This is a genomic window from Cryobacterium sp. TMT1-3 (genome assembly GCF_004402315.1).
Classification (GTDB): Bacteria; Actinomycetota; Actinomycetes; order Actinomycetales; family Microbacteriaceae; genus Cryobacterium; species Cryobacterium luteum.
In genome coordinates, this window is the sequence record NZ_SOFW01000006.1 from 1 (window position 1) to 56700 (window position 56700).

Sequence of the window (56700 nt, forward strand, 5' to 3'; positions counted from 1 at the left end):
CTCGGCGACCGCGACCGGTCCGGCCGTGGCCAGTGACCGCCCGACCAGCGGATGCCGCTCCAGGTCGACTCCGATGGCCGGGTCATACGCGGTTCGCAGCACGACCGCGAGCTCGTCGGCGGTGAGCCAGCCGCCGACCGTGAGGTCCGCGGCGCGCAGCGCTCCGGTCAGGGCTGTCATTTCCTGCCGCAGCACCGTCGCCGCGCCGCGCATGCCGCCGCCCTGTGTGCGCACGTGTTGGGAGGCCGCAGTGAGGTCGAGGGAGAGTGCGATTGTCGTGGCGTGGCGTTCACCGGCGGGTCCTGCCCGCTCGATGAGGTCGCGGTAGGTGTTGGCGGCCCAACTTTCGTCGTTGATGCCGTGCCCCTTCCACCACTCGGCTAGTCTTGTTCCGGAGTCGGGCAGGGTGCGCTCGGACACTTGCAGCCGTGCGATCCGCCCCGATCGGCAGGCTCCGGCCAGCACGCGCCCCCACCCCACCACGCGCCAATGCTGCTCGTCCGGGTCGAGCAACGCGAACGCAGGGTGGGACACCGCGACGATCGCGGTGAGGGTTTGCGCGTGCGGGTCGTGGATCATCACCGCGCCCGACTCGGGATCGTTCCACTCGCGCAGGGCGGCCGCATCGCCCGGCCGCGACAGGGTTCCCACCGGGCGCGGGCGGATTACGCGGCGCCGGTAGGTCAGCTGCTCATGTCCCGATCTCCACGCCCACCGCGTGACCACCGGCATCCACTCGACGATCTTGCGCCCGCCGATCGGGATACCCGCGATCACCGCCGCGGTACCCCAGATCGGGCTCGTCCACGCGACACCCAAGGCGCCCGTCGTGTAGAGCGCGGTGACGATGGTGAGCGTGCCTATCGACAGCGCCACGAGCTGCGGCACCGACAAACCCAGCAGCACTCCTCGCTTGGTCAGTCGCGAGAACTGCACCGGGGCGAGGCGGTAGTCGGCGCGGTTCGTGTGAGTGTCCACGGCTACGCGTCCTTGATTTTTCGACCGGCTGGCAGTTCTTGCGGTGAGGCTGATGCCGGTGGTCGTGTCTGCTTGGATGCCGGCGCGCTCGGGGCGCTGGCGTTGCCGGCGGACTGGGTATGGGCATCCGCTTTCTGTGCGACCACGCTCACTCAAGGCGGACCGGTGGATCGAGGCTAAGACCGGCACATCGCACACGCTCATCGGTAGCCTCGCGTCGTCGCAGGGTCAGACGGACTGGCCGACTTTCCAGAAGAAGTTGACGAGGGTGACGGCGGCGCCGCAGATGATCGCTGCGCCGCAGGCCACCATCACGCCGGTCTTGCCGCGGGAGGCGAGGTGCGGGTTGGAGGAGTTGGCGCCGAACCATCAGACCATCGCCGCGACGATGAGGACGAGCACGCTGAGCACGAGGCCGATGGTCATGACCGCGCCGACGGTGACGCGCAGCTGCTCGACGCCGGGAAAGCCCGCGCCGTTCGGGTTGATGTCGATCATCGGTGGCGCCCTGTGTCGTTTGATGCGTCCGACAGGGAGGAGCGCACCGGGTCCCCGCGCATGGTCGCGTCGTGACGTGAGTTTGCTATGCGACTGGCTCGGGCTGTACAGAGACGCTCAAGGGCAAGACTTGTGGATATCGAACTCTTCTCTTCGCGTCATGACCCGTGACGGGTTTCGACGTCGGCCCCGACTCCTAGACTGCAATTATGAAACTTCGCCTTATCATCCCGTTCGCGGCCTCGCTCCTTCTACTCACCGGGTGCTCTGCCCCCGCTGCCGATATCAAAGCCGCGACCCCCTCTTCGCAGAGCGAGGAGAGCGTTGCGGAGGTCGTTGTCGAACCGCTAGATCTGACAGGCGAGTGGAAGCAGACAAATTCAAACAGCGCTGATACGTACCAGGCGGCAACCATTACGGGCGAGCAAATCACCGTCGACTGGGTGACCGCATCTGACTCGACAAAGGCGGTCTACTGGATCGGTTCGTTCGTTGCGCCGACCGAAGGCACCGAGTCGTACGCATGGGACTCACAGGGTGACGTCGCGCAGATGGAGACCGCCTTGATGGCCTCCGGCGACACGGCAAAAGCCTTTACCTTTGACAATGACGTGCTCTCCTACGACCTCACGGCAATGGGTGTCACCATGACTGTTGAGATGAGCCGCCAGTAACGTTCGAACATGTAGCGGGCGACACGTTTTCGTTGACTTGGCGCTCGCTATCCTGTCGAACTGTCGAACTGTCGAACTGTCGAACTGTCGAACTGTCGAACTGTCGAACTGTCGAACTGTCGAACTGTCGAACTGTCGAACTGTCGAACTGTCGAACTGTCGAACTGTCGAACTGTCGAACTGTCGAACTGTCGAACTGTCGAACTGCCGGATGGTCGATGCAGAAAGTTCTTTCAGACGGTCTGGCGAACTTGGCCTGGCGTGTTCTCCTGAGCAGGATTAGAGCGCTCCTTCTAATTGCGTTGACGTAGTTGGTGTGACTGTTGAGGAATATCACGATATGAGCCGAGGTAAGACGAGCCGCTAGGCTGGCGCTTATGAAGAATCCATTGCGTCTGGCGGTCGTCCTTGCTGCTGTGCTCCTGCTCACTTCCTGTAGCTCGTCTGATGTTGCGGCTGAGGGGGATTCGAATACAACTTCGATACCGGTAGAAAAGGCTGTCACGGTCGAATCGTTGCCGTTCAATGCAAGCGGTTTGCTCGGTGGGACGGCGCAACCCAACTTCCCCGACGGCGAGGCCAGCGAGGTATCGGTGGTTCAGGTTGGCCCGCTCGACAGGGACAGTGGGAGCCTGATCTTTGCGTTCAGGAACAACACAAGCGACGGTATTTCGCACGTCGACTGGAGCGCAACGGCACGCACCGGCGGTTCTATCGTCGCGACGGGTAGTAGCCAAGGGACAATCCCCGACCAAGTACAGCCGGGTGAGGTCGGGTTGGCTTACATCTATTTCGATAACAGTGCCGCAGTTGCTGACGGCGCTGAGTTCGAATTCACGGTGAACTCCAGCCCCGTGGATACCAGCTCGTACAACACCGCACCTTTTAAGGTCACTGAAGTGAATCTGGTGGGAGATTCCATCGTGGGCGCTGCGACAAACGAGACCGGTGCCGAGGCCACCGGCCCTTACAGCGTCGGCATTTACTGCTTCGACGGTGACAACCTAATTTCGCAGTTCACCGACTTTGCTGAACAAGATGGGGACATCTCGGACGGCGGCTCGGTTACGTTCTCCGCTCCACTCTACGGCGCTGACTGTCCCTCGTTTGCCCTTGGCGTCGGTGGCTACTTCTCTTAGCCTCTGCTCGGCGAAGCAGGCCATGCCCGCGCTCTAGGCGTCGTCGACGTCGAGAAAACAAGAACCCCGAAGCCATGAGGCTCCGGGGTTCTTGGCATGTTTCGCGTGGAGGTCACTTCGAACAACGCAATCTGGAGTTGGCGAAGCATTATCGGCAGTCACCACCACAGCTGACACTTCCTTTCTGAACCGGCGCCGGCTTCATACCGACGCTGATCGAGGCGCATTTCAGGTCACTAAGTAGAGGAACAGCAAGCCTCTAGACTCCCTATCTGGGACTGAAAAGAACGCTTGAGCAGCACATTGCAGTGTTTGGGGAGAGCGGCAGTGGCAAGACCGTCCTGCTCTCCTCGTTCTACGGTGCCACGCAGGAGCCTCAGTTCCTGCAGAAGAGCCTCTTTCATGTCGTACCTAGCGATATTGGCTGGCGAGTAGCGCTTGATGGTCGCTTCGCTCAGTCGTCCTTCAGAATCTTCAAAGACGGCATCGTCGAATCCCCGCGTGATGGCCTGACGAAGAAGCAGCGTTTTGGCCACTTCACCGACGTGCTTGACTTGGGGCAGGTCGCGCTGGTGGGCAACAACGTCCAAGGCCAACGGTTCCGGGGGAACCGTGGCAGCGTCGGTGATTCTGGTCAGCACATGCAGATGCACTTTCGAGCGAGGAGCTACGAACTCTCCCGGGGACGACGTGATGAAAAGCGCCAACGATGCGTCCTCGGGTGCTGCGCTGAGTGCCTCACGGAGATAGTCCACAATTTGGGCATCCGGAAGGTGCCTGCCAAACATCGCGTCGCTGGCATCACGGAGCCGCTTGAGTTGCAGGTCCAGACCGCGTACTGATCGATCGTGGACCTGCATCGCCGTGAAGTGAGCAAAGCCCGCAAATGCTAGTGGGGCTAATTCCTCAGCCGTGGCAGTTGTACCGTTGAGGAGTGTCAGTGAACCTGTCATGACTGAAGGGTATGAGGTGACATTAGTGTCAGAGGCAAAGCCTGCTCCGCACGAAATGCTTCGCATTGGCGAGTTGTCGGCGCTCACCGGAGTCGGGCCGCGGCTTCTCCGGTACTACCAAAGTAGAGGTCTCTTGGCCGCCGACCGGTCTGCTTCGGGCCAGCGGCTTTTCGACCCGGCTGCGGTGGAAAGAGTGCGCGCCATCCGTTCTCTCCTGGGCGTTGGGCTGCCGACCCGCACGATTCTGGAACTCATCGACTGCGTCTCCGAGCCAGGACGCCTCGAGCCATGTGCGACGCCGGTCCTAGTGGAGCACCTGAAGGCCTATGACGCGCGTATCGCAGACCTCGTGAGCACTCGAGAAGGCCTCGAAGCCCTCATCAACTCGGGTCCAGATGCCCGCCATCCTGCCCGAGCCGAAGGCAAAGCGCCTTGCGAAGCCCTTCCAGGTCTGTTCGGATGATGTCGTCACGTCGCTGGGCAGTCCCGGCGACGCAGTAGAGCCCAGCGAGGAATGGGGTGATTCTGCGTCGTCTCAAAATGGGGCATACCGCGGACATGTCCTCGGGGCGCGCGACTTTTCGCTAGCGAGCGCGCCGCAAAGCTCATCATCCGGACAGGGACACGCCGGCGGCGATGACTTCCTCGATGGCATCACGGGATTGCTTGAGGGTGTCGATGGAGGCTTCAATGCGAATTTGTTCGCGTTTGAGGTCCTCAATGAGGTCGGTGCAGATTGGAGCCAGGCGTCCTGCTCGGTCTGTCAGGCAGGGCAACACCGTTCGGATCGTCGCTGTGCTGAGCCCGGCATTAAGCAAGTGGCGGATCCGGCGAACGAGTTCGATATCTTGATCCGTATAGTCGCGGTATCCCGATGGATTGCGCAGCGGGTTGAGGAGGCCCTGTTCTTCGTAGTAACGAAGCAGCCTGGCAGGCACTCCAGAGCGTCCAGCAACTTCAGAAATTCGCACGTGACCAGCGACTCCTATCGGCGAGCTTGCCTTCTCATTGATGTGAGAGTTGATGCTATCAGAGTGAACAATGAAAAATTCGTCCTTCGAAGTCCCCCACTTGACCGTGCTGCACGCCCGGCAGTCGTGCTGACCGGATTCGTGCTGTTGGTGTTTTGCACTGGCACGGCAGAGTATCTCGTCGCAGGCATGCTGCCTCTTTTTGCCGTCGACTTGTCGGTCGATATCGCCACCGCAGGCCAGACGGTCACCGCCTACGCACTCGGGGTAGCTATCGGCGGACCAATCATCACCGTGCTCACTGCTCGCCTGCCGCGAAAAGGACTGGCACTGGGTCTAGCCGTCGTATTCATCGCCGGTACCACGCTGACTGTAATCGCCCCCGCGTTCGGTTGGGTCATGATCGGACGCGTCGTTTCCGCCTGCAGCCAGGCAACACTGTTTGCAATCGGTCTGATCACCGCGACCAAAGCGATGGGGCCAGCGAAGTCCGGGCAGGCCGTCGCAATCGTGACCTCCGGATTGACCCTGGCCACTGTGCTGGGGGTGCCGTTAGGAGTGCTGCTAGGCGGAGGCACGAATTGGCGGCTTCCGTTTGTTGTGATCGCTGGCGTCGCACTCATTGGCTTGTTGCTGCTGGCGTGGGCGATGCCCCGCACCCCAGCGCCCACAACAGGCATCGTCGATGAGATCCGAGCGCTACTGCGGAAGCCGGTATTATTGGCCGTGTCGACCACCGTAGTCGGATTCGCAGGAGTAGGCATCGTGTTTACTTACCTCGTACCGCTCCTGACTGACGTGACAGGCATCGTCGCAGGCGCCATACCGGTACTGCTGATGGCCTATGGCATCGGCGGGGTCGTCGGCAACCTCGTAGCAGGACGCCTAGCTGATCGGGCACTCGGTCGCACTCTAACTGGAGTCTTCATTGCCCTCATCATTACCCTTTTCGTGTTCCCGCTGGCCGCTGAAATACCGACCGCTATGGTGGCCCTGGTCGTGATGCTGGGGTTGCTGTCGACCGCTACGATCGCACCCTTGCAATCCCTCGTTATGCGTCATGCCGCCGCCGCACCGTCATTAGCGCTTGCGGTGAACGTCGGAGCGTTCAATCTGGCCAACGCCATAGGTGCCGCACTCGGAGGGGTCGCAGTTGCAACCGGGATGATGCGTTGGGGCGGATTTGCTGGCGCCGGGTTCACCGTGCTTGGCCTCATCCTAAGTGCCGTGGCCGTCCGGATTCCCACTCAAACGGCGCGTGCCAAGAGCAGCATCCCCCAGGGAAGGGCGGCAGTCCGCTCATAATGGCAATAGTGACACCTGCAAGCGGTCCGTTCATGGTTCCCCTAAGGGACAATCCGTAAGCGCCTTCCGGTATTGATTTTCTACATTTCGGCCTATGTCGCGTTCTCTAGTTGGCGATGTAGATGTGTAGTCCACTCAGGTCATCGCGTTCAATGATGTCTAGCATTGCGGTTGCCATGTCTGCTTCTGTGATCACCCACCCGCGCGGTAGCGGTTGGCCAGCGAGTCGGCATTTACCCTTGCCAGGTGCGGTCCTGATTCGTTGTGCACCAATTGCCGTCCACCGCGCGTGGCTTTCCCAGAGCACGACGTCCATGCGGCGCATATCGTCGTATGTTGCGCCGAGGAATTTCTGCAGCAACGGAAGCGCAACCCAAAGCTTGAGCGGCCCCTGATGGGCCCAGTGTTCGGCGACTCCTGGCGATATGATTACGATTCGTTGAACCCCGTGCTTGCTTATCCCGTCGAGCAGGTTTCGTGTGCCTTCCGAGTACAACGTCGTGGGAGTCTTTGATGACCCGATTCCAACAGTGCTCAACACGGCATCCACTCCAGCCACAACCGACAAAACATCGTTCCAGTCAGGGTTCCTCTTGCGGGCGGAATCTTGTTGTGGCGGGACTACGTGTGGCATCCTCGGATCGAAGCGGCGGTCATGTGATCTACGGCAATGCCTCGGGGACGGCGCGTTGGACATCTCGATCCGGCAGAAGCTGGTCGAGTGGGGGCATCGCGGTCCCCGCCCGCGGATTTTGTACCACAGGCGTACTCCGGGCGCGTCCAAGATGGACGCTCGGGGATTGGCGCCGATGATCGTGTTTTTCATCAAGTTCTCCTGTTTCGAAGGGGATGCTTTGTTTAGTGAACGTTCACGCGAGCCGGGCGTTCAGGTGCACGGTAACGTCGTCGCCCACGCTCTTCGCGAGAAGCTTCCGGAACGCCGCTCGTAGCGGCATCATGTGTATGCCACCACCGACGGGTAGCATCGTGGCTTCGTATGGGTGTCCGTCGACGGTGCCACTAATTTTGACCGCTTTGCCGGTGCCGAAGAATTCGGCGGAGTCGGCTATCTGGACGCAGGGCCAGCCGCTGTTGGAATGGGCGATGACCGTGGCCGTGAACGTGACATCGAGTGTCTGGTCGGGGTGTTCGGGGGTTGTCATTACGATTCCTCGCTTGCTTCTGTCACAAAGCTGTGGGCTCCAGGCCCGGTGAGTTCATCAGCTCCGACGGGTCTGCCCGACACAGCGAGCAGGAGAGCGATGGCGGGGCCGTAAACCTTAGGGCCGGCTCCGTGCTCGAAAGGTGCGTCGGTGGCGATCAGGTGCCACCCCTGAGCCGGCTCCTTACCGCCGCCTATCTTGACGCTTGTCTTCACCTGGTAGGCGAGTGCCTCGGCGACATGCACGGGCGGGTAATTGCGACCGATCTTGAGGGGGCGACGTATGTCTTCACCATGCACGAAAGCCTCTACCAATCGAGTGGCCAAGGCCGCCGGGGGTGTGGTGGTGTGGGCGCATACTGCCCTGAACGCGCTCAATGTGTCTTCGGCAGCTGTCGCCTTCTCCCGCGTGATCCCGACGGCGTTGTCACGATCAAAGTCAAGACCAGCCGCGACCATGCGACGCAGGAAGCTTAGGCGGGTGGTCTTGGCTGAATCGAGGAGGTGAGCCAGAACGTCGTGGACATCCCAACCAGGACACAGTGACGGCGTGCACCACTTGTTCGTTTCGAGCGATTTGAGGTCGTCGACCAGTGACTGGCGCTCGTCATGGACAACAGACCAGATTTCAGAGCTGGATGGATTCGCCATGTCGCTATTGTTTCAGTAGTGTACACTCCTTTGCAAGTAGTAATATGGGAGCATGGCTGCGAGAAGGTCCTATGGTTCCTATAACGACGGATGTGCATCGGCGCATGCCCTTGACTTGATCGGGGAGAGATGGGCCTTCATCGTGGTGCGGGAGCTGCTGCTGGGGCCCAAACGCTTTCTCGACCTCCAACGCGACATCCCGGGTATCGGTCCGGCCGTGCTCACGCATCGGCTGCAGGACCTCGAAGAAACCGGCATTGTCGTGCGGACCTCACTGCCGGCACCGGCGAGGGTGATGGTCTATGGCCTCTCAGAGTGGGGACGCGGTCTGGAAGCCGTCAATACCGCACTGTCAATATGGGCTGCCCAATCTCCTCGTCTGCCGTTGGAGGCTGACATGGGACCCGACACCCTCGTGCTGGCAATGCGGGCGCACGCACGCCGATTGCCCGAAGGTGGGCCAGAGAGCAGTGTTGCCCTGAAGCTGAGCGACTCGCGCGACTCCGAGCGGGAGCCCGTGGAGTACCTGGCCACGATGACAACCACAGGTTCTACGGTTACGAAGACTACCGTCGTCGGCGCCGTCGACGCGGTTGTGAACAGCACCACCAGGGCATGGAAAGCGGCCATCATTGGCGGAGCATCCCTTGAAAGTGAAGACGACATCGCGATCACGGGCCACCAACACGCGGTCCAAATGTTGGTGGATGCCACGAAGTTGTAGGACGGCAGCCAAGCTGCTACTGAAGTAGTACAAATCACTTTTCATAACAAGACGGGGGTCGCGGATGGACTGGATCAAGGACCGACAGTGGTCGGCGATCGGTCAAGAACGAGAACGACTGGCCGCTGACCTCGACACCCTTACCGAGCGCGACTGCCGCACACAAGCCCAATGCGGATCTTGGACCGTGGAGGAGACTCTCGCCCACCTCACCGCCGCCGCCTCCATCGGCAGGTGGCGCTGGCTGCGCAGCATAATCGGGTCCAGATTCAACGCCGACTTGCACAATCGCCGCCGACTCGACGAACACCTTGGCGGCTCCCCGGCTGAGACCCATCAACACTTCACAGCTGCAATCCCCAACCGCATTGAACCCTCCAACGCGACCTGGGCATGGCTCGGCGAGGTCATCGTGCACGGCGCTGACATTCGAAGACCACTCGGCATCACAACGACACCGCAGGTGGACACCGTGACATTCGTAGCCGAGAACTACGCAGCCAGAGACTTCGCCGTGGCGTCACACACGACCGCCAAGGGGATCGCCCTGAGTGCGACCAACTCCCCTTTTGCCACGGTGTTGGGCCAGAGGTGTCCGGTCCGGTCCGGTCCTCGACCTCGTCATGGTGATGGCGGGACGCGCCGCACACCTGCACAACCTCACCGGGTCAGGCGTGGCCATCCTCACGGAGCGCCTCCGCAACCACTGACCAACCCTGGAGGCCCCACCAGTCCGACCCCGAAGGCTGGAAATCGACGCGAAAGTGTCGAGGTCATCTGAATCGCCGCGGAAGAAAGCAGAAATCGCCCCACTGGGCGCCACCTTGTCGGGAAAGCCAGCGCGGTCGCGCAGGTGTCGCGTCGCGCAGTAGGTCCCACAGTGGTCACCAGCGTTCGTCCCGGTGAGGTCCCCCTGTGACACAACGTCGGCGCACTCGGCCGCCAGATGCTTTGGCCCCAGATCTGTCGCGTTCGACGTCCGGCTTGCGGGACGAGGGTGAGAGAGTGGGTTCTCCGTGACGAGTCCCAGCGGCCGCGGGATTCGATCAACCCGCGCGGGTTCCTCCGCGTCGCCCGGCGAGGTAGTCGGCCGGCATGCCGGGACCGATGCGGACGGCGACCTCCTCCGCCGGCACGATGCCGCACGTCTCACAAGTCGCGACCGCGTGCACCGCGCCGTCACCGCAGGCGGCGTGTCGGTACAGGATCGGTGGTTCGATGGGGGACGCCCAGGCGTTTCCCCACTCGGTGAGGGCGATGAGCGCGACCGCGAGTGCGCGCCCCTTTGTCGTGAGGATGTAGTCGGCAGAACCTTCGCGCTCCATGATGCCGCTCGCGACGAACGAATCCAGCCGCGAGGTGAGCACGTTGGTCGCGATCCCGAGGTTGTGCTGGAAGTCGCCGAAGCGCGTCACCCGAGCGAACAAGGCGTCGCGGATGATGAGCAGACTCCACCGCTCGCCGACGAGCTCGAGTGATCGCGCGATCGAGCACACCTGCGTGTCATAAGCCTTCCCCAACATGGCTCGACTCTACCACTTGCATGATGCAAGTTTCTGGGGTTACACTCACTTGCATCAAGCAAGTTCAGGAGACCTCTCCGCCGAGGGAGGCACGCAAAGGAGCAGAGAAATGAACGCGAACTTCACGACGACGATCACCGTGGATGCCACGCCGCAAAAGGCGTTCGACGCGATCAACGACGTCCCCGGGTGGTGGGGGCGGATCACCGGCTCGACCACCGCCGTCGGCGACGAGTTCGTCTACGTCGTCCCCGGGCTGCACTACAGCGGATTCCGGGTCACCGATATCGAACCGGCAAGACGCATCGCATGGCTCGTCACGGGCAGCTACCTCGACTTCACGGTCGACAAGCAGGAGTGGAACGGCACGACCGTCCGGTTCGACATCGAGGAGGCCGACGGCGGAACGCGGGTCACCTTCACTCACGAGGGCCTCGAGCCCGAGGACGAGTGCTACGACGTGTGCTCGAACGCGTGGGGCATGTTCGTGAACGGTAGTCTCAAGGCGTTCATCGAAACCGGGGAAGGCAAGCCGTACTCATTTGATGGCGACGAGGCGCTCACCGCCGCCGATCACGCAGAGCTGCACCATCAGGTGGCCGAGGCAGCCAGGCTCGCGAACAACGCAAACTGACGCGAATCTGAGGCCCGGCAGTAGCAATCACTGCCGGGCCTCAGCAACGTCAGTCCGCGGGGGCCGCATCGTGCTGGCCCAGGGCATCGGCCCGGTTCCGATATATTCCGCACCATGAACACCCTCAGGACGGAGATCCACGTTTGATCTGCGGTGGAAAGAGGCGTGCGAGTTCGCGTTGACGGAGACCGCGTTCCGCCCGACAAATCGGCTCATGCGGGCCTGCTCTCAATACTGAGCGCAATGCGAATCTCACGGGCCTCGACGCAACTCGAATGCGTAGTGCCCCGACGGGGATACGACGGCAGACGAGCCCGCACATGGGTGAGGCTCACCCCGCAGGGACCCAGTGCGCTACGGATCGAGGTCGATATGTTCCGCGATATCGTAGACCGCGTGCAACCGTCACAGCAGTGATCGAAGAGGCGTTCTCCGCCGTTTTGGCCGGAGCGCTGCGCTCGTGTCGCAGATGTCGGCATGGGCTCGCGGCAGCCGTTCGCGCTGGGGTTCGTGCCCGGCATCCGTCCCGCTGAGGGTTCGGCGGATTCAAGCGGTTATTGCAACAGGAGTTCGCCAATCGCTTCGATCGGTTTCTGGAATTGTAGGCGTTTGCGTGGGCGGTCGTTGAGTTCCGCGGCGACCCGGTCAAGGTCTTCGGCGCTGTGAATGGTGAGGTCGGTGCCCTTGGGGAAGTATTGACGTAACAGGCCGTTGGTTTTCTCGTTGCTGCCTCGCTGCCAGGGGGCGTGCGGGTCGCAGAAATAGATCTCAATGTCCACGTCGATAGCGACCGTTTTCCAGTTCCGCATCTCGGGTCCCTGATCCCACGTCAGCGACCGCCGCAGCATGGCGGGCAGAGTTTGGATCTTCGACGCCAGCGCTGGGGCGACCTGATCGGGCTTATAACCGTCGGGTAGATGGAGGAGCATCGTGATCCCGGTGGTGCGTTCCACCAGAGTCCCGATCGCGGACAGGTTCCCTTTGCCGATGAGCAAATCGCTTTCCCAATGCCCGGGAATGGCACGGTCCTCAGCTTCTGGCGGGTGTTCGGCAATGTTGCTCATTCCGGGGATCCGGTTCTCGCGTTGGGCGACCTTGCGTGACGGGCGCCGCAAGGTCCGGCCGGTGTGTAACGACGCCGTCAGTTCCCGTTTCAGCGCGCCGCGAGACTCCACATAGAGGGATTGGTAGATCGTTTCGGGTGACACCCGCACCTCCTCCCTATCTGGGAACTCGCGTTTCAACCGTCCCGAGATCTGCTCGGGTGAGTACCTCTTCTTCAAGTCCCTCTCCACGATCCCACGCAGGTGCGAATTTACAAGAAGTTTCGACGGCTTCGGCCTCGCGGCCCGCTCAAAAGCCAAGGCATGCGCACTGGTCGCCCGATACCCCGTGACGGCAACAGTGTTGCGGTTCAGTTCCCTGGAGATCGTCGATGGCGAGCGGTCGATCGCCGCACCGATCTGCCGCAACAACTGGCCCTGGGCGCGGCGGATCCACTAAGTGTTGCAATCACCGCAAGAACCCAAGGTTCCCCATGCGGGCACGGCGAACGGACGGCACGAGCGGCAGTAGCCAAGGAGTGTCGGCGGACATGAGAAGCTGCCCATAGGCGGCCACGGAATTGCCCGCTGACGGCCAGTAGAACTGCCCGTTGGTGGCCATGAGATCTGCCCACTTGTTTTTCTGAGCCCGACCGGTTAACCGGCGGGAGCCTCTCCCTGGGGTTTGATTGCGGTATCTAGACGCATCAAGCCAGTTCAGGAAGAGGCCCATTATGAAGGTAGACGTAGAAGTCATGGAAATTCTCGCTGCGTATGATCTGACACGATCTTTTCGCGCTGCTGCGGAGCTGACGGGGTGCTCGCACCACACCGTTGCCCGGCATGTTGCCGCCCGAGACGCGGGCCACCCGCTCGCTGAACCGGTCTTTCGGGCCCGGGTCACGGACCCGTTCCTGCCGAAGATGGAGGAGTGGATTCAGCTGTCACATGGGAAGCTGCGTGGTGACAAGGCCCACGCCAAGCGCGTGTCTCTTGCTGCCCTCATCCCGGCATAGCACGCGGGGCTGAGCACCATCGTGGACATTCCGTGTCTTGGCTCCTACACTCGCGTGATGGGCCAGCATGCCCTAATCGTGACATTCGAAACCCGTGACGACCCAAAACGGTATACCCGAGCCCTGAAACAGTTCCGGTAGAGGGCCCCCTTGCGGGCCCTGCTCAGTGAACGATGTCACAGGCAGGAGGAACAATAAAGTTATGAAGATAATCGTTGTCCCGCCCCTCCTCTGCTCGCCTCTTGCCTACGTCCCCGTGCTCGACACGCTCTGGTCGCGAGGGCAAGTCACCATCGCAGATACACGCCGCGATAAAACCATCGCGGCCATGGCAGAACGGCTCCTGTGCGAGAACACAGGAGACTTCGCTGTTCTCGGGACGAGTATGGGCGGGTATGTTGCCCTCGAGGTGATGAGGCAGGCACCCGAGCGCGTTACCGCACTCGCGCTCGTGAGCACATCCGCTCGGGCTGACACTGATGAGCAGAAAGCAGCCCGCGCTCGACAATCGGCCCTCGTCGAAGCAGGACAATTCACGACTCTGATTGATGCCGCCTTTCCCGGCGTGGTCGCGGCAGAGAACGAATCCGATGAAACACTTCTCGCCATCTGGCGACAGATGACGGCCCCGGTTGGCGCCAATGCGTTCCTCCGGCAACAGCAGGCTGTTGTGAACCGAGCTGACCTGCGCTACTTGCTGCCCGCGATTACCTGCCCGACCGCGATCATTCACGGCGCTGGCGATCGCCTCATTCCGATTGCTGCCGCCGAAGAATCAGCGGCAGCACTGACCACGGCCACCTACACGGTTATCAAAGACGCCGGGCACTTTCTGTTTCACGAGCAACCCGCAGCAGCATGCGCCGCCATCATCGCGTGGCTGGACCTAACCGTCTGACCGGTTGTTTCCCTGGCGCCCTAGGAACAATAGAACGCCGCCATCGAGCGTTCGCAGTCACAGGCGCGTTGGCCACGACTGCTGCGCCCGCTGAGCGTTGGTTGAACGGGAAATGATCGGGCAATCGGGCAATCGGGCAATCGGGCAATCGGGCGTCGCTGCACTCAAGCAGAAATGCAGACCCGAAGGCCGTTCGTGAACTCGTGCACGTCGGCACCGCTATCGAACTAGATATCACTGTTATGCAACACTTGCGGCACCGTGATGTTCGAGTGCGTTGATTGCCAAGGGCCGTGTGGCGAAAGTCCTAGACTCGAGCAATGCAGCGCAGGACATCGTTGGGCCGAGGATTCACTCCTTCTCGATTCGCCGATCCTCGGAGGGTCGGTGCACTGGCCGGCCTTATCGGCGCATGCGTGTTCGTATTTTCGTACGCTGACGGTTTCGGGGAACAATTCATCGATGTGGCGAAGATCTCCGTCGTCGTCGTCGTCGTTCTAGGTACCCTCTGGTTTCTTTTCGTCCGGCCCCAATGGCTCGGCGAAACCATGTCGCCGAAGCCGTGGGCGATCGGGGTTTATCTGCTCTGCGTCGTTGGTGAGCTCGGCCTCATCAGAGTTGGTACTGAATGGCTGATGGTCATAGGTAGAGCTGAGCTCCGACCTGCCGTGATCGCCCTGATTGTTGGCCTGCATTTTGTTCCGTTTGCCTGGGCCTTTCGCGAGCGAATGTTTTACGTCCGAGGCGGGGCGCTGATAATTCTCGGCGGCTTGGGGCTGCTTACCAATTGGGCACCAGCTGCGGCGGCTGGATCCGGGCTCGTCATGACCTTACTCCTGCTGGCCCAGAGCACGGAATTTGATGCTCCTATTGTTGTCAAGCGCTGACTTTCGGTTGTTCACTGAGCCATGCGCGGTAGCGCTCAGATAGGACTCGATCTTGGGTGGCGCCGCGTTCAATTCGCGAGATGGCTTTGGGCCAGGCGCTCAGTTCGAGTGCTACTGCGGTCTGGGTGAGGTGCAATGCGAGGCGCCGTGGACGGAGGTCGTTGGTGAGCAGGCCGGGCCGTGGGTTTTGCAGGACGCGGTATATTTCGCGGGCGACGTAGCGCTTGAGGCAGCGCATGATCTCCTTCTTGCCTTTGCCCTGGCTGGTGCGTTTGACGACGTAATCCTGGGTGCGTTGGTCCTTCGCCATGCGCACTGGAACGATGCGGTGAATCGCGGAGTTCGCGGCGCGGTCGCCACCGCGGGAGAGCCGGTGCCGTGTCGTTTTGCCCGATGACGCAGGGATCGGTGCGACGCCGGCTAATGCGGCGAATTGGGCTTCTGTGGTCAGGCGCTCGGGGTTGTCGCCGATAGTGACCAGCAGTTGGGAGGCTACGGCGGTGCCGACACCTTTGATCAGGGTTAAGGCTGGGGCGTGCTCGGCGATAATGCGGGCGAGCTCGGCGTCGCAGTTATCGATCTTGGTGGTGAGGTAGGCATGGCGGGCGGCCATGCGTTTGAGCGTGACGGCGGTCGCGACGAGGGGGTCTGTGATGTCTCCGGTCGGGCGCGAGGTGGCCATGCTTTTGGCACGGGATTCGCTGGTCTTGCCCCGATATTTGGCCCGGATACTCTCTGGGGCCGATGTCAGTATGGCGTTGATCTGCGTTAGTACCGCGGTGCGTGCCGTCATCGCGCTGGTGCGCGCGGTGCGCAGCACCCGGAGGGCTTCGACGTTACCGTCGCGGGTTTTTGGTGTGGAGGTGCCGCGCTGGGCGAGGACAGATTCGCCGGCCTGATAGGCGTCTAGCGGATCGGACTTGCCGTGGATGCGTCGGGCTTGGCGATTGGGTCGGTTGACCTCTTTTACCTCGAAGCCCTCGTGGATCAGGACCCGGGTTAATTCAGCACCGTAGGACCCTGTTCCTTCGACGCCGACAGCGATCACCGGTCCGTACCGGGTGATGTATTCGGCGATTTCGCGGTAGCCGGATCCCACGGCCAGAAACTTCTTATCGGCAAGGTGTTTGCCGTAATTGGTGATGATGGCGACGTGATGGGTGTCGGCGTGGGTGTCGATGCCGGCGATGACGCTGATGTCGTCGGTTGTCATGATGGGAATAGCTCCTCTGACGCTCGAGTAACAGGGTGGACTCGCGTTCGCCAGGTGGGCAGACAAGACGGTGATGGGACTTCTTGGTCAAGCTCCTATTAGGTCATGTCCGCCTGGCGAATGCGTTTGATACAAGCCGCGGAACGGTGGACGAATCAAATTAAGGACAGCTTCAAGAAGCGTCAGTCAAGGTTGGAGTCACACCATTCCACGGCCTAGTTCCATCATCACCGTCAAGGCGAATGAGGCCAGTGGGAGTTTGGGCGGCTGATATGTGGGGGTATTTGTCAAGAGGGCATTTTTGAGCGGCGCCCGTTATGTTGTTGTTCGAGTTCTGGGTGGGAGTGGGGCGCTTTTTCCCACTCCCACCCAGAACTCGAGAGACTGAATCTCGGGTGCTTCGGAAGCTGATCGCTGTCGACATCACGGTCAGGCTGATATACGCGGGTTGAATACCGCAGGGCGAAGTGTTCGGCAGGAGTGGAGCCGCTGGTCTAGAGTCGGGCGTCACCCGGGGTCGGGCTGCTCATAGCCGCAAAGCGGATCGCGCCATCGTGTTCGTCGCCACTTCGGTCCGGGACGATCAGGGGTCTGGAAGTTTAGGTGTCCATCACCGCGAGGGACCAGCACCAGCCCGCCAACTCGCGGGCGACGCAACGTTGGCGACGACGGGACGCTTCTTCCGGGCGGTGAACGCCACCCACTGGTGGTGCAACCGCTCGTTACCGGCCTGGCCGCGCAGTTGGGCCGCGACCGGAGCCTTGTCCCACCGCGCCTGCAACACCGAGCTCGGCGACGGCCGGTAGTCCCGGCGATGATGCCACGCTGCCTCGACGAGCAGCCTGCGCGCATGCGTGTTGCCGGTCTTGGTGATGCCGCCCAGCTGCCGGGACTGGCCCGACGAATACTCCGAGGGCACCAAGGCCAAATACGCACCGATCGTGCTGCCGGTGAAGCGGTGCCAGTCTGTGATCTCCACCGCTAACGCGAACCCGGTCAACGTTGAGATCCCGCGCAGGCAGCCCAGCCTGTTCACCATCGGAGTGAACGGTGAGTCCTCAGCCATCGCCGTGATGGCTTTGTCCAGCCGGTCACGCCGCGCGACAGCCTGAACGACGGTCTCATCGTTCGCGTCGAACGCGGTCATGAACGCGAGGTCGCCACCGCGGTGCTCGCGCAAGCAGCGGTCATGTTTCTGAGTCCACGCGGCGCCGTCGTCATAGACGAAGCCGTGCCGCAGGAGCAGCCTGGAGAGTCGGTGCCGGACACCCATCAAGTCCTGACGGGTGTCCTCGCGGGAACGCACCAAGTCGCGGGCGGTTTCTTCCTCGACGCTGGGGACAGTCACGGCGGTGATCTCGTCCAGATGCAGCAGCCGCATCAGATGGAACGCGTCGCGGGCATCGGTCCTGACCCGGTCACCGCTGGGTCGTTGCAGTTTCGACGGGGCTGCGACGACACACGCGGTTCCTGATTCCAGCAACCGACGGTAGAGGCCGAACCCGGTCGGACCGGCCTCATACGTCGCGATCTGCGGACCCGGCAACGACCGAGTCCACGCGACCACCTCCGATAAATCACACCCGAACCGGTGTCGCAGAACTTCACCGGTCGTCGCGTCCAAGGCGCTGCCGACGATAGTTCGGGCGTGCACATCCAGGCCAACGAAAGTACGATAATCACTCAACTGGGGCCTCCAGAATTCAGCTATGGATAGGCCAGCCCTGCCGGGCTGGTAACCCACGTATACCTGAACGCAGGCCCCAGCCTCAAGAGCCGGTCACCCTCATATCGGCTACAACCTCGTGCAGGTTCCGCGATCGAGAATGAGGATCGGCTCGAGCGTCCAAGGCTGCCTGGGCCGCCCGACATTTCTCGACGTCGTCGACGACGAACTGCACGAAGTCCTCGTCGCGGTCACCGATGGCGACATCCTCGACTCCCTCAGCTGGCGGTTCGCCCGGTCAAGCGGTTTGCCGAGTAGGCCAGTCGCGCTCCAGTCGCGTGACCGAGATTGCTACCCAGTCGCGAAGCCGCTGGCGGGCATCCGCGAAATCGCGATGCCAGCCGAGCGGGGCGGAGCCGTGCTGGTCGAGGTCATAGGCGCCGAGCCGGTGCAGATCCAGGACGGAGAGCTCCCAGACGAGTTCGGGGTGTCGATGCCAGAACGGTGGCACGACGGATGCCGGTAGCCCGTAGATGCGCTGGGCGCTCCATGTTGGCAGGAGATTGGCACAGCGAATGACCGCGACCGCCGACAGGGAAGCTTCTCAGACTGACTTGTTGAGACGACGACTCAAAACCTTTGACCCTAAAGGTGCCGGGGTGCTCACTTTCCGAGGTGGAAAAGGGAGGGAAGCGAGGCGTTTGCGCCACAGGCGGCCTGCCCGATGGACGTGTCGTCGCAGCGGTGATTCCTGCGGCCAATGGATCGCAAGAGAATGAACTCCTCGCTGAATTCGAATGCACATCTCTCCCGGGGGCGCCGAAAGCGGGCGAGACGAAATCCCCATTTGGAGATTTCGATTGAACCGGATGGTGGCCTGCGGGCCCAGATGAATCGACAGATCGATGTCATCGTGCGCGATTGAGCGCGTGAACGCCCGCTTCTCGGCTGGGAACGGCAACATGCACGTGGGTTCCGCTGATCTGATGGTCCAACGCGAGGCCGCGAAGTTCTCCTGCGACGGTCTGGTATCGCGGTGTTTCGGTGAGTCTTGGCGAAGCGAACGCGTCGAATGGTGTTCCTGTGCCGCCCGCCAGTGCCCCCTGACGTCGTGCGGTCGAGGCTAAATCTGTGCGGAATCGAGACAGATCGGCCTCTGCTGACTCCAGATCTGTGAAGACCGCCGTGGAGCGCTCGAGCTGGGAGGCGAGAGATTCGTGGGTGATAGACCCGCTACGGGTCTCGCTCAGCGTGAGGTCACGCAGAACGAAGGCCGCGATGCTTTCTGGTTGCAGCGTCGCTGGATTGACAAGGAAATATTCTTCCTCGATACCAAACGTCGTCATGTGTAGCCACCCTGCCCAAGAAGGATCTGAGATATTTCTGTGACGTCCGCTCGGCGAACTTGGTAGGAGCATTTTGTCACCACAGGGCGCTCTGGGGTACCAGGTCGTGAAGGGTCGGTTCAGAGTGAAGCTGCCGTTGGCTTCGTCGAGGAAGTGTGCCCGGCCGACGCGCACCTGCAAGCAGGTACCGCCGCTGTCGGTGATCGACTGTTGTGGTTGCGACACTCTGCAATCAGACAGCGATTGTTGAGTGTGAAATATCCTGGGACTGGTCTTCTTGTGATGTGACCGGGCCGTCGTGATCCGCGTTCATCAGGAGGTTCGCCGTGTCACCGTTGGCCGTGCTGCCACGTACTTCTTTCGCGCCGCAATGATTAGACGGCCGACCTGCGCATCGAGTTCCCGTTCGAAACCTGATTGGCTCTACGCCGGCGCCATCTAGTATGAGGTCCTTTCCCTGAATAGGCTTGGACGCCATGACACTTCGACTGGTTCAGGTGAATTTCAAGGCTTGGGATGATTCGGCGCTCGGTCGCTTCTGGGCGGATGCCCTCGGCTGGGGCGTGTCCAGCGAAGGACCGGGCGTGACGAACGTCGAACCCCGCGGACTTGTATTGCCGGACCCGGCGGCCGTCTGCGTCGATGTGGTCTCCGTCCCGGAACCGGAATCGGTCAAATACCGCGTACATCTTGACCTCGCCACCAGCTCCATAGCCCATCAGGTGGAATTGGTGGCGCGCCTGAAGGTGTTGGGCGCAACATCCGCTGATATTGGCCAGGGTGACGTCCCGTGGACGGTTCTGGCCGACCCGGAGGGCAACGTGTTTTGCGTCTTGGAGCCACGAGCGATGTACGCCGACACCGGGTCGATCGCCGCTGTTGTTGTCAGCTGTGCGGAACCGCGGGCGATGGCCCTGTTCTGGAACGCAGCAATGGACTGGACTCTGCACGAGGTGTCCGACGATATGGCGCGGCTGCGGTCGTCTGCGGGGGTCGGTCCGTACCTGGAGTTCGTTCGTGTGCCGGATATCACCGTCTGGACCCGCGTTCATCTCGACCTGCGACCGTACTTCCGTGACGACCAGGCAGCGGAGGTGGCCCGGTTGCGCACTCTGGGCGCGGCCGAAGCTGACATTGGGCAGGGTGACGTGCCATGGGTTGTACTTACCGACCCCGAGGGCAACGAGTTCTGCGTCCTCACGCCAGGCTGAGGCAGCTAGCGGATGTCCGTAGCCCGGTCGCGAGACCCACCGCATGTTCGGGAGGGTGGACGCCACCTCAAACGTTGGAGCACGTCGTCGTTCAGCCGATTTGCGTCTCTCGCGAGTCACGAGTCGGCGTACGCATCTGCCCGGCGACTCCGACTCGGTGCGCGCTTGGGCGAGGGGCTGCAGTACGGGCATGGTGGTGATGCCGGTGCCGCCGCCTTCCGCCATCAGCGTGGGGAGTGAGGGGAGTTGTGCGAGGTTGCCGATCTCGTCGAGCGCGAGGAGCAAGGGCGGGTCCAGTCGCGCACCGGCGCTTCGGGCGGCGATGCGGCGAGCGGTTTCGACGAGGTCCTCGACGAACGCCGACACGCGTGCGGCCGAGCTGTTCCATCCCTCGCCGGTTGCGAGCAGGTACAGGGTGCCGTTGCTGCGCAGGAACCCTTCGGGGTCGAACGCTTCGCCCTCCGGCGGTGAGACGGAGCCCCAGCCTCAACCCAGCGTTGCTCGCTGGGGAGCCGTGGACTCGAGCCCTGAGTACTGCGCCGCGCGGGTCGGCCGCCGCCCGCGTGGCACCAAGACGGATGCGCGGTCTCGGCCTACCTAGACCGGTACGGCATCGTCGGCGCGAAGCCATTTGGTGTGGCTCCGGAGTCTTCGGCGCAGAAGCTCGATTCTATTTGTGCTCGCGTCGCGGTGGAGACGCCGCAGCGCCTGGGGCAAGACCATCACGGCGATGCTTTACGCGGGTCGAGAGTACTTGCAGGGCTCACTCGACGAGGACCGTCCACAGATTGCGCCAAGGACGTTCGAGACCGCGACCGTCCCGAATACGCTTTCTGCAATGGATAGGCACGAACCACACGATCTTCCGTAGACCGTAGATGTAATACACCCTGAGAATCACGATGTTCTACTCAACGAGAAGAGACCGAGACTATGACCAGCCTTGACGACATGCTCGCCCGGCGCCCGGTCGATCGGGCCCCTGTCGACGCACACAAAAAACGGATGCTCGACGAGGTGCGTGCCTATCGGCTCCGTGAGCTCCGCGAAGCGAACGACCTCACCCAGGTTGAACGTGCGGCGTTGCTGCACGTCACTCAGAACCGGATCTCCCGCATCGAGCACGGTGACAGCGAACGAACCCAAGTCGACACGCTCCGAAAGTACGTTGAAGCAGTCGGCGGCCGGCTCAAAGTGGAAGTCGTGATCGGCGAGGAAACCTACCAGATCGCCTGACTGGTTCAGCGGCCGTGTGTGGGACGGTTTGGTGGTTCCCTCCCAGTCAAAGTATCTCGTGAGCTCATGATCACAACATATCTGCCCATAGGCGGAGCGACTTCACGAAGCGCGCACTCTGGTAGTCCCGACGGGGCCGAAATCAGCTGGTATTGTCGTCGCATCCCGAAGAGCATTCTTCCGAAAGCGTTCGCCTACTGGCCCACGTTGAGCGAAAATTGCCGGTGCTCCCAATGAAGGGCAGGGTGCCACGCGGACAAATAAACGCTACTATTTTGCAGCCTTTATCGGTCTTTTTTTGGGTTAGGTAGCTCTTATGTATCGCTCGTTGTGGAATCCGTTTGCTGGCCCTGCTGGCCCTGCTGGCGGAAAAAACGGGACAGCGCTAAAGTTTGGGCCCTGCACCGTGCCTTGGTAGTGAAGGGTGCCGACCGCCCGCGTTCGTTCGATTGGAATCCCGCAGACTGACGACCTATCGAATTCGCTATCTGACCGCTATGGTGAACCAACGAAGGTGGGACATCATGGTCCAATCGGCGGGGGCGGCACGGCTACGGCTGGCCGCGCTCGAGTGGCTCCTCATCGCCGCGCTCGTCGCCGCGGGGGTATGGTTCGGTGCGCAAGGGACGGCTTCCGCAAAGGTGGATCCCCCCGGCGTCCTTGGCTGGGATATCGAGATTGCCCAGACTGGCGTCGACGGTGAGACAGGGGTTGCTCCGCAACGGGATGTCATCGTCTGGTTCTCGTGGGTTATGGCGTCCAGCGGGTTTGCAGAAATCCGAGCAAACGGGTCGAGCGCTGCGGGTCTCCCTAACCCTGAGTTCACACTCATCCTTTACTGCGGCGCTCAGCTCACCGCGCTAGAGGGGACCGCTAAAAATGTTGACGGGACCGGGGTTCAGGATGTCAGAAGCTCTGGTGATGAGGCCGCCTGCCACGCTACAGAACGTGAAAAAATTGGAGACCGTAAACGTCAAGTCATTCGTGTGGTCGGGTCAGCCTGGTTAAGCGGGATTCCGGAGGGAAGATGGACTGACTCACGAGCTGGTCAACGGATCGCCCGGACACCGTTAGTGGGCTACTCCGGTACCGAAGGTGAACTCATCGAGGCGTCGGCCTTGTCGACTGCAAGAGCAGTCTTGACCGCGCCAGTCACGGAACAGTTCGATAGTGCTACTCCGCCGGAGTTGGTCGAAGGCAACGTGGTCTACGGCTCCGGATGGCCCATCATTGACCACAACGGGAATCGCGAAACCGCCGCCGTTCAGTGGGAGACCACAGCCAAGGAAGAAAACACCTTGACGATGGCGCTGGAAACAGGCATAGCGAGGTGGACCCTCCCGGAGGGCCAGGCCCTCCCACAATGGAGTCTTCTGTTCTCGGGTGTTCTTTTTGGTGTCGCAGCGGCACTACTTGTCGAATGGCCGATCGCCGCCTACCGTGCGAGGCTACGATTAAGTGCGGAAACGGCAGCGAAGGTAGAGGCCGAGGAATCCGAACGGCAGCAGTCGGCGGGGGAGCGATAGGCAGGCCGAAGCGGGTTTCGGCACGATTGATGCGCTGATGCGCTGATGCGCTGATGCGCTGATGCGCTGATGCGCTGATGCGCTGATGCGCTGATGCGCTGATGCGCTGATGCGCTGACGCGCTGCGGGCCTTCCTTCCAGCCTCCGGGCCATTTTGGGAGCAGACAAATTCGAAAGCGCCGGAGGGGTTGTCGGCGCTCGCAAAACCGAACTGTTGGTCGCGCCTTAGAGTGAGATAAACCGAACACGAATGGGACTAATGACGATCCAGACCTCCAACCTTGATCCGCGCGGCCCTGTGTTCATCTCGAAGCGTGAGTGAACGCGACGTGCCTGCCCCGCGAAAGGTTGCAGCTTGGGAACACGTCACCAAGGCGGCGAGGAGTCGACGCCTTCGATGGTCCCTAGGGTCACTCGCTAGTGCATTGGTGGTGGTCCTCATTGTCGTCGGCCTCGGCTACGTAGCCAGTAGCCAGGCGGACTCCGACGGGGACGGGTTGGCAGATCACGTTGAGGCGTCCGGCTGGCGCACGGTCGTTGGCAACACGTTTACCACTGATCCTCATGCGGCCGATACGGACGGCGACGGGCTCACCGATGGGGACGAGGCGGGTCGGGTGGTCTCTGACCCCGGCGCGAGCACGCTGTATGCGGGCAATTCCAACCCCACTAAGGGCGACTCAGACGACGACGATCTCGATGACAGGGCCGAGACGAGCGGCTGGCTGAGCGCGAGGGGCGCGGTCTACCGAACCGATCCGATGGATCCCGACACTGACGACGACAAACTCACCGACGGGGAGGAAGCCGGCCAGGCGGTCACTGTCCCTGACGCGGGCGTCGAGTTCGTGGTTTTCTCGAGCCCGCTGATGTCCGATACTGACGGGGATGACCTGTCCGATGCGGCTGAAGCCGATCTCTCCCTCGATGCGTTCGATCGCGACAGCGATGGCGATGGGGTCGAGGACGGCCGCGAGGTCGAGTATCTCGGCACGGCTCCGGATGTGGCTGACACTGACGGTGACGGCTTCGACGACGGGTACGAAGTTAAGAATCAGGAGAGCCAGGGCCTCGACCCATTATGGGCCGATGTAAGGGTCGAGCCATCGACCTACGCGTGGGAGTTCGCCCAGGGTGCGTTCGTTGGCGAGATCATTCCGGGTGACTCTCTCGCCTGGTTGGCCGGCAATCTTGCCTCCGGAAGCTCCAGCTTCATTCCCGGAGTCGGCTGGGTGATCGGCGGGGCTGCCGACCTCCGCGATGCCATCGGGTCGGGCATCCATGCTGACTGGGTCGGCGCAGGCTTCAGCGTCGTCGGCATGGCACCGGCCGTTGGCGACGCGGCCGCTATCCCCGCCAAAACCGCGAAGTTCGTCCTGCGTCACCCCGAGCTTGCCCCCGCTGTGGGTGCTGCCATCGTGGCGCTCAAGTGGGTTCCGGACGACATCAAAGTGACGACCATTGCGCAGATCACGCCGAACTGGGCGTACCTCCGGGCCGCCGGCTCCAGCGAAAAGTCGCTTCTCCGACTTCAGAAGGGGAGGGTCGGCCTCGATAGTCTCGCTGAGGCCATGAAACGCCCCGGTCACGTCAATGTCAAAAGTGGCCGAGCTGGCTTCTTCGCCACGGGTAAGGATGGAGAAACATTCTTGGCCGGGCTCTATCCAACAACCGATGGCAGCGAATACACACAAGTCGCACGTTCCACGAAAGACTGCATCGAGGTCTGCAATGACTTCCTCCGGCGATTCGATGTTTTCGTTGACAACGTGGCTCACGAGTCGAAAGTGGGTCGTGTTAATCTGAGCCCGTCAATTGAGCGGCAGATTAGGTCGGATGCTTACCTCGTGGATCAGGGCGACATTGAGGGGGCTCATTGGCACTTCTTTGCCAGTGCCGTCTCGAAGACTATGGGACCGAGCAAGCCGGTGCTCGACCTCCTGGACGAGCTAGAAATCCCGTACACGATCCATATCCCCGCATAGGAGCCGCTCGATGCCCGCCTACACCGACTTCGTCGCGATGACCAGTGCCGACGCGGCCGAGTACCTCGCCGGCTTTCTCGGCGATCAGCAAATGTCACTCGACCGGTTCGCATCGACCATCGACCGCGAACTGACGTTCTCACCTGGCTCGCTCGAGCCGGTGTGGGATGCAGTAGAGCCGAAGCTTGCTTGGCGAGCAGGATACGAACCGGCAGCCCTGGGCCAACCCGGACCTCAAATCGATGCGGATCAGCTCGAGCCTCCCGAAGATCTGCCCTCGTGGTTCCACCACCCCAGCTCTGCGGGATACGCCCGCTTCTCCGCAGACACCCTCTGGCTGATTGACGGTGCCGCTCGCTACCTCGGAGAGGTGCTCATTCAGACGGTCGGGGGCCGATGGGTATCGGGCGGGGAGCGAGTCAAGGGCTACATGTACCTGAACCAGCCCGTCATCACCGGGATCAGACCCGAGCCGGTAAGTCCGATGCAAACATGCTCCGTGCTTGCTGCCAGGTCATTGCGGCAGCGCGTGGAGCGAGGACCACAGACCTTGGCCGACGTCTACAACGCCTGGCGCGCATAGCGCGCGACCGAAATCACACTCGGCGACGCCCACGGCCGCCGCAAGCCGGTCGGGCATCTCATAGTCGTGGCAAATGCGACCTCGGCACCGCACGACGCGGCGTTATAGGTGCTGTAGGTCAGGCGTAGCTGGGATGGCAAACGGCATCTCCGCGATGCGCGCTCCAACAACCCAGCGGATGCCGCCCGGCTGGAGGTGAACCTGGGGCACGCCTTCGACCGGTTTTGGCGATCCGACCAAGCACAATCCCGGCCTGGGCACGGCCAAGGTCTCAGCCCGGCGCAGACTCGTCACAATCGAGTGTCGAACCCACCTCCTCAACCGATACGGACAACGTTCAGGACGAGGTCGAAGACGGCACCGTCGACGGCGAAACTGCGGACGACTCCGGCACCGAGTCGACCGCGGAAACCGGTACAGAGTCCGACACCGAAGACACGACTGACGACATCAACGGCGTCGCTGTCGAAGACGGCACACAGGACTAACTGGTTCAAGCGTGGGTGGGCGGGTACGGGTGTGCTCGTCCACCCACCCCTACGCCGACGCCTACGCCGCCGGAAGTTCTATCGCGTCCAAAAGATTGTGACCTGAGGACCACATACGGCCGCTGGCCGGCCTGCACGAATTGTGAGGTCCGTGAACTGACAACAGGTCGACATTCATGACGACCGTGCCGTGACGTTTCCCCCGCTGGCGGCTGCACGTCAACCCAGCTGGACGCCCCAGAATTCGGCACCGTCGGTGGAAACGCCACCGGCTCAAGCAGTGGGGCTCAGTGGGCACCTGTGATGACTGAACGGTGATGGACATCTCAAGGTGCGTCTCCCGCACCTGCTGGACCGGCGGCAGCCGCTCGAGAGAACTCGTCAAGCAGGTCCGCGAAAACGGCCACTGTATGCGCGTCCCAACGCGGTGCCGCCCGGCGGAGGAAGTCGATCCGGAACTGCTTGGCAGTCGCGTTGAGTTCTTCACCAGTCGGCGTGAGATCAAGATTCACACTCCGTGGATCGTCTCGCCCGGGTAAACGCTCAACGAAGCCGGCATTCTCTGTGGCAGCCACGAGCCGGCTTGCCGTGGAGGGCCTCACCGAGAGGTTCCCGGCGATATCTGAGATTCGGGTCCGCTCGCCATGAGCACGACGACGAACAATGGCGTCAACGACGAGAACGGCTGAGAGATCGGCCACCCCGTTCACTTGCTTCGGCCCCTGCAGTAGCCGACGCATCCTGATCAGGGACGCGTCGATCTTGTCCCACTCGTCACCACGCAACATAGTTGTACTCTACACATGTAGGATCGTGAGCACGCTTATGACACAGATAGGGGATCCGGATGAGAACTGATCTGATTCTGGTGACCGGCGCGACTGGCAACGTTGGCCGCGTTGTGGTGGAACGGCTGCTTGCGGCCGGGTGCAGAGTGCGAGCCGCCGGGCGCACTGCCGAGTCAGTCACCCAGATTTTCGGCGATCGTGTGGATGCCGTCACACTTGACTTCACTGACCACACCACGTGGACAGCTGCGTTTGAGGGCATTCAGCGGATGTTCCTGCTGCGACCCCCGCAACTGGGCAAACCAAAGAAACAAATGCTTCCCGCTCTCGAATTTGCCAAAAAGTCCGGTGTGAAACAGATCGTGTTTCTCTCGCTTCAGGGGGCAGAAAAAAACAAGGTGGTGCCGCACGCTGCCATCGAAGCGTGGCTGCGCACCTCGGGTGTCACCTGGACGTTCGTGCGTGCCTCGTTCTTCCACCAAAACCTGTCTACCACCCACCTCACTGATGTTCGCGATCGCGATGAGATCGTCGTTCCTGCTGGGCGCGGTGCGACGGCCTTCGTTGACGCCGAAGACGTCGGCGCCATCGCTGCAGACGCGTTACTCAACCCGTTGACCCACGCCAACACCGCTACGACGGTGACAGGGAACGAAGCACTCACCTACGAGCAGATCGCTCTGATTCTGAGCGCAGAACTCGGCCGCACCATCCGCTATGCCCGGCCCGGTATCGCCCGATACATTTGGCACGCACGCCACACTCTGGGGATGCCGTGGGGGATGGTCCTCGTCACTGCCGCCATTTATACCACGGCTCGTCTTGGCCTCGCTGCCAACCTCTCCGATGAGGTTCGCCCGGTTCTCGGCCGTGACCCCATAGGTTTCGCTGAGTTTGCACATAGAGAACGCCAAGTCTGGAATCCTGCTTCCACGCCGACCGAGAGGCACACCGCATGAACATCGCAGTCCTTGGAGCCACCGGCCGGACCGGCCGCCTCGTCCTTCGAGAGGCGACGGAACGCGGCCACCAGGTCATCGCTCTTGCTCGCAACGGCGCGTCCCTTATTGAAGACGGTGTCATTGTGCATGAAGGCGATGTTCGTGATTTGGATGCCGTCACAAGAGTTGTCGAAGGAGCGGGCGCCGTGATTTCTGCCGTTGGTGCTCGAGGCCGCGATTCGAACCTCCACACCCTGCTCGCTCAACACACCGCTACCGCGATGAGGACTTCGGGCGTGACACGCTTCGTCGGGATAAGCGTTGGCGGCCTCGACGTGCCGGGCGATCAAAAGGGCCTACGAGATCGTGTTATCGGAGCCCTCGCCCGCACCCTCGCGGGAAAAGCGTCAGAGGACCGGAAACGGGAATACGAAATCTGGCGAGACAGTGAATTACGATGGACACTCGTTCGGGTTCCTCGCTTGACTGACGGTGAGACCAATACGGCACCCGTCATCAGCGTTGAAACCCCGCCGCGCGGCATTACTTTGCACCGCGCAGCACTGGCAGGACTCCTGGTGGATTGCGCGACCAGTGCGAAATTCATAGACCAGGCACCGTTCGCGGCGAACAACTAACAACCTTCCCTGCACGACCTGCCTCCTGGAGCGCTGCACGTCGACGAGGTAGTGCCACATTCAGGCCCGAACTAACGGCGTCGCCCTTGAAGACGGCACACAGGACTAAACGGATTAGGCGAGGGTGGGCGCGGAGCGGGGCCCCCGTCCGCCTACGCCCACCCCGGGTGACAGTCCCATCGCATCCCGAAAACTCACTTCCAGAGGACCGGAAACTGCGTCTGGCCGGGCTGCACGAATTGCAGGGTTCGTGAACGTGACTATAGATCGACATTCGTGACCGCGGGCCCGTGACGCCCTTCTCCTTCCGCTGGAAGCGGGTGGTCGACCCAGTTGAACGCTCTAGACGGCACCATCGGTGGAGATGGCCACATGCCAAAGCCGTGCGGCTTGATGGGCACCTACGATGGACGGACGTAAAGCCCCGTGTCAAGACATTGACACACCAATCAGAACTCAGCACCTGATCGGGCATTCTGTTCGCCTGCGAACCGGTCAAAATCGCCAGATTTGGCTTGGGTAATGGATTCGAGTCTCAGCACTGATTGTGAAATCGTCATCTGATCAAGATTTATCCTTTAGCAGCGGCGGTGCGGCGAGATTTGATGCGGTCAACGTTTATTCAACGCCTATTCCGAAAAGCTGCTTATTGTGGACGCTTACGCGAAAGGCGCTCGATCCATTTCGAGTGGCCGCGAGTGACCTCGATCGTCTTCGCGTGAGGGGACCTGCGCCAGTGTCTCGCCCCGGGTTTAATGGAGGTTTTTGATCACCCGGAAAGGTTGAGAATTATGCCAACAGGGAAGAGATATCCGCCGGAGTTGAAGGAGCGGGCGCTGCGTTTGTTGATGTCCGCTCGTAAGGAGGGCGGCGGTGATGGCGCGTTTGCTCGAGGGGCGTCAGCTCGTATTGGGCAGCAATTCGGGGTCCCTGCGGACACGCTGCGGAGGTGGGTCTTGCATGCCGAGATCGATGCCGGCGTTCGCCCGGGGACCACGACGGATGACGCCGCCCGGCTGCTCGAGCTGGAGCGAGAGAACCGTGAGTTGCGGAGGGCGAATGCCATTCTGCGCAGTGCGTCGGCTTTCTTCGCGGCGGAGCTCGACCGCCCCTCCAACAGATGACCACGTTCATCGACCAGAACAAGCACGACTACGGGGTCGAGCCGATCTGCAAGGAACTGTAGATCGCCCCGTCGACGTACTACGCGGCCATCAGCCGGCCGCCGTCACTACGATCGAAATGGATGAGGTGACCGTGGTGAAGATCAGAGACGTGCACCAGACGAACTACGGCGTCTACGGGGTGCGGAAGGTCCACGCTCAGCTCAAACGCGATGACCACCCGGTCGCCCGCTGCACGGTTGAACGGCTCTTGCGCCGCGAGGGCTTGCGCGGCATTACCCGGTCGAGGACTCCGCGGACCACGATTCCAGGGCCGCTCAGCGACCGCCCCGACGACCTGGTGCGGCGGGCGTTCACCGCGCCAGCACCAAATTGCCTTTGGGTGGCGGACATCACCTACATCCGCACGTTCTCCGGCTGGGTCTACGCGGCGTTCGTCACCGACGAGTTTTCTCGTCGGGTCGTCGGCTGGCAGCTGTCCAGCATACCCACGCGCCTCGCGCTCGACGTGCTGGAGATGGGGATCTGGACCCGGGAGAGTGAAGGACGCGACCTCTCCCAACTCGTCCACCACTCAGACCGCGGGGTGCAGTATCGAGCCGTGCGTTACACCGAACGCCTCGCCCAAGCCGAAGCCGTCGCATCCGTCGGTTCCACGGGCGATAGCTACGGGTGGGTCAACGCCCGCCTCAACAGCTCGTGCTCGATCGGCGTGGCTTAAGGGCCCGCTTCGGTCAGCCAGCTCGTATGGCCAGAGACGTTTGTCAATGGCGGCGATATTCGGTAGGGCTGACGCCGTGGTGGCGTTTGAAGGCGGTGCTGAGGGTGAAGGGGCTACCGTAGCCCACCAGTTGAGCGATGTCTGCGGTTGTCCGACGCGGGTCTGAAAGCAGCTCGCCGGCCAGTAGCATCCGCCAGCTGGTGAGGTATGCCATCGGAGGTTCGCCTACTGACGTGCGAAAACGGTGCGCGAGCGTTGCTCGCGAGACGGATAAGTGTTGGGCGAGCGATTCGATGGTCCAGGGCGCGCCGGGTGATTCATGCAGGAGCCTCAGGGCATCGGACACGAGAGGATCACGGCCCGCCGCGAGCCACCCGGAGGCAGATTCAGGGTGTTCGCGCGCCCAGCCGCGCAGCGCGTGCACAAGCAGGACGTCGAGGAGGCGGTCGACTGCGCCGCCCTGTCCGGGCGCGTCAACGGAGATTTCATCACGGAGGAGGCGCAGCAGCGCCTCGTCGACGTGTCCCGCGGGGACGACCGCGACTACAGGCAGTGCCGCAGCGACTACCGTGCCGATCTGAGCGTCAGATTCGTACGTACCAATCAGCATGGTCGTAGCGCCTGTGGGCGAGTTTCCCCAGGTGCGCACACCCTGCGCCATGCTGATGCTGACGTGATTGCCGTCCCGGGTCGTGCAGATTTGACCGGGGTGAATGACGACAAGCCCTTCGCGCTCGGGGTCGTCTGCAAGACGATACGGTTCCGGTCCGCGCACGATGGCAATATCCCCGGGTTTCAGGCTGACCCGCGCCCGCTCCGTGACCAGAGATGCTTCGCCGGACAGAATCGCGATGAGAGTCAGTGGCGCGCGATCCTGAACATCGATCGACCACGGTGGGTCCATGACGACGCGCAACGCAAACGCCCGCTGCGCGTGCGGGCCGCTGAGGAGATGAGTGAGTGCGTCCACATCCCCACACTAGACGATCACGAATGTAATCGACTCGCTCAGCTATTCAACATCTGTTCAATGATGTGTTGGCTGAGGATATGACGAATTCACCAGTTCTTGTTCTCGGCGGTACCGGCCGCACCGGCCGTCGCATTACCGAGCGGCTTCGAATTCGCGGCGTGCTCACACGGGTGGCCTCCAGGCGATTCGTGCATCCGTTTGATTGGGCTCAGCCCTCGACCTGGGACGCCGCGCTGAGCGGCACCTACGCGGCATATGTCTGCTACTCCCCGGACCTCGCCTTCCCTGGTGTCTCGGACCTCATCGCGCAGTTCGCAGACCGAGCACGCGCTCACAAGGTGCGCCGGTTGGTCCTCCTGTCGGGCCGCGGCGAACAGGGCGCACGCGCCAGCGAGCGTGCGATCCAACAGTCCGGCACCGATTGGACGATCGTGCGGTCGTCGTGGTTCGCCCAGAATTTCAGCGAACATTTCCTACTCGGGCCGGTACAACGAGGCCGCCTGGTACTTCCAGCCGGCGCCGCGCGGGAACCGTTCGTCGATCTTGATGACCTGGCCGATCTGGCGACCGCCGCGCTGACCGAAAAGGGACACGCCGGTCGCGTCTACGAGATCACCGGACCGCGACTCCTGTCAATGACCGACGTCGCGGCCGAACTGTCCCATGCGACCGGGCGACAAATTTGCTATCAGCCGAGCACCCCGGCGGAGTTCGTAGCGGATGTCGCGGCGGACGGCATTCCCGCTTCGGAAGCAGAGCCGCTCGCCGACTTGGTCCAGGACGTGGCCGATGGTCGCAATGCTTCGCTGACCGAGGACCTGGAAATGGCACTCGGCCGGCCTTTGACCGACTTCGCGCTCTATGCGCGGCGCGTTGCCGCAACGGGCCTGTGGCACGAAAGATCCGTGGCTCACTCGTGACGGAACTGTTCGGCACCGTCGTGACGGTCGCAGCGGCGGTCGGGGCTGGCGTCACGGGAGGGGTCTATTTCACGTTCGCCACAATCGTGTCTCCGGCCCTGCGCCTTCGTTCGGCCCCTGAGGCCGTGGCCGTGATGCAACGAGTCAACGAAAAAGCCCTTCGTCCTCCTTTCATGATTGTCTTCTTCGGGGGCGCCCTGGCCGCGTGCGCGGCAGCCGTCATTGCTATGTTCCCGGGCGATAGCGCCGGAATAGTTCCCGTTCGCCTCATCGGCGCAGGCCTAACAGTGGCGTCCTTCGTCACGACAATCCTCTCTAATGTGCCGCGGAACAACGCGCTGGCCCGGATCAGGCCATCCGAGTGGGACGCCGCTGACGCGTGGCGATCTTTCGACGCAGGTTGGAGTCGTGCGAACACGACTCGAGCCGTGCTGGCGATCACCGGCTCGGCGTTTCTCGCCTCGTCACTGGCCATACGCCTTTAGCTAGAGTGCGAACTCTCACGATGCATCGTCTGAAGACGGGCCTGCGCGCTCTCGCGTTTGATCGAATGTCGTTCGTTTATCGCATACGGATCGTCTGATGAGCACTCTGTCTCGTCCAGGGTTCGGCTCACGGGCGGTGGGGACAATTAGCCGTCTTACCAGTTGGTCTACTGCCGTTAGCCGGATGGCCCATAACCGTGTGCCTCGCGCTTGGCTTTCGCCGCCGCGAATTCCACTGCATGACCGCCTCGACGTACCTTCGCTGAGGGTCATGAGCATCTTATTTGTCGACGCTCTTTGAGAATATTCCGTTGGCGCTCTTCGAAAAGTAGGCCACCGTTGTGTGTCTATTCTGTGGTGTTCTCTGGTCTGGCGGAAGGCAGCGTGGTGATGCCGCTGTCTTTGAGTCCGTAGCTGGCGCCCTTGAGGGTGATGACGTCGGCGTGGTGCACGACTCGGTTCTCACACCGACAGGGGCAACGCAGGCGCGCGAGCGCAGCAGGGAGGCACGCGAAGCGGATGCCGCGGCATCCGTTTAGGGGGGCCTGCGGTTCTGCACATGGTTTGCCCAGTGGCGGTGCCTAGAGTCGAAGCAGGTCGCGATGCGCGGCCCCGGACGACGGATCAGTACCCGGAACGCGACAAGACTGGCCAAGGAGTATCAGTCATGTCGTGGATCATTTTGATTGCGTCCGGAGTGCTCGAAGCTGTCTGGGCGACCGCGCTCGGCAAATCCGAGGGCTTCACCAAATTGTGGCCGACCGTGATTTTCGGCGGGGCACTCGCGCTCAGCATGGCCGGCCTGGCCTGGGCGATGCGGGAGATTCCGATTGGAACGGCCTACGCCGTCTGGGTGGGGATCGGCGCCGCGCTGACTGTGACCTGGGCGATGATCAGCGGTGACGCGAGCGTATCCTGGGTGAGGATTGCCCTGCTGGTGGGCCTGATCGGCTGCATTGTGGGGCTCAAACTCGTCGACGGCGCGCAGTGAGAGGTCAGGCCAAGGTCTGACCCTCCAACAGGTCGGCCAGGCCGCCCAGGGCGCTGATCGTGTGGTCCGGTGCTGCGAAGTAGCTCGGGTAGACGCCGCCGCTGCGGTTCAGCCATGCGGTGCTGAGGCCGGCCTGTGCTGCCCCGTGAAGGTCCCAGGGGTGCACCGCCACGAGGAGCAGGTCACCCGGTGCAACTCCGCAGGCCGCCGCGGCGTAATCGTAAGCCGCTCGAACCGGCTTCCACGCCGGGGCGTCTTCGACGGTGAGGACGGCCTCGAATTCGCCGCGCAGCCGGGAGCGCGTCAGCAGCGACTCGGCCACCTGGGCAGGTCCGTTGGAAAGGGTCACGAGACGCAACCCTGCGCTCTTTAACCGGGATACTCCTTCGGCTATGTCGGGGTGCAGGCTCAGCGTGTCGAAGCCGTTCAAGATGTGCGCCACGGCATCGTCGACCCGGCGTGTCAGGGGAACGCCCCTGAGGGTTTCACGCAGAATTTCAGCTCCGATCGCGGAGAAATTTGCGGTTCCGCCGGCGGCAGCGAGGGCGAATCCGTCTCGGAGGAGGGCGGCGAACCAGATCTGGGCCAAGTGGGCCGGGGCGCCGATCTCGGCGAACCGAGCGCTCAGCGGGGACATGTCGGAGAGTGTCTCGTTGACGTCGAACACGATCACTGATGGTGCGCTCTTCATCGTGCGCTGTCCGCCGGGGTGGAGGTTGCGGCATCCGTTCGTGCGAGACCGGCGATGAAGCGGCGTATCTCGTCGACGTGCTGAGCGGTGAGGCCGATAGTCATATCCGGCTGCACCAGGAGAGTGGGCCGAACCTGCGCGATGGCCCAGTCGCGCGCGTCCTGGCGCAGGATGTCGTCGATCCAGATCACCGCATCGGGCACCGGATCTTGTCGCGCCAGCCAGCGACTGACCCAATGCAACTTGGCGGTCGGTGCGGGAGCCGACGGGTCGAAGTGCAGGTTATGTGGAAAGGCAATGCCCTCGGTCGCCGAGGACAGTTCGAGGTACTTCGTCAGGTGAAATGTGTGGGTGGGAGACCACGTGGTCGCCCACACAATGGATCCAAGGGCTCCGAGCTGTCGCACGAGGTGCGCGCGCGGCGGATCGAGTACCAGGCGCTGGGCGATGACCCGAGGGTTCAGCACCCCATCAACGTCAAGGAGGATCAGGATGTTGCGTGCGGTCATCAGTCGATCATAGGCGTCGCGGGCCAGGAGCTGGCCGCTGGCATGGCGGTGACCCTCACTACGGTCGACGCATCCGCGCTATGAAACGTTTTCAATATGGACGGCGTTCTCGGCACACTAGCGGATGCTGCCTTTCGCTCGCACCGGTCAGGGCGTGTTCTGCGGCGGCCCGGCCGTACACCGGGGCGAACTTGAACCCATGCGTACGACCAACGAGTTGGTTCCCCTGGCCGAAGTTCCGGCCGACCCGCCGGGTGTTTCAATTTGTGCTGGCGCTCGGCGAAAGGCCGATCTAGGCTGTTCGCATGGCAGCTGGTCCTTTGCCTGCCGGGTTGGACGGAAAAGCGTCGGATGCAATGCTGTCGCTGGGCCGTTTTTTCACGCGGTGGGAACAGACAGATGACGGCCGGGCGGTATTTCGCCAGGGTGGCCGTAAAGGAGACGTGTTCTACCGTGACCGGTGGAGCCACGACAAGGTGGTTAGGTCCACCCATGGCGTGAACTGCACGGGGTCGTGTTCGTGGAAGGTCTACGTGCGTGACGGCATCATCACCTGGGAAGCCCAGCAGACGGACTACCCCTCGGTGGGTCCGGACAGCCCCGAGTACGAACCTCGCGGCTGCCCGCGCGGAGCGGCCTTCAGCTGATACACCTACTCGCCGACTCGGGTGCGGTATCCCTACGCCCGCGGCGTTCTCGTCGACATGTACCGGGAGGCCAAGGCCCGACTGAATGACCCGGTGCGGGCCTGGGCGGATGTCGTGGGAGACCCCGAACGCCGTCGCCGCTACCAGCAGGCCCGCGGAAAAGGCGGCCTCGTACGCATTCCGTGGACGGAAGCGATCGAGATCACCGCCGCCGCCCACGTGCACACCATCAAGACCTACGGCCCGGACCGCTGCTCGGGTTTCTCGCCGATCCCAGCCATGTCAATGGTCTCCCACGCTGCCGGAAACCGTTTCATTCAGCTGATCGGCGGGGTCATGACGTCGTTCTACGACTGGTACGCCGACCTTCCGGTGGCCAGCCCACAGGTGTTCGGTGACCAGACCGACGTTCCCGAATCCGGCGACTGGTGGGATGCCACCTATCTCATGATGTGGGGTTCGAACGTGGTGACGCGCACACCGGATGCCCACTGGATGACCGAGGTACGCTACCGCGGCACCAAAGTCGTCGCGATCAGCCCGGACTACGCCGACAACACCAAGTTCGCCGACGAATGGCTGCCCGCTCAGGCGGGAACGGATGCCGCCCTCGCGATGGCGATGGGCCACGTACTGCTCAAGGAATTCTTCGTCGACCGGAGCATCCCGTACTTTGAGGGGTATGTGCGCCGGTACACCGACCTGCCCTTTCTGGTGCGACTGGAGGAACACCCCGATGGGCAGGGCCTCGTGCCCACCAAGTTCCTCGTGGCGGCCGACCTGCCGGAGCAAGCGGGCACCGAGGGAGCTGCATTCAAAACAGTGCTGCTCGACGCGAACACCGGCCAGCCCGTCGTGCCGAACGGCTCGATCGGCTACCGCTACGGCGAAGCCGGGCAGGGCAAATGGAACCTCGACCTGGAGGGTGTCGACCCGGCGCTGAGCCTGCTCGACGAGGCGAACGGCGGGATGAACGGCGAGACCGCGAGCATCCGCCTGCCGTGTTTCGAAGCGCCGTCCGGTGAGGGATCCGTGCTCACCAGGGGAGTGCCGGTGCGCCGCGTCGCCGGGCACCTCGTGACGACGGTGTTCGACCTGATGCTGGCACAGTACGGGGTGGGCCGGCCCGGACTTCCGGGCGACTGGGCCACCGGCTACGACGACGTGTCAACGCCATACACGCCGGCCTGGCAGGCCGAGATCACGAGTGTTCCGGCCGAGGCGTGCATTCGGGTGGCGCGGGAATTCGCCCGCAACGCCGAAGAATCCAAGGGCCGGTCGATGATCATCATGGGTGCCGGTATCTGCCAGTGGTTCCACGGCGACGCGACCTACCGGGCTGTGCTGTCCCTGCTGATGCTCACCGGCTGCATGGGCCGCAACGGGGGCGGCTGGGCGCACTACGTCGGGCAGGAGAAGACCCGGCCGATCACCGGCTGGATCTCGCTCGCCAACGCGCTGGACTGGAGCCGCCCGCCGCGCACCATGATCGGCACCGGCTACTGGTACATGCACACCGACCAGTGGCGGTCAGACGGGTACTCGGCCGATTCGCTGAAATCGCCGCTCGCCACCGGCCACTTCGATGGCATGCATACCGCCGACACTCTGGCCCAGTCCGCGCGGCTCGGCTGGATGCCGTTCTACCCGCAGTTCGACCGCAACCCGCTCGACCTGGCCGATGAGGTGCAGGCAGCGATCGACCGCGGCGACACAACGGATGCCCCGCGGTACATCGCCGACGCGCTCACCAGCGGCCGACTCACCCCCGCCATCGACGACGTCGATGCCCCGGAGAATTGGCCGCGCACCCTCATGCTGTGGCGCTCGAACCTGTTCGGTTCCTCGGCCAAGGGCAACGAGTATTTTCTCAAGCATCTGCTCGGCACGCACCACAACGTGCTCGGCCAGGACCACGTGAACGCCGCCCGGCCCCGCGATGTCCTCTGGCGCGAAACCGCGCCAGAGGGCAAACTCGACCTGCTCGCATCGGCTGATTTTCGCATGACCTCGACTACCCTGCTGTCGGACATCGTATTTCCCGCTGCCACCTGGTACGAAAAGCACGACCTGTCCTCAACCGACATGCATCCGTTCGTGCACGCCTTCAGCCCGGCGATCGATCCGCCGTGGGAGGCCAAGACCGATTTCGACACCTTCCGCCTGCTCGCCGAAGAATTCTCCCGGCAGGCCCGGGTTCACCTCGGTACCCGGAAAGACCTGGTGAGCGTGCCACTGCAACACGACACACCCGGTGAGATCGCGCAGCCGGGCGGGGTCGTGCGGGACTGGCGGGACGCATCCGTTGCCGCAGTCCCGGGGCAGAACATGCCGGTCTTCTCGATCGTGGAACGCGACTACACCGCCATCGCCGAGAAGCTCGCGACCGTGGGGCCGCTCGCCGAACAGCGCGGTTTCACGGTGAAAAACGTGACCTACCGGCTGGAGCACGAGATCGAACGGCTCAAGGGCAGCAACGGGGTGATGCGGGGCGGTGCCGGTGACGGCCGGCCGGCGATCGACACCGACGCGAAATTCGCCCAGGCCATTCTGAGTTTCTCCGGAACGACCAACGGCGAACTGGCCGTACAGGGGTTTCGGGAGCTTGAAAAGCAGACCGGCATGCACCTCGTCGACCTCGCCACCGGCTCGGAGGAGAAACGCGTCACCTTCGCCCAGACCCAGGCCGCCCCGGTGCCGGTGATCACGTCACCGGAATGGTCGGGATCGGAAACCGGAGGCCGGCGCTACTCGCCGTTCACAATTAACGTGGAACGGCTCAAGCCCTGGCATACCCTCACCGGGCGTATGCACTTCTTTCTCGATCATGACTGGATGATCGACCTCGGCGAGGCCCTGCCCATCTACCGGCCACCGCTTGACATGCAGCGCCTGTTCGGCGAGCCCAAGTTCGGGCCGAACGGCACCACCGAGGTCACCGTGCGTTATCTCACGCCGCACTCGAAATGGTCGATCCATTCCGAGTATCAGGACAACCTGTTCATGCTGTCGCTGTCCCGCGGCGGCCCGACCGTGTGGATGAGTCCGATTGACGCGGCGTCGATCGAGGTTGCCGACAACGACTGGGTCGAGTGCGTCAGCATGAACGGTGTGCTCGTGGGCCGGGCCATCGTCAGCCACCGGATGCCGCAGGGCGTCGTCTACGTCTACCACGCGCAGGAGCGCACCATCGACGTACCCAAGTCCGAAGCCACCGGGCGGCGCGGCGGCATCCACAACTCGGTCAGCCGGCTGCTGGTGAAACCGACGCACCTGATCGGCGGCTACGCGCAGCTTTCCTATGCCTTCAACTACCTGGGGCCGACCGGCAACCAGCGAGACATGGTCTCAACCATTCGGCGACGTTCCCAGGAGGTGCGGTACTGATGCGCGTTATGGCTCAAATGGGCATGGTAATGAACCTCGACAAGTGCATCGGCTGCCATACCTGCTCGGTCACCTGCAAACAGGCGTGGACCAACCGCGCCGGCACCGAATACGTCTGGTTCAACAACGTGGAAACCCGGCCGGGGCAGGGCTATCCGCGCCGATATGAAGACCAGGAGAAGTGGCGGGGCGGGTGGAAGCTCAACAAGAAGGGGCGGCTCGCGCTGAATAGCGGCGGCCGCGTGGCCAAGCTGCTCGGGCTGTTCGCGAGCCCGGTGCAGCCCGAGCTGAAGGACTACTACGAGCCCTGGACCTACGACTACAAAACCCTCATCGATGCGCCGCTCGGCGATGACTTTCCCGTCGCGCGGCCGAAATCACTGATCACCGGCAAGGACACCCAGATCACCTGGTCGGCGAATTGGGACGACGACCTCGCCGGCGCTCCCGAGATGGGCCACCTCGACCCCATTGTCGAGAAGGTGCGTCGTGAATCCGAAGACAAGATCAAGTTCGCCTTCGAGCAGACCTTCATGTTCTACCTGCCGCGCATCTGCGAGCACTGTCTCAACCCGTCCTGCATGGCGTCGTGCCCGTCGGGCGCGATCTACAAGCGGGTCGAGGACGGCATCGTGCTGGTTGACCAGGACAAGTGTCGCGGTTGGCGTCAGTGCATCACCGGCTGCCCGTACAAGAAGATCTACTTCAACCACAAGACCGGCAAGGCCGAGAAGTGCACCTTCTGCTATCCCCGCGTCGAAATCGGGTTGCCCACGGTGTGCTCGGAAACCTGCGTGGGGCGGCTGCGCTACCTGGGCCTGTTTCTCTACGACGCCGATCGGGTGACGGATGCTGCAGCTGTCACCGACGAGACCGACCTCTACCAGTCGCAGATGGATCTGCTGCTCGACCCGAACGATCCCGCGGTGGCGGCTGCGGCATCCGCTCAGGGCATACCCGACGACTGGATCGACGCCGCCCGCCGGTCGCCGGTCTACGCCCTCGCCAAGGTGTACCAGGTCGCGTTGCCGCTGCACCCCGAATATCGCACCATGCCGATGGTCTGGTACGTGCCGCCGCTCTCGCCGATCGTGGATCTGCTCAGCGACCAGGGCCATGACGCTGAAGACAGCGGAACCCTGTTCGGCGCGATCGACGCCCTGCGCATTCCGGTCGAGTACCTCGCTGAGCTCTTTACCGCGGGCGACACCGATCTCATCACCGAAGTGTTGCGAAAACTCGCCGCGATGCGGGCGTACATGCGCGGCATCACCCTCGGTCAGCAAGCGGATGCCGCTATTCCGGCCTCCGTCGGAATGTCGCCGGAGTCGATGTACGAAATGTACCGGTTGATGGCCATCGCGAAATATGAGGAGCGTTACGTCATTCCGAAGGCGCACGTGGAGCAGGCGCACGATCTGGAGGAGATGGGCTGTTCCGTGGACTTCGAGGGCGGCCCCGGCATGTACGAGGACTCGCCGTTCGGCGAGGCGAGTGGACGGCCGACACCGGTAGCGGTCGAGAACTTCTACGCCCTGAAAGACCGGCAGACCTCCGACACGGCGAGCGGCGCGGCGACCTTGCGCAACCGGGTCAATCTGCTCAACTGGGACGGCAACGGGGCCCCGGCCGGCCTGTTTCCGGAGTCCCGCGATGTGCCGCGGGCGGCCGCGGCCTCCCCGGCCGACCTGGGCGGCCCGACTGCGGCCGGGGGATCCAGCCCGGGTTCCGGTGACTCCGCAGGCACGCCATGATGCGCGACCGGGTGGTCTATCAGGCCGCCGGCTGGTGCCTGTCCTATCCCGACGCCGAGCTGCTCGAACGGGTTGCGCTGATGCGCGCCGCCCTCGCCGAGCAGGGCCGCAAGGCGGCGACCTTCAACGACTTCTTCGCCTATCTCGCCGCCAGCGACGTCGGCTCACTGCAGCGCCGTTATGTGGAGACTTTCGACCTGAGCAAGCATCATCCGCTCTATCTGTCGTACTGGACTGACGGTGACACCCGCCGCCGCGGCGACGTGCTCGCCGCCTTCAAGAAGGTGTATCGGCAGACCGATTTTCTCACCAACACCCACGGCGAACTGCCCGATTTTCTGCCGCTCGTGCTCGAATTCGCGGCGATCGCCGACCCCGTCGCCGGACGGGAACTGCTGCGGCAGTACCGGCCAAGCCTCGAGCTGCTGCGGCTTGCCCTGATCGAGCACGGCTCACCGTACGGCCAGGTCGTCGCCGACGTCTGCGCCACCCTGCCCGGCGCCTCGCCGGCCGACCGGGAGGCGGTGCAGCGCATGGCCGGCTACGGTCCGCCGACCGAAACGGTCGGCCTCGAACCCTACGATCCGCGGCTGCTGCCGCTGAAGGGGGCCTGACGATGGACCTGCTGCTGTGGGGTGTGCTGCCCTATGTCATGGTCGCCATTCTGATCGGCGGCTCCATCTGGCGCTACCGCTACGACCAGTTCGGCTGGACGACCAGATCGTCGCAACTCTACGAGAGCCGGCTGCTGCGAATCGGCTCTCCAATCTTTCACTTCGGACTGCTCGCGGTCATCGCCGGTCACTTCTTCGGACTGGTGATCCCGATGGCCTGGACCCTTGCCGTGGGAATGAGTCAGGATTTCTACCACCTCAACGCCCTGCTCGTCGGCGGCGTCGCCGGGGTCGGTACCCTCGGCGGGATTCTCATTCTGATCTACCGTCGGCGCAAGACCGGGCCGGTATTCATGGCGACCACCCGCAATGACAAGGTCATGTACGTCGTGCTGACCGCAGCGATCGTGCTTGGCCTGTGGACCACCCTGGCGAGTGTGTTCGAAGGCGACCACGGGCACAACTACCGGGAGACTGTGGCGCCCTGGTTCCGCTCGCTGTTCATTTTTCAGCCGGACATCGCCGCGATGGCCGCTGCCCCATTCTCGTTCCACATCCACACCCTCGTCGGTATGCTGCTGTTCATCATCTGGCCCTTCACCCGGCTGGTGCACGCCTTCACCGCCCCGCTGCATTATCTGTTCCGGCCCTACATCGTCTACCGCACCCGCGACCAGGTACCCGGCGCGATCAGGCCGATCCGGCGGGGTTGGGCACCCATCGGCACCTCAGACCGAACGCGAGACAAGAAGTAGCCGTGGCTGAAACTCTGCGGGAACGTGCCAGGGCCAGCAAGGGGTTCAATCTCGTTCTCGCGACGTTGTCGTCTGTGGTGTGTTTTTGGGCGTGGACAAGCGTGGCGCCGCTCGGGGTGCGGTACAGCCTCGATCTGGAGTTGACGTCGACGCAGGCATCCATTTTGGTGGCGATGCCCGTCTTCGTCGGGTCGATCGGTCGTATTCCGGTGGGCGTACTGACGGATCGGTTCGGGGGACCGATCATGTTCACCGCGGTACTGTTGGGCACCGTGCCGGCGCTTCTGCTCGTTGCGCTGGCCGGAACCCTGGGGGTCTACTGGGCTCTCGTATTCTGCGCACTTCTGTTGGGCGTTGCCGGAACAGTCTTCGCCGTGGGGATACCGTTCGTGAGCACGTGGTACGAGCTGTCGCGGCGCGGCTTTGCCACCGGCATCTTCGGTGCGGGAATGGGGGGCACAGCCCTGTCCGCGTTCTTCACGCCGAGATTCGTCACGTGGTTCGGCTACATTCCCACCCACCTGATCCTGGCTGGCTTGCTGGTCGCGACCGCGGTCCTCGTGCGAACCTGCCTCGGGAATGCGCCGAGCTGGGTGTCCAACACCCAACCGTTCATTCCCAAGCTCCTCTCCGCCGCGAAACTCGGTGTGACCTGGCAGATGTGTTTTCTCTACGGTGTGGTCTTCGGCGGTTTCGTGGCGTTCTCGACCTATCTGCCCACCTACCTGCGCGATATCTACGATTTCGATCTGACAGCGGCGGGAACCCGCACGGCCGGCTTCGCCGTGGCTGCGGTTCTGCTGCGCCCGGTCGGTGGGATCCTCGCCGACCGGATCGGTCCCAAACCCGTCGTTATCGCGTCGCTGGCCGCCGTCGCCGTGCTCGCTTGGCTGGTCAATCTGCGCCCCGACGGCGAGATACCGGCCGGGCTGACCTTTGTGGCGATGGCGTCAGCCCTCGGGCTGGGAGCCGGCGGAGTCTTCGCCTGGTTGGGACGTAACGCGCCGCCCGACAAGGTCGGGTCGGTCAGCGGTATCGTCAGCGCGGCCGGCGGGCTCGGCGGCTACTTTCCCCCGCTCGTGATGGGGGCGACCTACAACGCCGCCGACAACAGCTACGCCATCGGTCTGCTCCTGCTGGCCGGGACTGCAGCCGTGGCACTGGTCTTCACCATCGTGGCCGTGCGCGAGCATCCCACCCAACCGGCGGGTTCCAGCCGTTGATCGGGTCATCGGGCCTCGATTCCGTTTACAGTGGGTGGTTTGGAGCGCACCAGTGAGAGGACAGCCATGAGCAGCACGTTCAGCAGGGAAGAAAAGGCCGCAATGCGGGCAGCGGCGGCCGAAGTGAAGGCCGCCAAGGCTGGCGCCAATCTGGAGGCTGCCTGTCTCGCCGCGATCGCCGAGATGACGGGAACGGATCACGAATTAGCCGAGACCCTACATCAGCTGGTCACGACGCACACGAGCCTCGGGGCGAAGACGTGGTACGGAATGCCGGCCTATGCCACCAGCGACGGCAAGGTGGTGGTGTTCTTTCAGAGTGCAGCCAAATTCAAGGTGCGCTATGCCACGATCGGCTTTCAACCAGACGCGAACCTCGACGAGGGTGATCTCTGGCCCACCTCCTATGCGGTCACGAAGTTGACCGCCGCGGATCAGAAGAAACTGGTGGCTCTGCTCGAAAAGGCTGTCGGCGAAAGCTAGCGCGGCAAGCCGATAAGCCGATAAGCCGATAAGCCGATAAGCCGATAAGCCGATAAGCCGATAAGCCCATCGTGTTCGCCAACGATTAGGCCAGAATTACCTAGACAACTCTCAGCTTCGGGGATACTGTGCCCTCGTCGGCGTCTGTGTGCGTCGGCTCCTTCGGGACAGCACGATCCACGTCGCACTGGTGCGCCGCACACACGCAGTACTGGCTGACGCATCCACCAGTAATACCGTTCCTCCGCGACCCGTCGTGTTTTCTCGGACGATCACCCTGAAAGCCACACCGAGTCAAGGAGCACGTTGTGAAAAAGTTGGTCTTTACCGCCGTCGCCTGCGTCACCGCCGTCGCTTCGGCGATGGTCGCAGCCCCGGCATCCGCTGTGGAGATTCCCACTCTCGGGGGTCCCACGGTCTTAGCGAGCGGCCTATTCCTACCGCTCAGTCTGGGGGTCGGGGCGGGGGGCACCACCTACGTCTCGCAGAACGCACTGGGAGTGCTGACGAAGGTCAGCCCCGACGGCACGAGCAGTGTCGTGGCCAGCGCCAACCCCGGCGATGAGCTGGGCGCCGTATCGGTGCGCAGCGGCACGGTCTACTACTCCACCAACACCCAGGACCACACGGCATCGGCGCTCTACGCGATGCCCGTCGGTGGTATGTCCGCGCCACTCGCTGACCTTTACGCCTACGAGAGCACAGCTAACCCCGACCAGGTCAACACGTATGGCTTCGTCGACCTACCCCAGGCCTGCCTCGACCAATTCGACCCGGCGGCACCGACGGGTCCAGCTTCCTACGCCGGAATCGTCGACACCCACCCCTATGCGAGTCTCCCATTGGACGACGCCGTCTACGTGGCGGATGCCGGCGCGAACGCCATCCTAAAAGTCGGCTACGACGGAACGGTCAGTACGGCCGCCGTGCTCCCAGCCGGCGACCCCATCATGGTGACCCCTGAGATCGCCGCCGGTGTCGGATTTCCGGCCTGCACGGCAGGATTCGGTTACCGGTTTGAACCGGTACCGACCGACGTCGAGCAGGGGGGCGACGGCTGGCTCTACGTGACGAGCCTGCCCGGCGGTCCCGAAGACGCGAGCCTCGGCGCTCGCGGCGCGGTCTACCGATTCAACCCGGCCAACGGCGACGTGCAGTTCGTGAAGGGCGGGTTCGTCGGAGCGACTGACCTGGCCGTGTCCCAACGCACCGGACTGATCGCCGTGACTGAGCTGTTCGGAGGCCCCAACGGCACCGGACAGGTCTCCGTGTTTCACCCGACCCTGACCGAGCGGGTGTTGCAGATTCCGGTCACCTCACCGTCAGCGATCGAACTGGCCGGCAACAGCGTCTATGTCACGACAAACTCCTTCGTGGCCGACGCAACCGGGGCTCCGCAACCGATCGGCAAGGTCGTGAAACTCTCGGTGAGTCTCGGCGGCGACTAGGTCGCGGCATCCGCTGCACCTTCGGTGAAAGCGGGTGAATCGGCATCGGCCCCGGCCGTCGGCGATTCACCCGCTTCCTCTTTGCCGCCACACACTGGAACGCCGTCGGGCCGACACCCGTGCGGGATCCTGCCGAGGGCTGAACCATTCCTGGCTGTACCTCGTGGTAACTCCAGGGCCCCTACGCCTGCACGCCCGAACAGCGCAGCGTGTCATCGACAAGCACCACCTCATCACGCACCATCTCAGAGCAGGGCACCGAGAGAAGGAAGCAATCATGAACAGCAGAATTTGGCTCAAGCTCGGGCCGGTCGTCGGGGCGGTGGCCCTCAGCGCTCTCGCGTTGACCGGATGCTCGCAGGGAACGACGGCGCCGGCGGCCGACACGTCGAGCTCGTCGAGCGAGGAGGCCGAACCGGCCGCCGAGGCGACGCTCGCTACCGCCGATAGTTCGCTCGGCACGATCGTCGTCGATTCAGCGGGAATGACCCTGTACGTTTTCGACAAGGACGTCGCGGACTCGGGAAAGAGTACCTGTGAGGGCGAGTGTCTCGTGAAATGGCCCGCAGTCGTCGCCGACTCGGACACTCCCGTCGTTGACGGTGTCACCGGAACGGTCGGCGTCATCACCCGCACGGACGGCACCAAGCAGGTCACGCTCGACGGCCTGCCCCTGTATTACTGGGCTGGCGACGCTGCGGCCGGTGACACCACCGGTCAGGCCGTCGGCGGCGTCTGGTGGGTGGTCGCGCCCAACGGCGACAAGATCGCCGGCTGACGCGATCCCACCAGTAGTCTCTCGCAGATCACCGCGCCCATCGTCACCGTGAAGTCGATGGGCGCGGCGCTGTCTCCGGCACGGGTGCTGCCGATGGGCGCGGCTGCGCGGTTCCGTGAGGCAGCCGTCACCGTGAAGTCGATGGGCGCGGCGCTTTCTCCGGCACCGGAGAGCGATGGGCGCGGCTGCGCGGTTCCGTGAGGCAGCCGTCACCGTGAAGTCGATGGGCGCGGCGCTGCCAGAGGCAACGGGGCAGAATAGTGAGGTGTATGTATTGGTTCGGCAAGCGAGCGGCGGGGAATTCCTCCTCGACACCCTCGACGACGCCGGCACTCCGATAGCGGAGGCCCTTCGTCTCTCCCCGGCCGCATTTTCATCGTTCGTCTCCTCGGTCGAACCGAGTAGCGCCGCGCCGCGCTGGGTCTGGGAGGACACCGCCCACGTCTATCCGGCGCTGCTCGCCGGCGGAATCCGAGTGCAACGCTGCCACGATCTTCGCCTGTGCCATGTGATTTTGAAGAATTCGGCTCTGACCGCGACGACTGATCTCGCCCTGGCCGCGCCGGGTCGCTGGGACCTCGCGAGCTCAACAGTGAACGACCTCGCAGAACCGCGGGCGACACTCTTCGACTTCGACGCCACCTCTACCGATGACGGCGCCGATGAATCCGCCCTGCGGGAGTTTCGCCGGCAACTCGAGGCCGTGGCATCCGCTGCCGAACCGGGACGGCTGCGTCTGCTGCTCGCCGCCGAGTCCGCCGGGGCGCTCATCGCCGCGGAGATGCGCTACGCCGGGCTGCCCTGGCGCACCGACGTGCACGATCTCCTCCTCACTCGGGAACTGGGGACGCGGGTTGCACCGGGCGTTCGGCCGGAGCAACTGGAGGGGCTGGCGCAGCGCATCCGCTTCGAACTGGATGATGCCGCGCTCAACCCCGATTCACCGCAGGATCTGTTCAAGGCGCTGCAGCGGGCGGGCCTCGCCGTGACGTCAACGCGCGGGTGGGAGCTGAAAAAACTCCAGCATCCGGTCATCGAACCTCTTCTGCAGTACAAAAAGCTGTCCCGGTTGCTCAGCGCCAATGGCTGGGCGTGGATGGAATCCTGGGTTGTCGACGGCCGGTTCCACCCCGACTATGTGCCGGGCGGAGTTGTGACCGGCCGCTGGGCGACCCGCGGCGGCGGAGCGCTGCAGCTGCCCAGACAGATTCGCGGTGCTGTCGTCGCCGACGACGGCTGGAAACTCGTCGTCGCCGATGCCGCCCAGCTCGAACCTCGTATTCTCGCCGCGCTGGCGCAGGATCCGAGCATGGCGCGGGCCGGTCGCGGCACCGATCTGTACGCCGGAATCGTGTCGAGCGGCGTCGTCGAAACGCGCGACCATGCCAAGGTCGCCGTGCTCGGCGCCATGTACGGAGCCACGACGGGGGAGAGCGGCCGTCTCATGCCCCGGCTGGCCCGCGCCTACCCCCTGGCCATCGCGCTGACCGAATCGGCGGCCCGCGCCGGGGAACGCGGCGAGGTCGTGACCACCCGCCTCGGGCGCTCATCACCGACACCCCCACCGGGCTGGCACGAGACTCAAGCGAGGGCGTACGATCCGGCCGCCACGGGCACCGACGAAAGGCGCGCTCGCAGCCAGGCGCGCGATTGGGGACGCTTCACCCGCAACTTCATCGTTCAGGGCAGCGCCGCCGAGTGGGCGCTGTGCTGGATGGCAGAGATCCGACGCGAGCTCACCGCCCTCACCAGAGCGGATGTCCCGCCCGCGGCGGCAGGCGAGTACGCTGCACCCGCCGCAGCATCTGGTCCTCCGGGGGCTCGCGCTCCCTTCGACAGCGCGCCGCACCTGGTGTTCTTTCTGCACGACGAAGTCATCGTGCACACCCCAGCCGTGCACGCCGACGCCGTGGCCCACATCATCACGACCGCCGCAGACACGGCCGGGCGGTTGCTGTTCGGCGACTTTCCCGTGGATTTCATGCTCACCGTGGCCACCGTCGACAACTACGCCCAGGCCAAATAGCGCGCGCGCCGTGCAACCAGTCCTTGTAGAAGCACAGCTGGCTGGGGCATAATGACGCTACCGGCTCGCAGGGTTCCCGCGGCCGAACAATTTCACATTAGCCATCGTGCCGAGCACTGAGTTGAAAAATTCGACGTTGTGAAGCACGGTCGTTCCGAGGTCGTTGGGGAAGACGCACCTACTAGGAACGGAGAAACGCGATGGACGCAACACTCAACCGTCGGGCACCGATTGCACGGGGGGTGCTCTTTATGCACTCTTCTCCACGCGCCGTGTGCCCGCACGTCGAATGGTCGGCTGGCCGTGCCCTCGGTGAGGCCGTGAATTTCGACTGGTCGGAACAGCCGGCTCTGCCCGGCTCCTTCCGGGCCGAGTATTACTGGGAGGGAGCGCCGGGTACCGGCGCCGCACTCGCATCCGCTCTGCGCGGCTGGGAACAGCTGCGCTTCGAAGTCACCGAAGACGCCGGCCCCGATTCGGACGGCGGCCGGTGGCTGCACACGCCCGAACTCGGCATCTTCTATGCGCAGACCGACAGTGTGGGCAATGTCGTCGTGCCGGAAGACCGTATCCGATCGGCCATGGACAGTGCCGGGGCGAACGCCATCGAACTGCACCGCCAGCTGCGCCTGGCCCTCGGGCAATCCTGGGACGACGAACTGGAACCGTTTCGGCAGGCGAGCGACCTGAACGCGGTGGTCTGGCTTCATCAGGTGGGCTGATCGGCGGATGCCCCTATGCGTGCGGTTCGCCCGCGGCGGCGCGGCCTGTCGTCCGGTGACCTTCCCGGCGGCAATCCCGCGAAGTCACAGCCGGGCCCCTGTTCCGGCCAGGCACGGTGAATCGCCAGACAGAAATGACCCCGTCCGAACCCGGACGGGGTCATTGCCCTGCAGCAGGGATCAGACGGAGCGGAACGCCACGACGGCGTTGTGGCCGCCGAACCCGAAGGAGTTGCTCAGCGCGAGCAGGTCGCCGGCCGGAAGGGCACGCGGTGTGGTTACCACGTCGAGCGGGATTTCCGGATCCTGCGACGTGAGGTTGATCGTCGGCGGCGCAGTGCGCTCGGCGAGGGCCTTCACCGTGAAGAACGCTTCGAGCGCGCCCGCTCCACCGAGCAGGTGGCCGGTCGATGCTTTCGTCGCCGACACCGGGATGCCGTCAAGCAGGTCTCCGAACACGCGCTTGAGGGCGTTGTACTCGGCGATGTCACCGACCGGGGTGCTCGTGGCGTGCACGTTGATGTGGGACACGTCCTGGAGTGTTGCCCCGGCATTCTCAATGGTCGACACCATCGCGCGGGCGGCAGCCGATCCTTCCGGATCCGGTGCGGTCACATGGTACGCATCGCTGTTGACGACGCCGCCGAGGAGCTCGGCGTAGATGTGGGCGCCGCGGGCCTTCGCGTGCTCTTCGGTTTCGATGACGAGGGCGGCAGCGCCCTCACCGAGAACGAAGCCGTCCCGGGTCACGTCGTACGGTCGGCTCGCGGTGGCCGGGTCGTCATTGCGCGTCGACAGGGCGTGCATTGCAGCGAAGGAGGCAATCGGCAGCGGGTGGATCGCGGCCTCTGACCCTCCGGCAATGACAACGTCGGCCAGTCCGGCCTGCAGGCGGTTGTAAGCGTTGATGAGGGCTTCGGTGCTGGAGGCGCACGCGGAGACGACTGTGGTGATGCCGGCGCGGGCGTGCAGGTCCATTCCGATGGCCGCTCCCGGGCCGTTCGGCATGAGCATCGGCACGGTCATGGGCAGCACGCGGCGCGGGCCGCGTTCGCGCAGGGTGTCCCACGCGTCCAGCAGGGTCCACACTCCGCCGATTCCGGTTGCCCAGTCGACGGCGAGGCGCTCTGGCTCGACCTCGGGTGAGCCGGCATCGGCCCAGGCTTCACGTCCGGCGATCAGGGCGAATTGGCTGGACGGGTCGAGGCGCTTGACCTCAAATCGCTGCAACACATCGACGGTTTTAACGCGCGCCTGTGCGGCAAAAGTTACGGGGATCGCCGTTTCAGCGACCCAGGCGTGCTCGAGGGTCGTGGCGCCCGATTCGCCGGCCAAAAGGGCCGTCCAGGTGTCGACCGCTGTACCGCCGAGTGGCGTAGTGGCACCGATACCGGTAATAACGATTTTCTTGGTCATAAGTCAACTCTCCATGGAACGACAAACGTGTGGGCCGGTGCGTTCGGCACCAGCCCAATGAACAGGTCGGCCGATTTCCGACCGACCTGGTTCAGGCCTGGGCCTAGTCCTGTGCCTTCACGATGAACTCGACGGCGTCGCCGACGGTCTTGAGGTTCTTGACCTCTTCGTCGGGGATCTTCACGTCGAACTTCTCTTCTGCGTTGACGACAATGGTCATCATCGAGATGGAGTCGATGTCCAAGTCGTCGGTGAACGACTTGCCCAGCTCAACCGTGTCGGTTGCGATTCCGGTCTCGTCGTTGATGAGCTCGGCCAGGCCGGTCAGAACTTCTTCGGTGGACAATGCCATGTTATTTCTCCTTGAGGGTGTCTCGGTTGACCGAGAACTAGTTTAGGGGGTGGGCAGGTTAGGGCAGCACAACGACTTGCGCGCCGAACACGAGTCCGGCACCGAAGCCGATCTGCAGTGCGAGTCCGCCGCTGAGTTCCGGGTGTTCCTCGAGCAGGCGATGGGTGGCAAGCGGAATGGAGGCCGACGAGGTGTTGCCGGTGGTGGCAACGTCGCGGGCGATGACCACGGATTCGGGCAGCTTGAGCTGCTTGGCGAACTCGTCGATGATGCGCATGTTGGCCTGGTGCGGAATGAACGCGGCCAGGTCCGCGCTTTCGATTCCCGCGACCTCGAGGGCCTTCTTGGCCACCTTGGCCATGTCCCAGACAGCCCAGCGGAAGACTGCGGGGCCTTCCTGGCGCAGGGTCGGCCAGGCGGCTTCGCCGCGGCGATATTCCTGCAGGGTGTGGTCCATCTGGATTGTCTCGGCCTTGGACCCGTCGGAGCCCCAGACAGTGGTCGAAATTCCGGGGTAGTCGCTCGGCCCGATGACGACGGCGCCGGCGCCGTCGCCGAGGAGGAACGAGATGCTCCGGTCGGTCGGGTCGACGAGTTCGGAAAGCTTCTCCGCGCCGATCACGAGTGCAAAATGCGCGGCACCGGTGCGAATCAGGGCATCCGCTTGGGCGATGGCGTAGGCATAGCCGGCGCAGGCAGCATTGATGTCGTAGGCAGCGGCCGGGTTGGTGCCGACCCGGTCGGCCACCACGGCGGCGATCGACGGAGTCTGACGGCCGTTACTGATGGTGGCGACGATGACGGCGTCGATGAGAGCCGGGTCGACACCACTTCTCTCGATGGCTTCGCGCGCGGCGTCGGTGGCGAGGTCGACGGCGCCGACGTCCTGGCCGGACCGGGCACGCGTGATGATTCCGGTGCGCTGCTGAATCCACTCGTCCGACGAATCGATGGCCTCGACGAGGTCGGCATTGGGAACGAGGTTCTCACCGCGGGCAGCGCCCACGGACAGGATGCGGGTGTACTGCGGTCCGTGGGACTGCTGAAGTGTGGGCTTTGGCATTGTCTCTCTCGTTACATTCTCTCGTGCTGGCGAATTCACTGCTGGTCGATCATGGCCCAGGCGGCGGGTAGGTCGTCCGGGGTCTTGATGGCGACGCTGGGGACGCCTTTGAGGCCTCGCTTCGCGAGACCGACGAGGGCGCCAGCGGGCGCAACCTCGATGATTCCGGTGACTCCCGCCGCGGCGAAAGCCTCCATGCACCTGTCCCACCGTACCGGCGACGACACCTGGCCGACGAGCAGGTCCACAAAACGGATGCCGTCGCTCACCCGGCTGCCGTCGCGGTTGGTCCAGATGGGGAGGTTCGGATCGGTGGGGTACAGCGAGTCGGCGACGACAGTCATCCGTTCGACGGCCGGCTTCATATAACGGGTGTGGAATGCACCGGCGACCTGCAACGGGATGACGCGGGCGCGGTGCGGGGGAGTCGCGGCGAGAACGGCGAGGGCGTCGAGGGCTCCAGCGACCACGATCTGGCCACTGCCGTTGAAGTTGGCCGGTTCCAGTTTGAGCTCGTCGAGTCGGGCCAGGAGCTCGGTCTCGTCGGCGCCGATCACCGCGCTCATGCCGGTGGGCACGAGGGCGGCGGCGGCCTGCATGGCCAGACCGCGCTCACGCACGAACCGCATTGCGTCGGCGGTGTTCAGAATGCCGGCCCCGGCAGCGGCGGTCAGCTCGCCCACGGAGTGCCCAGCGATCCCGGCGATGCGGTCGCGGCGATCCGGCGTGAGCAGCGCTTCGAGGGTGAGGATGCCGGCCGCCACGATGAGGGGCTGGGCGATCGCCGTGTCACGAATGGTCTCGGCGTCACTGACCGTGCCGTGGGCGACGAGGTCCAGGTCGAGGTCAGTGGAGATCTGCCGCAGGCCGGCACTGAAGGCGGGCAGGGCCAGCCAGGGTTCGAGGAATCCGGGAGTTTGGGAGCCCTGACCCGGGCAGACGACAACGATCACTTAGTTAGTCTTCCAATCTGAGGGTGCGAATGAATGTGCAGATCGCACTAAGTATCCAAGAAAGCTTTGTCGGCAGTCGCACATCAACGGCGTTTCGCGCAGCAAATCAGCGACGGCGGGTTGATCCGTCGTGGTCGCTGATCGAGCCGATGATCAAGGCCGACTGCAGAATGAGCGCCTCGCGCGCTCCGGTGGCGTCATAGCCGATGACCTCAGAGACGCGTTTGAGGCGATAGCGCACGGTGTTGGGATGGACGAACAGTTCGCGTGCGGTCGCCTCGAGCGAGCGTCCGTTGTCGAGGTAGCACCACAGCGTGGTGAGCAGTTCGGTGGAGTGCGCCTGCAGCGGCCGATAGATGCGATGGATGAGTGTGGCCCGGGCGAGCGGATCACCGGCCAGGGCCCGCTCGGGGAGTAGATCGTCGGCCTGCACCGGCCGGGGCGCATTCCGCCACGACCGGGCGACCGCGAAACCGGCCAGCGCGGCCTTGGCACTCTTCGACGCGTCCACGAGGTTGGGCACTTCGTGGCCGAGCACCAGATGCCCGGGACCGAAGATCGGCTCGAGCTGCCTGGCGATCTCCATGAAGGTCAACGCCGCGGACGTACCGACGTCTTCGCTGTCAGCCGGTGCCGGACGGGCTCGACCGATCACGAGGACGAGGCGGTTTCCCTGCACGCCGATGAGAACGTCTGCGGCCATGTGCCGGGCGGCGCGGCGCAACTGGTCAACGTCGAGCATCTGCGGCGTGGTGCCGACAAGAACGCAGACTTCCCCGTGGCCGTGCCAGCCGAGGGCCGCGATCCGGCTGGGCAGCTCGTCGTCATATTCCCCGCTGAGAATGGAATCGACCACGAGAGCTTCCAACCGTGCGTCCCAGAGGCCGCGCGCCTCGGCGGCGCGAGCGTAGACATCCGCTGCGCCGAAGGCGATCTCACGCGAGTAAAGCAGGATGGCCTCCCGCAGGGCCTCACCGCCATCTTTGACGCGTTCCTCGACGACCTCGACGGTCACCCGAATGAGTTGCAGCGTCTGCTGCAGGCTCACCGAGCGAAGCAGTTCTCGCGGGGCGGCGCCGAAGACGTCAGCGGCGATCCACGGTGTGGACCGCGGATCGTCGAACCATGAGATGAAGCTCGTGATTCCGGCCTGGGCCACTAAGCCGACGGCGGACCGCCGCCCTGGGGGCATATCGCCATACCAGGACAGCGTGTCTTCGAGCCGTTTAAGCGTCTGGGTCGACAGCTCACCGGAGATGGTGCGCAGCCAGTTGAGAGTCTGCTCTTTCGTCTTGGGCGCCGGTGCCACGGTTTCTTAGCTCTCGCCCCCGGCAGAGCCGGTGGTACCCGCGCTCACGTCGTGCAGGCGATACTTGGCGATTGCCTGACCGGCGAGGCTCCGGTCCACCTCACCGCGGCGAGCGAGCAGCTCGAGTGTGCGCACGACCATCGACGGACCGTCGATCTTGAAGAACCGACGTGCGGCCGGACGGGTGTCGGAGAATCCGAAGCTGTCGGCCCCGAGCGTCGCGAAGTCGCTCGGAACGAACTGCCGAATCTGGTCGGGCACGGCGTGCATGAAGTCCGACACCGCCACGAAGGGGCCGGCAGCGCCGTCGAGCTTTGCGGTGACGTACGGGATGCGCGGCTCGTCGTCGGGGTTGAGGAAGTTATGTGCCTCAGCGGCCAGGCCGTCGCGGCGCAGTTCGGTCCATGAGGTGACCGACCAGACGTCCGCCGAGACACCCCAGTCGTCGGCGAGCAACTGCTGGGCTTCCAGCGCCCACGGCACGGCGACCCCGGACGCCAGCAGCTGCGCCTTCGGACCGCTCCCGGTGGACGCGCTGACCCGGTGAAGACCGCGCAGGATGCCGTCCACGTCGACATCGGCGGGCTCAACCGGCTGCACGGCCGGCTCGTTGTACACCGTGATGTAGTACATGACGTTCGGGTCGGTGTGGGCACCGCCATACATGCGCTCGAGGCCGGCGCGTACGATGTGGCCGATCTCGTAGCCGTAGGCGGGGTCGTAGGAGACCACGGCCGGGTTGGTCGACGCCAGCAGCGGCGAGTGTCCGTCGGCATGCTGCAGACCTTCGCCGGTCAACGTCGTGCGGCCGGCCGTGGCGCCAATGATGAACCCGCGGGCCATCATGTCGCCGGCTGCCCAGAGAGCATCGCCCGTGCGCTGGAATCCGAACATGGAGTAGAAGACGTATACCGGGATGAGTGGTTCACCCTGAGTGGAATACGAGGTGCCGACGTTGGTGAATGCGGCGGCAGCGCCGGCCTCGTTGATGCCAACGTGCAGGATCTGACCCTGAGGGCTCTCCTTGTAGGAGAGCAGCTGGGCGTGGTCCACGGACGTGTAGTGCTGGCCGTTGGGGTTGTAGATCTTGGCGGTGGGGAAGAACGCGTCGATACCGAAGGTTCGCGCCTCATCGGGGATGATCGGAACGATGCGGTTGCCGAAGTCCTTCGCCCGCACGAGCTCCTTGAGGAGCCGAACGAAAGACATCGTCGTAGCGATCTCCTGCGTACCCGAACCTTTCTTGGCAACCTTGTAGGTCTCGTCGCCGGGGAGGTTGAGCTTGGCGTGCGTGGTGCGACGTTCGGGAAGGTAACCGCCGAGCGCACGGCGGCGCTCGTGCATGTACTCGATCGCCTCGTCCTTGTCGCCGGGGGTGTAGTACGGCGGCAGGTACGGGTTCTCCTCGAGCTGGGCATCCGTGATCGGCACGTGCATGCTGTCTCGGAACGACTTGAGGTTGTCGAGGGTCATCTTCTTCATCTGGTGGGTCGCGTTGCGGCCCTCGAAGCTCGGACCGAGGCCGTAACCCTTGATCGTCTTCGCCAGAATGACGGTGGGCTGCCCCTTGTGCTCGGAGGCGGCTTTGAACGCCGCGTAGACCTTGCGGTAGTCGTGGCCGCCGCGCTTGAGGTTCCAGACCTCGTCGTCGCTCAAGTGCTCGACGAGCTTGAGCGCACGCGGGTCCCGACCGAAGAAGTTCTCCCGCACGTAGGCGCCGCTCTCGGCCTTGTAAGTCTGATAGTCGCCATCGGGCGTGACGTTCATCAGGTTGATCAGGGCGCCGTCGACGTCGTTCTTGAGCAGGTTGTCCCACTCGCGGCCCCAGACCACCTTGATGACGTTCCAGCCGGCACCGCGGAAGAAGCTTTCCAGTTCCTGGATGATCTTCCCGTTACCGCGCACCGGGCCGTCGAGGCGCTGCAGGTTGCAGTTGATGACGAAGTTGAGGTTGTCGAGGCCCTCGTTGGCAGCCACCTGAAGCTGGCCGCGGCTTTCCACCTCGTCCATCTCGCCGTCGCCCAGGAATGCCCAGACCTGCTGGTCGCTCGCATCCTTGATGCCGCGGTTGGTCAGGTAGCGGTTCAACTGCGCCTGATAGATGGCGTTGATCGGGCCGAGCCCCATGGAGACCGTGGGAAACTGCCAGAACTCCGGCATCAACCGCGGGTGCGGGTACGACGAGATGCCGTCGGGGGCGTGCGACTTTTCCTGACGGAATCCGTCGAGCTGGTTCTCCGTCAACCGGCCCTCGAGGAAGGCACGCGCGTAGGTGCCAGGGGAAGCGTGGCCCTGGATAAAGATCTGGTCTCCGCCGCCGGGGTGGTCCTGGCCGCGGAAGAAGTGGTTGAAACCGACTTCGTAGAGGGCAGCGGATGACGCATAGGTCGCGATATGCCCACCGACGGCGATGCCGGGGTGTTGAGCGCGGTGCACCAGAACGGCGGCGTTCCAGCGGATCCAGGCGCGGTAGCGGCGCTCGATGTCTTCGTCACCCGGAAAATCCGGTTCGTTCTCCGTGGCGATGGTGTTGATGTAATCCGTCGTCGGAACCATGGGAACACCCAGATGCAGCTCTTTCGAACGCTTCAACAGGCTGAGCATGATCTCCCGTCCGCGTTCGTGGCCGTGTTCGGCAACGAGCGAATCGAGGGATTGCGACCACTCCGCCGTTTCCTC

Annotated in this window: 53 protein-coding genes, 4 pseudogenes, 1 riboswitch and 1 other annotated feature (1 of these 59 only partly in view); of the genes and pseudogenes, 33 read left to right on the forward strand and 24 right to left on the reverse strand. The window is 63.4% G+C overall.

The genetic code is table 11. From position 1 onward, the window contains the following. Both E3O25_RS00525 and E3O25_RS00530 read right to left on the reverse strand, forming a co-directional pair. Positions 1-978: SCO6880 family protein (locus E3O25_RS00525; protein WP_134360207.1), on the reverse strand; the 978-nt coding region annotated here is incomplete at its 3' end. 228 nt (positions 979-1206) lie between these two features. Then, positions 1207-1476, reverse strand: a pseudogene (locus E3O25_RS00530) (DUF6112 family protein). Positions 1477-1685: 209 nt separating this feature from the next. On the opposite strand from E3O25_RS00530, the gene E3O25_RS00535 reads away from it, so the two are divergent. Both E3O25_RS00535 and E3O25_RS00540 read left to right on the forward strand, forming a co-directional pair. After that, the gene (locus E3O25_RS00535; protein ID WP_092108127.1) at positions 1686-2150 is read left to right on the forward strand and encodes a hypothetical protein; all 465 of its coding nucleotides are present in this window, start codon (positions 1686-1688) and stop codon (positions 2148-2150) included. Between the two features lie 377 nt (positions 2151-2527). Further along, on the forward strand, positions 2528-3289 hold the full coding sequence (locus E3O25_RS00540; RefSeq protein WP_134360208.1) for a hypothetical protein: 762 nt from the start codon (positions 2528-2530) through the stop codon (positions 3287-3289). A 236-nt stretch (positions 3290-3525) separates the two neighbouring features. On the opposite strand, the gene E3O25_RS00545 is transcribed toward E3O25_RS00540, so the two are convergent. Beyond that, on the reverse strand, positions 3526-4242 hold the full coding sequence (locus E3O25_RS00545) for an aminotransferase class IV (protein ID WP_241984075.1): 717 nt from the start codon (positions 4240-4242) through the stop codon (positions 3526-3528). Positions 4243-4297: 55 nt separating this feature from the next. Here E3O25_RS00545 and E3O25_RS17810 point away from each other — a divergent pair, with 55 nt between their 5' ends. Next, positions 4298-4705 (forward strand): MerR family transcriptional regulator, encoded by a 408-nt coding sequence (locus tag E3O25_RS17810; RefSeq protein ID WP_092108197.1) that lies wholly within the window; start codon positions 4298-4300, stop codon positions 4703-4705. A gap of 145 nt (positions 4706-4850) precedes the next feature. On the opposite strand, the gene E3O25_RS00555 is transcribed toward E3O25_RS17810, so the two are convergent. Beyond that, positions 4851-5213: a MerR family transcriptional regulator gene (locus E3O25_RS00555; protein WP_092108123.1), complete on the reverse strand. Its 363-nt coding sequence runs from the start codon at positions 5211-5213 to the stop codon at positions 4851-4853. On the opposite strand from E3O25_RS00555, the gene E3O25_RS00560 reads away from it, so the two are divergent. Further along, entirely contained in the window at positions 5214-6518 is a 1305-nt protein-coding gene (locus E3O25_RS00560) for an MFS transporter (RefSeq protein WP_198410934.1), read from the forward strand. It begins immediately after the preceding gene. A 106-nt stretch (positions 6519-6624) separates the two neighbouring features. Here E3O25_RS00560 and E3O25_RS00565 read toward each other — a convergent pair whose 3' ends face one another. From E3O25_RS00565 to E3O25_RS00575, 3 genes are read right to left on the reverse strand one after another with little or no spacing between them, the layout of a single operon-like run. Beyond that, positions 6625-7344 (reverse strand): NAD(P)-dependent oxidoreductase, encoded by a 720-nt coding sequence (locus tag E3O25_RS00565; RefSeq protein ID WP_370448697.1) that lies wholly within the window; start codon positions 7342-7344, stop codon positions 6625-6627. Between the two features lie 43 nt (positions 7345-7387). Continuing rightward, positions 7388-7681, reverse strand: a complete 294-nt coding sequence (locus E3O25_RS00570) for a DUF1905 domain-containing protein (RefSeq protein WP_092108121.1) — start codon at positions 7679-7681, stop codon at positions 7388-7390. Beyond that, entirely contained in the window at positions 7681-8331 is a 651-nt protein-coding gene (locus E3O25_RS00575) for a maleylpyruvate isomerase family mycothiol-dependent enzyme (RefSeq protein WP_092108119.1), read from the reverse strand. Before E3O25_RS00575 ends, E3O25_RS00570 begins: the two co-directional genes overlap by 1 nt. 52 nt (positions 8332-8383) lie before the next feature. Here E3O25_RS00575 and E3O25_RS00580 point away from each other — a divergent pair, with 52 nt between their 5' ends. Together E3O25_RS00580 and E3O25_RS17815 are read left to right on the forward strand one after the other, a co-directional pair. Next, the gene (locus E3O25_RS00580) at positions 8384-9055 is read left to right on the forward strand and encodes a helix-turn-helix domain-containing protein (protein ID WP_134360209.1); all 672 of its coding nucleotides are present in this window, start codon (positions 8384-8386) and stop codon (positions 9053-9055) included. 64 nt (positions 9056-9119) lie between these two features. After that, positions 9120-9836, forward strand: coding sequence for a maleylpyruvate isomerase N-terminal domain-containing protein (locus E3O25_RS17815; RefSeq protein WP_198410935.1), 717 nt, complete (start codon positions 9120-9122; stop codon positions 9834-9836). 265 nt (positions 9837-10101) lie between these two features. Here the strand turns inward: E3O25_RS17815 and E3O25_RS00590 are convergent, their stop codons facing one another. After that, positions 10102-10578 carry a helix-turn-helix domain-containing protein gene (locus E3O25_RS00590; RefSeq protein WP_092108115.1) on the reverse strand — a complete coding sequence of 159 codons (477 nt, stop codon included), beginning with the start codon at positions 10576-10578 and terminating at the stop codon, positions 10102-10104. Between the two features lie 109 nt (positions 10579-10687). Here E3O25_RS00590 and E3O25_RS00595 point away from each other — a divergent pair, with 109 nt between their 5' ends. After that, complete coding sequence (locus E3O25_RS00595) at positions 10688-11212, forward strand: SRPBCC domain-containing protein (RefSeq protein ID WP_092108113.1); 525 nt, start codon at positions 10688-10690, stop codon at positions 11210-11212. 554 nt (positions 11213-11766) lie between these two features. On the opposite strand, the gene E3O25_RS00600 is transcribed toward E3O25_RS00595, so the two are convergent. Further along, positions 11767-12708, reverse strand: a complete 942-nt coding sequence (locus E3O25_RS00600; RefSeq protein ID WP_134360210.1) for an IS30 family transposase — start codon at positions 12706-12708, stop codon at positions 11767-11769. A 281-nt stretch (positions 12709-12989) separates the two neighbouring features. Between E3O25_RS00600 and E3O25_RS00605 the strand changes: the two genes are divergently transcribed. The 3 genes from E3O25_RS00605 to E3O25_RS00615 all read left to right on the forward strand — a co-directional run bounded on the left by E3O25_RS00605 (position 12990) and on the right by E3O25_RS00615 (position 15056). Then, on the forward strand, positions 12990-13271 hold the full coding sequence (locus E3O25_RS00605; RefSeq protein WP_134360211.1) for a hypothetical protein: 282 nt from the start codon (positions 12990-12992) through the stop codon (positions 13269-13271). Between the two features lie 328 nt (positions 13272-13599). After that, a complete protein-coding gene (locus E3O25_RS00610; RefSeq protein WP_206750200.1) occupies positions 13600-14169 on the forward strand; it encodes an alpha/beta fold hydrolase in 570 nt (189 codons plus the stop codon). 320 nt (positions 14170-14489) lie between these two features. After that, positions 14490-15056 (forward strand): hypothetical protein, encoded by a 567-nt coding sequence (locus tag E3O25_RS00615; RefSeq protein WP_134360213.1) that lies wholly within the window; start codon positions 14490-14492, stop codon positions 15054-15056. On the opposite strand, the gene E3O25_RS00620 is transcribed toward E3O25_RS00615, so the two are convergent. The 4 genes and pseudogenes from E3O25_RS00620 to E3O25_RS00635 all read right to left on the reverse strand — a co-directional run bounded on the left by E3O25_RS00620 (position 15046) and on the right by E3O25_RS00635 (position 19281). Further along, positions 15046-16269 carry an IS110 family transposase gene (locus E3O25_RS00620; RefSeq protein ID WP_134360214.1) on the reverse strand — a complete coding sequence of 408 codons (1224 nt, stop codon included), beginning with the start codon at positions 16267-16269 and terminating at the stop codon, positions 15046-15048. The two genes, E3O25_RS00615 and E3O25_RS00620, sit on opposite strands and share 11 nt — an antisense overlap. A 610-nt stretch (positions 16270-16879) precedes the next feature. Next, complete coding sequence (locus tag E3O25_RS00625) at positions 16880-18013, reverse strand: IS110 family transposase (protein ID WP_241988460.1); 1134 nt, start codon at positions 18011-18013, stop codon at positions 16880-16882. A 25-nt stretch (positions 18014-18038) separates the two neighbouring features. Beyond that, positions 18039-18467: pseudogene (locus E3O25_RS17290) on the reverse strand (hypothetical protein); the annotation flags it as partial. 376 nt (positions 18468-18843) lie between these two features. Then, positions 18844-19281 (reverse strand): glutamate-cysteine ligase family protein, encoded by a 438-nt coding sequence (locus E3O25_RS00635; protein ID WP_166805932.1) that lies wholly within the window; start codon positions 19279-19281, stop codon positions 18844-18846. A gap of 476 nt (positions 19282-19757) precedes the next feature. Between E3O25_RS00635 and E3O25_RS00640 the strand changes: the two genes are divergently transcribed. Beyond that, the gene (locus E3O25_RS00640; protein ID WP_134360216.1) at positions 19758-20492 is read left to right on the forward strand and encodes a VOC family protein; all 735 of its coding nucleotides are present in this window, start codon (positions 19758-19760) and stop codon (positions 20490-20492) included. Positions 20493-20651: 159 nt separating this feature from the next. Here E3O25_RS00640 and E3O25_RS00645 read toward each other — a convergent pair. After that, positions 20652-20969 (reverse strand): annotated as a pseudogene (locus tag E3O25_RS00645) (TraM recognition domain-containing protein); the annotation flags it as partial. Between the two features lie 456 nt (positions 20970-21425). On the opposite strand from E3O25_RS00645, the gene E3O25_RS00650 reads away from it, so the two are divergent. The 5 genes from E3O25_RS00650 to E3O25_RS00670 all read left to right on the forward strand — a co-directional run bounded on the left by E3O25_RS00650 (position 21426) and on the right by E3O25_RS00670 (position 26310). Then, on the forward strand, positions 21426-21728 hold the full coding sequence (locus tag E3O25_RS00650; protein ID WP_134360217.1) for an XRE family transcriptional regulator: 303 nt from the start codon (positions 21426-21428) through the stop codon (positions 21726-21728). Between the two features lie 524 nt (positions 21729-22252). Further along, on the forward strand, positions 22253-23254 hold the full coding sequence (locus E3O25_RS16830; protein ID WP_166805933.1) for a hypothetical protein: 1002 nt from the start codon (positions 22253-22255) through the stop codon (positions 23252-23254). A gap of 428 nt (positions 23255-23682) precedes the next feature. Then, positions 23683-25239 (forward strand): hypothetical protein, encoded by a 1557-nt coding sequence (locus E3O25_RS00660; protein WP_134360219.1) that lies wholly within the window; start codon positions 23683-23685, stop codon positions 25237-25239. Positions 25240-25249: 10 nt separating this feature from the next. After that, positions 25250-25822: a hypothetical protein gene (locus E3O25_RS00665; protein ID WP_092108107.1), complete on the forward strand. Its 573-nt coding sequence runs from the start codon at positions 25250-25252 to the stop codon at positions 25820-25822. A gap of 224 nt (positions 25823-26046) precedes the next feature. Further along, a complete protein-coding gene (locus E3O25_RS00670) occupies positions 26047-26310 on the forward strand; it encodes a hypothetical protein (RefSeq protein ID WP_092108105.1) in 264 nt (87 codons plus the stop codon). A gap of 326 nt (positions 26311-26636) precedes the next feature. Here E3O25_RS00670 and E3O25_RS00675 read toward each other — a convergent pair whose 3' ends face one another. Beyond that, positions 26637-27098, reverse strand: coding sequence for a MarR family winged helix-turn-helix transcriptional regulator (locus tag E3O25_RS00675; RefSeq protein WP_134360220.1), 462 nt, complete (start codon positions 27096-27098; stop codon positions 26637-26639). Positions 27099-27157: 59 nt separating this feature from the next. Here E3O25_RS00675 and E3O25_RS00680 point away from each other — a divergent pair, with 59 nt between their 5' ends. The 4 genes from E3O25_RS00680 to E3O25_RS00695 all read left to right on the forward strand — a co-directional run bounded on the left by E3O25_RS00680 (position 27158) and on the right by E3O25_RS00695 (position 30522). Then, positions 27158-28057, forward strand: a complete 900-nt coding sequence (locus E3O25_RS00680) for an NmrA family NAD(P)-binding protein (RefSeq protein ID WP_092108100.1) — start codon at positions 27158-27160, stop codon at positions 28055-28057. Beyond that, positions 28054-28677, forward strand: coding sequence for an NAD(P)-dependent oxidoreductase (locus E3O25_RS00685; protein WP_092108098.1), 624 nt, complete (start codon positions 28054-28056; stop codon positions 28675-28677). Before E3O25_RS00680 ends, E3O25_RS00685 begins: the two co-directional genes overlap by 4 nt. An 848-nt stretch (positions 28678-29525) precedes the next feature. Then, complete coding sequence (locus E3O25_RS17655) at positions 29526-29801, forward strand: transposase (RefSeq protein ID WP_255576049.1); 276 nt, start codon at positions 29526-29528, stop codon at positions 29799-29801. Then, positions 29759-29872 (forward strand) — a sequence feature (AL1L pseudoknot). Its footprint overlaps the gene before it by 43 nt. Positions 29873-29919: 47 nt before the next feature. Next, positions 29920-30522, forward strand: a complete 603-nt coding sequence (locus E3O25_RS00695; protein ID WP_166787827.1) for an IS3 family transposase — start codon at positions 29920-29922, stop codon at positions 30520-30522. Between the two features lie 43 nt (positions 30523-30565). Here E3O25_RS00695 and E3O25_RS00700 read toward each other — a convergent pair whose 3' ends face one another. Next, positions 30566-31492, reverse strand: coding sequence for an AraC family transcriptional regulator (locus E3O25_RS00700; protein WP_092108094.1), 927 nt, complete (start codon positions 31490-31492; stop codon positions 30566-30568). An 80-nt stretch (positions 31493-31572) separates the two neighbouring features. Between E3O25_RS00700 and E3O25_RS00705 the strand changes: the two genes are divergently transcribed. The 3 genes from E3O25_RS00705 to E3O25_RS00715 all read left to right on the forward strand — a co-directional run bounded on the left by E3O25_RS00705 (position 31573) and on the right by E3O25_RS00715 (position 33891). Then, on the forward strand, positions 31573-32415 hold the full coding sequence (locus tag E3O25_RS00705) for an NAD(P)H-binding protein (protein ID WP_134360223.1): 843 nt from the start codon (positions 31573-31575) through the stop codon (positions 32413-32415). Next, positions 32412-32900, forward strand: coding sequence for a DUF1772 domain-containing protein (locus E3O25_RS00710; RefSeq protein ID WP_166787828.1), 489 nt, complete (start codon positions 32412-32414; stop codon positions 32898-32900). The genes E3O25_RS00705 and E3O25_RS00710 overlap by 4 nt, the downstream gene beginning before the upstream one ends. Positions 32901-33492: 592 nt before the next feature. Further along, a riboswitch (guanidine-III (ykkC-III) riboswitch) is annotated at positions 33493-33556 on the forward strand. 11 nt (positions 33557-33567) lie between these two features. After that, a complete protein-coding gene (locus E3O25_RS00715; RefSeq protein WP_092108087.1) occupies positions 33568-33891 on the forward strand; it encodes a multidrug efflux SMR transporter in 324 nt (107 codons plus the stop codon). Between the two features lie 4 nt (positions 33892-33895). On the opposite strand, the gene E3O25_RS00720 is transcribed toward E3O25_RS00715, so the two are convergent. Both E3O25_RS00720 and E3O25_RS00725 read right to left on the reverse strand, forming a co-directional pair. Beyond that, complete coding sequence (locus E3O25_RS00720; RefSeq protein WP_092108085.1) at positions 33896-34582, reverse strand: haloacid dehalogenase type II; 687 nt, start codon at positions 34580-34582, stop codon at positions 33896-33898. Next, positions 34579-35091 (reverse strand): HAD domain-containing protein, encoded by a 513-nt coding sequence (locus E3O25_RS00725; protein ID WP_134360224.1) that lies wholly within the window; start codon positions 35089-35091, stop codon positions 34579-34581. The genes E3O25_RS00720 and E3O25_RS00725 overlap by 4 nt, the downstream gene beginning before the upstream one ends. Positions 35092-35396: 305 nt before the next feature. On the opposite strand from E3O25_RS00725, the pseudogene E3O25_RS00730 reads away from it, so the two are divergent. From E3O25_RS00730 to E3O25_RS00775, 10 genes and pseudogenes are all read left to right on the forward strand, one after another. Then, a pseudogene (locus E3O25_RS00730) lies at positions 35397-39125 on the forward strand (nitrate reductase subunit alpha). Further along, the gene (gene narH, locus E3O25_RS00735) at positions 39125-40879 is read left to right on the forward strand and encodes a nitrate reductase subunit beta (RefSeq protein WP_134360225.1); all 1755 of its coding nucleotides are present in this window, start codon (positions 39125-39127) and stop codon (positions 40877-40879) included. The pseudogene E3O25_RS00730 and the gene narH overlap by 1 nt, the downstream one beginning before the upstream one ends. Beyond that, positions 40876-41493, forward strand: a complete 618-nt coding sequence (gene narJ / locus E3O25_RS00740) for a nitrate reductase molybdenum cofactor assembly chaperone (protein WP_092108075.1) — start codon at positions 40876-40878, stop codon at positions 41491-41493. Before narH ends, narJ begins: the two co-directional genes overlap by 4 nt. Before the next feature lie 2 nt (positions 41494-41495). Next, positions 41496-42248, forward strand: coding sequence for a respiratory nitrate reductase subunit gamma (gene narI / locus E3O25_RS00745; protein WP_092108073.1), 753 nt, complete (start codon positions 41496-41498; stop codon positions 42246-42248). A 2-nt stretch (positions 42249-42250) separates the two neighbouring features. After that, a complete protein-coding gene (locus tag E3O25_RS00750) occupies positions 42251-43471 on the forward strand; it encodes an MFS transporter (protein WP_092108071.1) in 1221 nt (406 codons plus the stop codon). A 66-nt stretch (positions 43472-43537) separates the two neighbouring features. Then, positions 43538-43954: a hypothetical protein gene (locus E3O25_RS00755; protein ID WP_134360226.1), complete on the forward strand. Its 417-nt coding sequence runs from the start codon at positions 43538-43540 to the stop codon at positions 43952-43954. Positions 43955-44262: 308 nt separating this feature from the next. Beyond that, entirely contained in the window at positions 44263-45402 is a 1140-nt protein-coding gene (locus E3O25_RS00760) for a ScyD/ScyE family protein (protein WP_092108067.1), read from the forward strand. A 277-nt stretch (positions 45403-45679) separates the two neighbouring features. Beyond that, positions 45680-46180, forward strand: coding sequence for a hypothetical protein (locus tag E3O25_RS00765; RefSeq protein WP_134360227.1), 501 nt, complete (start codon positions 45680-45682; stop codon positions 46178-46180). 265 nt (positions 46181-46445) lie between these two features. Continuing rightward, on the forward strand, positions 46446-48206 hold the full coding sequence (locus E3O25_RS00770) for a bifunctional 3'-5' exonuclease/DNA polymerase (RefSeq protein ID WP_241988461.1): 1761 nt from the start codon (positions 46446-46448) through the stop codon (positions 48204-48206). A gap of 251 nt (positions 48207-48457) precedes the next feature. After that, positions 48458-48928 carry a DUF3145 domain-containing protein gene (locus E3O25_RS00775; RefSeq protein WP_241983850.1) on the forward strand — a complete coding sequence of 157 codons (471 nt, stop codon included), beginning with the start codon at positions 48458-48460 and terminating at the stop codon, positions 48926-48928. A gap of 180 nt (positions 48929-49108) precedes the next feature. Here E3O25_RS00775 and E3O25_RS00780 read toward each other — a convergent pair whose 3' ends face one another. The 6 genes from E3O25_RS00780 to aceE all read right to left on the reverse strand — a co-directional run. Then, positions 49109-50344, reverse strand: coding sequence for a beta-ketoacyl synthase (locus tag E3O25_RS00780; RefSeq protein WP_134360228.1), 1236 nt, complete (start codon positions 50342-50344; stop codon positions 49109-49111). Between the two features lie 103 nt (positions 50345-50447). Continuing rightward, entirely contained in the window at positions 50448-50696 is a 249-nt protein-coding gene (locus E3O25_RS00785; protein WP_092108059.1) for an acyl carrier protein, read from the reverse strand. Positions 50697-50754: 58 nt separating this feature from the next. Beyond that, positions 50755-51759 carry a beta-ketoacyl-ACP synthase III gene (locus tag E3O25_RS00790; protein ID WP_092108057.1) on the reverse strand — a complete coding sequence of 335 codons (1005 nt, stop codon included), beginning with the start codon at positions 51757-51759 and terminating at the stop codon, positions 50755-50757. Positions 51760-51794: 35 nt separating this feature from the next. Beyond that, complete coding sequence (locus tag E3O25_RS00795; protein WP_134360229.1) at positions 51795-52712, reverse strand: ACP S-malonyltransferase; 918 nt, start codon at positions 52710-52712, stop codon at positions 51795-51797. A gap of 106 nt (positions 52713-52818) precedes the next feature. Beyond that, positions 52819-54021 carry a CdaR family transcriptional regulator gene (locus E3O25_RS00800; RefSeq protein ID WP_092108053.1) on the reverse strand — a complete coding sequence of 401 codons (1203 nt, stop codon included), beginning with the start codon at positions 54019-54021 and terminating at the stop codon, positions 52819-52821. Between the two features lie 6 nt (positions 54022-54027). Then, positions 54028-56700: the 3' portion of a pyruvate dehydrogenase (acetyl-transferring), homodimeric type gene (aceE, locus tag E3O25_RS00805; RefSeq protein ID WP_134360230.1), read on the reverse strand. 54 nt of this gene lie beyond the right edge of the window; 2673 of the gene's 2727 nt are visible here — the last part of the coding sequence; its start codon lies off the right edge, out of view — the gene reads right to left on this strand; the stop codon is at positions 54028-54030.

What these genes read in the sequence shown, in the direction of transcription:
- E3O25_RS00790 (WP_092108057.1), bottom strand. Translation starts at nt 51,759, where the DNA reads ATGCCAAAGCCCACACTTCAGCAGTCCCACGGACCGCAGTACACCCGC.
- E3O25_RS00635 (WP_166805932.1), bottom strand. Translation starts at nt 19,281, where the DNA reads ATGACGACGTTTGGTATCGAGGAAGAATATTTCCTTGTCAATCCAGCG.
- E3O25_RS00535 (WP_092108127.1), top strand. Translation starts at nt 1,686, where the DNA reads ATGAAACTTCGCCTTATCATCCCGTTCGCGGCCTCGCTCCTTCTACTC.
- E3O25_RS00580 (WP_134360209.1), top strand. Translation starts at nt 8,384, where the DNA reads ATGGCTGCGAGAAGGTCCTATGGTTCCTATAACGACGGATGTGCATCG.
- E3O25_RS00755 (WP_134360226.1), top strand. Translation starts at nt 43,538, where the DNA reads ATGAGCAGCACGTTCAGCAGGGAAGAAAAGGCCGCAATGCGGGCAGCG.
- E3O25_RS00620 (WP_134360214.1), bottom strand. Translation starts at nt 16,269, where the DNA reads ATGACAACCGACGACATCAGCGTCATCGCCGGCATCGACACCCACGCC.
- E3O25_RS00545 (WP_241984075.1), bottom strand. Translation starts at nt 4,242, where the DNA reads ATGACAGGTTCACTGACACTCCTCAACGGTACAACTGCCACGGCTGAG.
- E3O25_RS00650 (WP_134360217.1), top strand. Translation starts at nt 21,426, where the DNA reads ATGACCAGCCTTGACGACATGCTCGCCCGGCGCCCGGTCGATCGGGCC.
- E3O25_RS00675 (WP_134360220.1), bottom strand. Translation starts at nt 27,098, where the DNA reads ATGTTGCGTGGTGACGAGTGGGACAAGATCGACGCGTCCCTGATCAGG.
- E3O25_RS00665 (WP_092108107.1), top strand. Translation starts at nt 25,250, where the DNA reads ATGCCCGCCTACACCGACTTCGTCGCGATGACCAGTGCCGACGCGGCC.
- E3O25_RS00775 (WP_241983850.1), top strand. Translation starts at nt 48,458, where the DNA reads ATGCACTCTTCTCCACGCGCCGTGTGCCCGCACGTCGAATGGTCGGCT.
- E3O25_RS00715 (WP_092108087.1), top strand. Translation starts at nt 33,568, where the DNA reads ATGTCGTGGATCATTTTGATTGCGTCCGGAGTGCTCGAAGCTGTCTGG.
- E3O25_RS17815 (WP_198410935.1), top strand. Translation starts at nt 9,120, where the DNA reads ATGGACTGGATCAAGGACCGACAGTGGTCGGCGATCGGTCAAGAACGA.
- E3O25_RS00680 (WP_092108100.1), top strand. Translation starts at nt 27,158, where the DNA reads ATGAGAACTGATCTGATTCTGGTGACCGGCGCGACTGGCAACGTTGGC.
- E3O25_RS00720 (WP_092108085.1), bottom strand. Translation starts at nt 34,582, where the DNA reads ATGAAGAGCGCACCATCAGTGATCGTGTTCGACGTCAACGAGACACTC.
- E3O25_RS00605 (WP_134360211.1), top strand. Translation starts at nt 12,990, where the DNA reads ATGAAGGTAGACGTAGAAGTCATGGAAATTCTCGCTGCGTATGATCTG.
- E3O25_RS00695 (WP_166787827.1), top strand. Translation starts at nt 29,920, where the DNA reads ATGGATGAGGTGACCGTGGTGAAGATCAGAGACGTGCACCAGACGAAC.
- narH (WP_134360225.1), top strand. Translation starts at nt 39,125, where the DNA reads ATGCGCGTTATGGCTCAAATGGGCATGGTAATGAACCTCGACAAGTGC.
- E3O25_RS00540 (WP_134360208.1), top strand. Translation starts at nt 2,528, where the DNA reads ATGAAGAATCCATTGCGTCTGGCGGTCGTCCTTGCTGCTGTGCTCCTG.
- narJ (WP_092108075.1), top strand. Translation starts at nt 40,876, where the DNA reads ATGATGCGCGACCGGGTGGTCTATCAGGCCGCCGGCTGGTGCCTGTCC.
- E3O25_RS16830 (WP_166805933.1), top strand. Translation starts at nt 22,253, where the DNA reads ATGGTCCAATCGGCGGGGGCGGCACGGCTACGGCTGGCCGCGCTCGAG.
- E3O25_RS00685 (WP_092108098.1), top strand. Translation starts at nt 28,054, where the DNA reads ATGAACATCGCAGTCCTTGGAGCCACCGGCCGGACCGGCCGCCTCGTC.
- narI (WP_092108073.1), top strand. Translation starts at nt 41,496, where the DNA reads ATGGACCTGCTGCTGTGGGGTGTGCTGCCCTATGTCATGGTCGCCATT.
- E3O25_RS00780 (WP_134360228.1), bottom strand. Translation starts at nt 50,344, where the DNA reads ATGACCAAGAAAATCGTTATTACCGGTATCGGTGCCACTACGCCACTC.
- E3O25_RS00725 (WP_134360224.1), bottom strand. Translation starts at nt 35,091, where the DNA reads ATGACCGCACGCAACATCCTGATCCTCCTTGACGTTGATGGGGTGCTG.
- E3O25_RS00570 (WP_092108121.1), bottom strand. Translation starts at nt 7,681, where the DNA reads ATGACAACCCCCGAACACCCCGACCAGACACTCGATGTCACGTTCACG.
- E3O25_RS00575 (WP_092108119.1), bottom strand. Translation starts at nt 8,331, where the DNA reads ATGGCGAATCCATCCAGCTCTGAAATCTGGTCTGTTGTCCATGACGAG.
- E3O25_RS00595 (WP_092108113.1), top strand. Translation starts at nt 10,688, where the DNA reads ATGAACGCGAACTTCACGACGACGATCACCGTGGATGCCACGCCGCAA.
- E3O25_RS00565 (WP_370448697.1), bottom strand. Translation starts at nt 7,344, where the DNA reads ATGAAAAACACGATCATCGGCGCCAATCCCCGAGCGTCCATCTTGGAC.
- E3O25_RS17655 (WP_255576049.1), top strand. Translation starts at nt 29,526, where the DNA reads ATGTCCGCTCGTAAGGAGGGCGGCGGTGATGGCGCGTTTGCTCGAGGG.
- E3O25_RS00765 (WP_134360227.1), top strand. Translation starts at nt 45,680, where the DNA reads ATGAACAGCAGAATTTGGCTCAAGCTCGGGCCGGTCGTCGGGGCGGTG.
- E3O25_RS00785 (WP_092108059.1), bottom strand. Translation starts at nt 50,696, where the DNA reads ATGGCATTGTCCACCGAAGAAGTTCTGACCGGCCTGGCCGAGCTCATC.
- E3O25_RS00615 (WP_134360213.1), top strand. Translation starts at nt 14,490, where the DNA reads ATGCAGCGCAGGACATCGTTGGGCCGAGGATTCACTCCTTCTCGATTC.
- E3O25_RS00705 (WP_134360223.1), top strand. Translation starts at nt 31,573, where the DNA reads ATGACGAATTCACCAGTTCTTGTTCTCGGCGGTACCGGCCGCACCGGC.
- E3O25_RS00610 (WP_206750200.1), top strand. Translation starts at nt 13,600, where the DNA reads ATGGCAGAACGGCTCCTGTGCGAGAACACAGGAGACTTCGCTGTTCTC.
- E3O25_RS00590 (WP_092108115.1), bottom strand. Translation starts at nt 10,578, where the DNA reads ATGTTGGGGAAGGCTTATGACACGCAGGTGTGCTCGATCGCGCGATCA.
- E3O25_RS00640 (WP_134360216.1), top strand. Translation starts at nt 19,758, where the DNA reads ATGACACTTCGACTGGTTCAGGTGAATTTCAAGGCTTGGGATGATTCG.
- E3O25_RS17810 (WP_092108197.1), top strand. Translation starts at nt 4,298, where the DNA reads ATGCTTCGCATTGGCGAGTTGTCGGCGCTCACCGGAGTCGGGCCGCGG.